The organism is Sulfuricurvum sp., assembly GCF_028713855.1.
Taxonomy (GTDB): Bacteria; Campylobacterota; Campylobacteria; order Campylobacterales; family Sulfurimonadaceae; genus Sulfuricurvum.
In genome coordinates this window covers 57672-101248 of sequence record NZ_JAQTNN010000011.1, presented here as the reverse complement: position 1 = coordinate 101248, position 43577 = coordinate 57672, and the positions used below count along the sequence as shown (strand labels likewise).

The 43577-nt window shown below is 39.8% G+C and carries 25 protein-coding genes (1 of these 25 only partly in view); 7 read left to right on the top strand and 18 right to left on the bottom strand.

Annotated elements, in window-relative coordinates; genetic code table 11:
* Positions 1-197 precede the first annotated feature (197 nt).
* Positions 198-713, top strand: coding sequence for a hypothetical protein (locus tag PHI47_RS10805; protein ID WP_299937065.1), 516 nt, complete (start codon positions 198-200; stop codon positions 711-713).
* Positions 714-786: 73 nt separating this feature from the next.
* Here PHI47_RS10805 and PHI47_RS10800 read toward each other — a convergent pair whose 3' ends face one another.
* A complete protein-coding gene (locus PHI47_RS10800; protein ID WP_299937062.1) occupies positions 787-1392 on the bottom strand; it encodes a hypothetical protein in 606 nt (201 codons plus the stop codon).
* 307 nt (positions 1393-1699) lie between these two features.
* Here PHI47_RS10800 and PHI47_RS10795 point away from each other — a divergent pair, with 307 nt between their 5' ends.
* The 4 genes from PHI47_RS10795 to PHI47_RS10780 all read left to right on the top strand — a co-directional run bounded on the left by PHI47_RS10795 (position 1700) and on the right by PHI47_RS10780 (position 6540).
* Positions 1700-1924 carry a hypothetical protein gene (locus PHI47_RS10795; protein ID WP_299937060.1) on the top strand — a complete coding sequence of 75 codons (225 nt, stop codon included), beginning with the start codon at positions 1700-1702 and terminating at the stop codon, positions 1922-1924.
* On the top strand, positions 1909-3210 hold the full coding sequence (locus tag PHI47_RS10790; RefSeq protein WP_299937057.1) for an HD domain-containing protein: 1302 nt from the start codon (positions 1909-1911) through the stop codon (positions 3208-3210). The genes PHI47_RS10795 and PHI47_RS10790 overlap by 16 nt, the downstream gene beginning before the upstream one ends.
* A 367-nt stretch (positions 3211-3577) precedes the next feature.
* On the top strand, positions 3578-5338 hold the full coding sequence (locus PHI47_RS10785) for a type II toxin-antitoxin system HipA family toxin (protein WP_299937054.1): 1761 nt from the start codon (positions 3578-3580) through the stop codon (positions 5336-5338).
* 38 nt (positions 5339-5376) lie between these two features.
* The gene (locus tag PHI47_RS10780; protein ID WP_299937051.1) at positions 5377-6540 is read left to right on the top strand and encodes a hypothetical protein; all 1164 of its coding nucleotides are present in this window, start codon (positions 5377-5379) and stop codon (positions 6538-6540) included.
* A 61-nt stretch (positions 6541-6601) separates the two neighbouring features.
* On the opposite strand, the gene PHI47_RS10775 is transcribed toward PHI47_RS10780, so the two are convergent.
* The 4 genes from PHI47_RS10775 to PHI47_RS10760 form a co-directional block, all read right to left on the bottom strand.
* On the bottom strand, positions 6602-7513 hold the full coding sequence (locus PHI47_RS10775) for a hypothetical protein (RefSeq protein WP_299937049.1): 912 nt from the start codon (positions 7511-7513) through the stop codon (positions 6602-6604).
* A gap of 15 nt (positions 7514-7528) precedes the next feature.
* Positions 7529-8290: a gamma-glutamylcyclotransferase gene (locus tag PHI47_RS10770; protein WP_299937046.1), complete on the bottom strand. Its 762-nt coding sequence runs from the start codon at positions 8288-8290 to the stop codon at positions 7529-7531.
* A gap of 139 nt (positions 8291-8429) precedes the next feature.
* Entirely contained in the window at positions 8430-9473 is a 1044-nt protein-coding gene (locus PHI47_RS10765; RefSeq protein ID WP_299937043.1) for an SAVED domain-containing protein, read from the bottom strand.
* 8 nt (positions 9474-9481) lie between these two features.
* A complete protein-coding gene (locus PHI47_RS10760; RefSeq protein WP_299937040.1) occupies positions 9482-11023 on the bottom strand; it encodes a nucleotidyltransferase in 1542 nt (513 codons plus the stop codon).
* 246 nt (positions 11024-11269) lie between these two features.
* On the opposite strand from PHI47_RS10760, the gene PHI47_RS10755 reads away from it, so the two are divergent.
* Entirely contained in the window at positions 11270-11563 is a 294-nt protein-coding gene (locus tag PHI47_RS10755) for a nucleotidyltransferase family protein (protein ID WP_299937037.1), read from the top strand.
* Positions 11556-11927 (top strand): HepT-like ribonuclease domain-containing protein, encoded by a 372-nt coding sequence (locus tag PHI47_RS10750; RefSeq protein WP_299937035.1) that lies wholly within the window; start codon positions 11556-11558, stop codon positions 11925-11927. Before PHI47_RS10755 ends, PHI47_RS10750 begins: the two co-directional genes overlap by 8 nt.
* A 131-nt stretch (positions 11928-12058) precedes the next feature.
* Here PHI47_RS10750 and PHI47_RS10745 read toward each other — a convergent pair whose 3' ends face one another.
* From PHI47_RS10745 to PHI47_RS10685, 13 genes are all read right to left on the bottom strand, one after another.
* A complete protein-coding gene (locus tag PHI47_RS10745) occupies positions 12059-12766 on the bottom strand; it encodes a hypothetical protein (RefSeq protein ID WP_299937033.1) in 708 nt (235 codons plus the stop codon).
* 48 nt (positions 12767-12814) lie between these two features.
* Positions 12815-27055: a calcium-binding protein gene (locus tag PHI47_RS10740; protein WP_299937032.1), complete on the bottom strand. Its 14241-nt coding sequence runs from the start codon at positions 27053-27055 to the stop codon at positions 12815-12817.
* The gene (locus PHI47_RS10735; RefSeq protein WP_299937029.1) at positions 27045-28322 is read right to left on the bottom strand and encodes a hypothetical protein; all 1278 of its coding nucleotides are present in this window, start codon (positions 28320-28322) and stop codon (positions 27045-27047) included. The genes PHI47_RS10740 and PHI47_RS10735 overlap by 11 nt, the downstream gene beginning before the upstream one ends.
* A gap of 50 nt (positions 28323-28372) precedes the next feature.
* The gene (locus PHI47_RS10730) at positions 28373-28933 is read right to left on the bottom strand and encodes a 2OG-Fe(II) oxygenase (protein ID WP_299937026.1); all 561 of its coding nucleotides are present in this window, start codon (positions 28931-28933) and stop codon (positions 28373-28375) included.
* A complete protein-coding gene (locus PHI47_RS10725; protein WP_299937023.1) occupies positions 28926-29666 on the bottom strand; it encodes a glycosyltransferase family A protein in 741 nt (246 codons plus the stop codon). Before PHI47_RS10725 ends, PHI47_RS10730 begins: the two co-directional genes overlap by 8 nt.
* Before the next feature lie 94 nt (positions 29667-29760).
* On the bottom strand, positions 29761-30498 hold the full coding sequence (locus PHI47_RS10720) for a glycosyltransferase family A protein (protein ID WP_299937019.1): 738 nt from the start codon (positions 30496-30498) through the stop codon (positions 29761-29763).
* Positions 30495-31262 (bottom strand): radical SAM protein, encoded by a 768-nt coding sequence (locus PHI47_RS10715; protein ID WP_299937016.1) that lies wholly within the window; start codon positions 31260-31262, stop codon positions 30495-30497. Before PHI47_RS10715 ends, PHI47_RS10720 begins: the two co-directional genes overlap by 4 nt.
* On the bottom strand, positions 31259-32572 hold the full coding sequence (locus PHI47_RS10710; protein ID WP_299937014.1) for an HlyD family type I secretion periplasmic adaptor subunit: 1314 nt from the start codon (positions 32570-32572) through the stop codon (positions 31259-31261). Before PHI47_RS10710 ends, PHI47_RS10715 begins: the two co-directional genes overlap by 4 nt.
* 3 nt (positions 32573-32575) lie before the next feature.
* Positions 32576-34678: a type I secretion system permease/ATPase gene (locus PHI47_RS10705; protein ID WP_299937011.1), complete on the bottom strand. Its 2103-nt coding sequence runs from the start codon at positions 34676-34678 to the stop codon at positions 32576-32578.
* A gap of 34 nt (positions 34679-34712) precedes the next feature.
* Positions 34713-41741: a cadherin-like domain-containing protein gene (locus PHI47_RS10700; RefSeq protein WP_299937008.1), complete on the bottom strand. Its 7029-nt coding sequence runs from the start codon at positions 41739-41741 to the stop codon at positions 34713-34715.
* A complete protein-coding gene (locus tag PHI47_RS10695) occupies positions 41731-42333 on the bottom strand; it encodes a hypothetical protein (RefSeq protein WP_299937005.1) in 603 nt (200 codons plus the stop codon). Before PHI47_RS10695 ends, PHI47_RS10700 begins: the two co-directional genes overlap by 11 nt.
* Before the next feature lie 96 nt (positions 42334-42429).
* A complete protein-coding gene (locus tag PHI47_RS10690) occupies positions 42430-42903 on the bottom strand; it encodes a toxin-activating lysine-acyltransferase (protein WP_299937002.1) in 474 nt (157 codons plus the stop codon).
* A 118-nt stretch (positions 42904-43021) separates the two neighbouring features.
* Positions 43022-43577: the 3' end of a TolC family protein gene (locus PHI47_RS10685; RefSeq protein ID WP_299936999.1), read on the bottom strand. 746 nt of this gene lie beyond the right edge of the window; 556 of the gene's 1302 nt are visible here — the last part of the coding sequence; its start codon lies beyond the right edge, outside the window; its stop codon occupies positions 43022-43024.

Genomic DNA, 43577 nt, shown 5'->3' with positions numbered 1-43577 from the left:
TCCTATTCGTTTCACGCACTGCTTCCAAATGGAAACTTCGAGTGAAATAGGTGGAAACATGTTTGTGAAACGGGTGGAAACATAAAAGTGAAATGACTGGAAACATGGGAGTGAAATTTACAAACAACGTATTGTCGAATCAATTCGAAAAGATCATACTTATTACAACCAACCACGAAGATAAAAAAGGAGACTTCATGAAACTAAAAACTATCCTAGCATCTATGCTGCTCACAACTACTTTTATCCATGCCGACCCTTCACCGTTTGGTTTAGAAATCGGCACATCAACAATCGGTATGATGAAAGAAAAATATAATTCCAAGTTTGTTGGAATCAATAATATTAGTCAAGGCGATGTATATGATCTTGATCCGAGTGAATTAGGGATAGAGGGGATGCAATCGGCACGAGTGATTTACGATAAAAATGGAAAGTTGATGGGAGTCTTTACCACTTTTCCAAAGGGGAAATTTCAATACCTTTTTGGTCAGATGAAAAGTAAATATAAACTGGTCACTTCTAATATTCCGTTTGTTGGAGATACCTCTGCCAAATTAACTAACGGTAATACCGAAATACAGCTCAATGCTCCGCATATGAGCTTTGAAATGGAATTGAATTACGTTGATAAAAATCTATTAAAAATTGCCAAACAAAAAAGTGCTAACGATGCCAAGCAAAAATCGAAGCATGAAGCGGAAAAATTATAATCCATAGATACAACGTTAGGGTTGAATAAAGGAATTATGAAGTGTGAAAACACACTTTTATAAAAACATAAAGCTAGTTTTTAAATAAAACTATTTTTCGTTTTTTCAATGAATAGTTATGCAATTCTACACGTTCCATCCATTTTGTTTTTGCTCTGCTTTTATTATTTTTTGAAGAACGAATAGAGACTCGTTTTTGGAGAGATTTTTCGATTAAAGGGTCCATAATCGATTCGTTAGACGTGTACAAAAAATTGAGGATGGAAGCAAAGTCATGCTCAGCGGATTTGGCTTTGATACCAAATTTTAAAAAGCAATAAATATGAAAAAAAATACCGCCTAACGGAGTACCGATTTTTTGATGTTCGTTGTAAATATTGTCGAAAAACTTTTGGAGTGATCGGTTATATTCGATTGCATATTTTTTGTATGCTTGGATTGCAAAATACAATCCCTGCTGTTCTCGGGTAGCAACTCCTTCAGCAGACATTCGACCTAAAGATTTTATATAGGCCGGTGTCGTTTGAAATCGTAACTTGATAATTAAATCAACGACCATGGTTGGATTGACTTCATTGGGCTCATTATCCGCGATAAGGGTAAGAAAAAACTCTGAATATTGATTTTTAAGCCATGTCTCAATGTAGCTTTTGATTTGTTCGTCTTTTGATTTTTGCAAAGTAGATACTCCATGTGGTTTCACAAAAAGTATTCTTACGGCTTTAATCTTAAATATATATAAATTGAATAGGTATTTTTTAGCTGTATTACTCATATGAGTATAGAATCGGATTTTCTTGCCAATATCCCAAATATTTAACTAGTTACGACAGGTAAGTTCCTATCAAAATCATTCCAAATAATTGGATTTGTATTCTTTAAAATATTCTAGAATATATTTAAAGTGATATATTAGCAATATATGCAATATATACAATATATGCAATATATGCAATAATATAAATATATAATGGTTAGGAAAAAAAATGCAAGAAAAAATTGCTGAACTTTTACTAGAAATGGAAAACAACCCTGATGCGTATCGTTCATCAGCAACGCAATGCGAAATTTATTTAAAAAATCAAAAAAAAGATATTTTGAGACTAATTGAAAACGGTGCAAGTGCTAAAGCGATATATGATAAGTTTATCGCTGAACATGTCATCCAAAACGTTTCATATAACTCATTCTACAAATGGCTAAAAAAATGATTTTTGAGTTTGATTTTTACATAAAAATAGTATTAATTATAGGCGTAATGGTTGGTGCATATTTTGTGATTGAATATCTATTTCCCACTAAAAAATTATTGTCACAATCAGCGCTTAAGCCTGTACAAAATTTAAATTCTGAAGATGGAGAAAACTTACGAGAGGAACAAATAAATTATCTCGAACCGGTTAAAAAAATTTCAGATTATGAACTCGGCAAAAGTGAGGCACCACGCTTTCAACATGCATGCATGTATAACTATTGGGATAACTACATTGCGTCGAAATATTCTCACATTAAACTTCAGGAGAAATGGAACACAAAATACTTTGAAGTTATGCGGCACTTGATGTTATACATCGATGAATTTGTCGATAAAAATTATGGTAGTACTTCTTGTACACCAGGAAGAATATTACCGACACAAAGTCGGCTAAATAGTGATTATGAATGCAACCAAATGATGATGGATGGATCAATTGAATTTTATACGAGTATTGATCTGATAGAGCATACATTTAATGTTGTTAAGATAGCTTTACGTGAAACGACTCAAAATCATGAGCCTTATATGTACTCAGGTCAAATAGGACCAATAATTATTGCCGCGTTGGCACATGATATTGGTAAGTTTGAAAAACAAAAAAATCCAAAAGAAAAACGGACGCATGAAGTTGTCAGTGTTGAGATTTTGAGAAAAAATGCTAACGGTTTAATACCAAATGATATTCTAGAAAAGATTGCTACTGCTATAACAGATCATCACCATAAAATAGATCGGAATGACTCCAATATTTATCGGTATCTTTTACAACATGCAGAGAACAAGGCTAGAAGAAAAGAGCTACAATATAGTTTAGAAAATGATCCCGAAGGACCGGTGAGATTAGTACAAGAGTGTACGCAAAAAATTCTTGAAACAAAAGAGCTATTAAAAGTTGAACTGGTGCATTTATTATCGGATATAGATAGACATTATCAGTTTGTGGTTTTTGATAAAAAACAGTATCGATATGTTTTTATATTTAATGAGCTGATGAAGAAGATTGCTCAAAAAAATCACATTGATTCTGTGTTGTATCAAAGAGCGCTTAAAAAATTATCCGAAGAGGAGATAGTAGCTTTAATCGATTTCAGTAAATATAACACTTATAAGACAACATTAAAGTATCATGACGGAGCAAGAAACATGGCGGAATTGATACCTATACGATATGAAAAATTAGGGTTCACTGCGGATGACATACTACAAAAATTCATGAAGCATATATCGCCAAAGCTATAGCAGAATATTAGAAAAAAGTTAAGGTGAATTGCCATCTACAGCGGCTGATTTTTTTTCGATGAAAAAAATAGAATTTGAAGATACAGGTTCTCTCAAGAATGTAGCGATAAGTATAATTTCAAGTAGCGAAACGGTTAATCGGAATGACTTGTATTGAATACTCATTTGAAGACTCCTTTTGTATTTAATGATGACATTATGGAGCAGCCATAGGATCAGTTTTAACATATTATTTTGAAGAGAATTTTTTTCAAAAAATACGATAGCGCTCTTCGTTGTAAAATATCGCGCCACTATTCAGTTTAAGCAAATATTTATATATATACTTATATTATCCTTAATATTAAAATAGATGCGAGCAGGTGAGATGCACAGTTCAACCCGATTGATATTAGACTATTTATCCAAACAATCCAAACCGCGTAGTCGTCAAGAGATAGAGGTGACTGTTGGATTAAAAACCACTGCGGTCAATAAATACATCAAACCGCTTGTTGAAAACGCCCGTGTCAAAAAACTCAATGAAGGAACCGCAACCAAATATAAAATCTCCGAACCCTCCACTGCGATGCAGGAATTTTATTTTCTCTATATGAATAAAATGTTGATCGGTTATTTGGGTTTTACCAAGGGGTATTATCTTTTTGCTTATGCCAATACGTATATTCAAAACGATTTTAGCGAGCCCCTTTCGACTACTCTCCCTTTAGATACGAAGATCTACCGATCTGCATCACTGTTTCCTGCGATCGAAGCCCTTTTACCTGAAGGGGTAGATAAAGAGATTTTAGAGCGAAAGAGTAAAACACCCACAGAATTTTATCTTTTTGAGTATCTCAACACCGATACCGCCGATATCATCTTTAGCCGTACTACGATGACGTTTCTAGGGAGGAGGGTAGGGTATTTCTCTTATTTGTTAGCCAAAGAGGAGATATTAAAAGAGTATACCCCCTTCCCCAACATACTCCCATATAGAATTGACTTGGAAGAAGAGATGCTTTTTCCCAAAAGTGATTTAAACGAGCAGCAAATCGAAAAGATCAAAGTGATGTCGTTATCAGGATATCAGCATAAACTCAAAGTGAGCATCGATCACAAGAAAAAGATCATATCTCAAAACCAAGACGGCGAGATCGCTTCGTATTTTATGAAACCCTACAATAAATACAAAGCTGACCCATCCAATACCCACTATTTTCCTCATTTGGCGGTAAATGAGCATCTGTATATGTCATTTGCCCGCGAAAAGCTCGGATTTGATGTACCGTATACGGCAATCTGTAGAGATAAGCCAGAGGGAGAGTTTCACTACATCATCAAATACTTCAACCGCTACAAAGGGTTTCGGTATGCCATGGATGAAGTATCTTCGATTATGGGATTGGATAGCGATACAAAGTATCAAACGACCGCAGAGAAAATGTTTACAGCCATCGAGACGGTTTTAGTGCAGGAGCAAGAAAAGATTCGGATGTTGGAATATTTTTTCTACTCCTATGTCATTATGCACGAAGACATGCATACGAAAAACCTCTCCATCATTAATGATCGCGGCAAATACTTCGCGTCACCGCTTTACGATATAGCTGCTACCGGGTTTTATGATAATGCATATGGATATGAGAGTCATTTGCCGGTATGCGGTAAACAAAACAATATCCGACTGGGCGATTTTATGGAATTAGCAAAACGGTTAAATGTGAGAAAGAGCCTGGTCAAAGAGGCATTTGGCAAGATACTCCATCAATACACGTTTGCTTTTCCAGAATACATCGAAAAAGTACGCTCCATGGGGTCGTTACCCTACTATCATAAGAAAATAAGACCCAAAGAGGGTGAAGCTGTAATGGTGGTTTCTAAATGCGTAGAGTTTGCTGATGTACTTGAGAAAAATCATCACGAGCGGGTCCAAAAACTGATCGAGTTGGAGTATTACAAACAATTCGGATTGAAAGCCTATAACGCAACCGCCGGGATCAGTGATATAGCGGGGATGAAGAACGAAGAGAAAGTGATCGATAAGCTACGGCTTTATGCCGGCGGGATTTCTCAAGAGCTGTTTAATAATCTTGGGCGATTTGGAATGTATAAGGCGATGGATGTATTGGAAAAAGAAGTTATTTGAATATTTATAATCAGCAAATATCTTAAAAAGGTTATGAAATGGAAGAATGTATGAACTTAGAGAGACGGGTTGCTGATCTTAACAAATATTTTTTCTTTGATGAGTTTACCTATTCCAATAATAAATTCAAACCTACTCCAAATATAGAGGTTGAGCTGGCGGATAACATCATTTGGATCGGAAATGTTTTGATTATATTTCAACTTAAAGAAAGGAATATAGATAATCAAACGGACGTAGAAAATGAATCGAAGTGGTTTAGTAAAAAGGTATTGACAAAAGCTGGTCAGCAGATAAGAGATTCGATCAATTATCTACATGAGAATACTTCAATTGAAATCGAGAATCATCGTGGACATCTATTTAATATCGACTTATCAACGATTGAACATATTCATAATGTCATATGTTATTTACCTCATGAAAAATTATCAGAAAAAGAGAGAAAAATAAAATTCAAAGTTAGTGAAAAGACAGGGTTTATACATATTTTCGCATATGAAGATTATCAGGGTGTTGTTAGAACATTGCTTACTCTTACAGAAGTTAGTGAATATTTACAATTTCGACAAGAAAAACTAGAAAAATGTGACAGTATAAACTTGGAAATTGCAGAACAAGCTTTAATAGGACAATTTATCAATGGGGATTTTGATGCGCCAATGAGCAACAACTTTTATTATGATTTTTTATCCCTTGATCATAAACTTGAAGAATGGGATATGTCCAGGATTATTTCAAGTTTTTCTGAAAAAATAACAACCTCAAATCATTATACTGATTATTACAAGATTGTGAGCGAAATTGCTCAATTGAAACGTAGTGAGTTACGAGAATTTAAAAAACGTTTTGAACTGTCAATGAAAAATTGTGGTGGAGAAGAATATATTTTGCCATATAGGATGCAATGTCTGAAAACTGGATGTGGGTTTGTCTTTATACCGATCAATGAACAAGCTGAAAAAGTGCGTCAGATAGGGCTCCAAAATTTGACGTATGGATGTAAATATGATTTACATGCAGAAAAATGTATCGGTATATCATTTTATCCAGATGGAGCAGGGTGGTATTTTGTAGAATGGTGTTATATGTCTTTTACATGGCAATATGACAAAGATATGAGTGAACGTTTACAGAATTCAAGCCCATTTAGACAAACAGAACTAAAGAGTGTAAACAGATACCATATGCATGGTGACTAATATATCCGCAGTGTTTAGAACAAAATAGATGAAAATGAGCCTAAAACTTCTTTACAACACATTATGCTTGACTTTGAGTGACCCCAATAATTGCTAAGGTATCGTACATTTTAGCTTGATCTTCGTCAGAATGAGTTTTAACTTTTTGTTCCTGTATAGCCTTTAGGCGGTCGCACTCTTCATCCGCATCATGATTTAGAACAGCTATATACGATTTTAGGATTGTATGAAGTTCAGGAAAAATCTGTTCAGAATATTTGCGTTGATAGTTTTCTCCACCCATCGTCCGAATCTCAATATGGGTTTTTTTATCCTCACAATCGGGACGAATGATGCACCATCCTCTACCCACTTCATCTTTTTTACTTGCAGCAGATTCGAAATTAAGGCAGTTTAAAACATTCATAACATTTCTGGAGTAATCCGGACGAGAATACCAAGTTTCGTAAAGCCCTTTTTGATTGAGTAAAAGCATCAAACCTAAAAAATCGAAATATTCGCCTTCTTTTTCAGGGCAGGAAAGGTGCAAATGCAGACCTGTCGAAGTATCTGTAATATATCCTTTTTTTTGAATTAAGGAAAGGATACTATCTAGATAATAGGGTAAATGAACTATAGGCACAATCGGTGTTGTAATCTCAAGCCCATAGGTATAATTGCGTAGGGATGAATCAGGTTTAATAATGAGTTTATCGTATTCTCTACTGCGTGCAAAATCTTTAAAAGGGTTACAAAGAATATCTTGATCTGTAATATGACTTAAATCATCAAGCAGAGCTTTTAATTCTTCATCGAAATGCTCAGGATCAAAAGCGTGAATATAAAATTCAAATTCTGCTCCTCCAATGATGCCTGAATCAATAATAGAGTTATCCAAATTATTTTCAAAGAGTAGCATCTTTCTTTGTACTTCAAGTTTTTGGCTTTTCGAAAATTCGAAATTCGAAGTTTTATTGTCATCGATGATACACACTTTATTCATATTGCCTCAAATAAATGTAATGTTTTGAAATGATTTGAACGGTATGGATGAACCTTTTTTCATTTGAGAAAGATGGATCATGCCATCATCACCATAATTAAAAATCTCTTCTAAATCTTTTTGAGAATTTTTAGAATGACGTTTTACTGAAAACATAGCACTCAAACGTTGTTTCTTAACCGTAGGCGCAAGCTCTTTTTCCCATATAGACATGGGGTTGGTACGACGTAAACGAGTAGGATTTGTAGGGCTTCGAAAATAGATCCATGCTGAGTATTTTTGTTTTTTCTCTTTTGACTCAACGCTGACTTGTTTTCTGTAATAGTAAGTTGGTGAGCCTTCAAGTTCATCAATAGATTTGAATTCATCAGCATTGGTAATTTTATAGAGTTCCCCATGAATTGAAGAGCGTTTCTCATTTTCAATAACGTAAGGGAAAAGGTTAGAAGTATCCGCGTACATCACATATTTTCCAACTGTAGTGAATTCTCCTAGATATTCTGCATTGATCAATCGGCTATGATTTTGAAACCCTTTTTTCATACTTCCGTATACAAATAAATATTGTTCAAATTGGGCACTTTTTTTATAGCGTCCCGGTCGGATTCTCGTAAGTTTTCCTTGTTTAACCAAACGTGATACGACAGTTCTGAAGGTATTTTCATTAATACTTGACGATAAATGTAAACTAGATAGAGTAAATTCTTTTGATACGGGTAATTCGTCTATGATGTGTGTGATTTCATCGCCCGTCTTGATTTTTTTCATGTTGAAATACTCTGCTTGTTTTATTTTGACTAATCATAGCATATTTGAAATGAATTTGTTTCAAATATAAATCATAGCTGGAAACTTATCAGTAAAAAATGTTTAATTAATAAGGTAATTTCAAATAATATAAAAGTATTCAATGTGTAATATTTCCTTTGTCGAACTCGATACACCAATTGTACGTTTTAGAAGCATTATCATAATTGTGCAATACTAGTACACCATGTGCATTATTCATGTAGCTTTTACCCATATTGATGTACATTGATGATTGAGCTGATACAAACAAATGTACTTTTTTATGCTGATACCATAACGTAGCAATATATACTGAAAGTTCATTTAGTAGAGCTTTTTGCGCTTCCTCATTAGTAAGCTTGTCATGCCCAATACCAAGTGAATTTTTTAAGTAAAGTGTATTGCTTTGTAATTGAGAAGGAATTGCTTCTTTGTTTACTGTAAATGTGTAACTTAATGCTATTCCAACTTCATCGGATGAGCTATTATTTAGTTCATTGATTTTATCTTCAATACTCATTTCGCTATACATTAGCTCATGACATATTTTCAGATTACTTTCGTTCATTGATGGTAATTTATACCATTTGCCTCCGCCTTGAGCATGTCTATCATAATCTAAAATTACAATATTCGAGTAAGCATTTCTAAATAAAGTACCTAAAAGAAACAAATAGGGGAAACTACCTAATGCACCGATATAAACCTTTTTTGAATGTTTATTTTGAATTCTTTGCTCAATCAATATTTTATTAAAATTGTAATTTTCAATAACCTTATCACGTTCATATGAATTTATTGTAGCTAAGTCTATTGGTATGCAATCAAATCTTTCATATTTAGGAACTGCTTGAATGGGAATATGAATATCCATATTTTCCATGCCAATACCATAAGCTAAAGTGACAGCATTATTTTTCATTATAAGATATCTGCGGATTAATATCATTAGTCCAATGAATATTAAAATATATCCAGTAATGTCAAATCCACTTGAATATGACAACATATGTTGTGTGGAATTATCTTGGTAATAATAGACTATACCCCCAATACCATTGGAAACAAGTCCAGCTCCAATTAAATATTTTGACATTGCTATTTCTGGATCACTTTTTAATAACTCAAAAATTTTCAGAATAAAATTCATTATAGTTTTCATATGCTCTCTTAAATTATTTCAACAATAAATGGTTCGCTAACTGCTATACACTGATTATGCTGTACAATATAACATCTCACAAAATGAGAACCTATATAACTTGTACTTTCTTCTCTCACTTTGCCACCTCTAGACACTTCACCATCATAAAACCCACCTCTCAGGCACTTAGCCGATTCTGCTTCTTGTCCACTATTAGCTACTTGCCAATAAAATTTTCTGCTTGAAGCAACATCATGTATTTTGGCTTCAAATCTTAAATTCCAACCTCTTCCTATCGCTTCTCCGCTTTTCAATTCTTGATGCAACATCCCATTTCTACTTTTTTGACAAACAATTTTGACTTCATTTTGAGGATTAAAAGTCCACTGTGGTTTTTGTATATGGGGTAAAGCTAAAAGTTCTTTAGCCTTAATTTTCAATTGTTCTATCATGCCAAAACTGTCACGATAAGTTGCTTGAATTGCCTTCTTACCAAATTTATTTTCTAAAAGGAATTTATTATCTCCATATTGATTAGATATAAGATAAGTGTAATCAGCTTTTAATTGATTAAGCCATTTAATAAAGTTGTCCCTTTTTACAGGGTTATCTGCCCATTTATCTGCAAAGTTTTCATTAGGATTTACTGGATTCAAGACAACACAATAACCATTCGTATTACAAGTGATATGATTTATCATTTCATATACAAGAGTGTCAAGAGTATCTTTCAAGCCTGAGGTTCCTTTGTAAGCTTTTGCCGCTAATGTCGTAATAATGATAGATATTGGCTTGTGTTCTCTATTATCTTTAAACATTATGTCTCTATGACGTTTTAAAATCATAATCGCTTTCTGAAGAGGTAATCTCATTGTATGATCAGGGATTTCTTCAATATTTGCATCACTTGCTTTAAAAAGTCTCGATTCATTTGAGAATTGAATAATCTTACATCTATCTTTGAACCATTCATGATACCCTTTTGGATTACTTTTATTCCAATTAGAGCTAATAATCCCATACTCTATCGACATATTATCTGTAATTGCAATTGCAGTAGCAGTATGTAATTTGGAAATAGCATCAAAAGCCATTCTGCTTTCTTCAATTAATCTTTTTCTAAGACCTTCTTCATCCGGGAGAGATGGGAGAATATCCATATGAAACTGTGCTGTATCAGAATATTGAAGTGTCCAACATCTTCTACCTTCATCTAATGGATTTTGAAAATTATTTGCTTTAACATATAATTTTAATTCATGTCCAACAAGCTCTTTTATTTGCTTTTGCGTTGCACTATTAACACCAAGACTGTTTAATAAACAAACTGCATCTAAGTCATATTCTTCATTTTCATTCAATGGTCTTATCGTCGTTCCCAATCTTATTGAGCCTTGTGAATAAAGCTCTGGCTTGAATTGAGCCAATAATGATCCTTCTCTACCTAACCAGCCACCAATGCTCACATAACGTTCTTCTGCTTTTTGTTGAGCCGTATCAGATATTTCCAATGACTTTACGAAATTTTGTAAAAAGTTTTCTGTTTTTTCATGAGTATTCGACAACAATCAAAGTCCTTTCATGGTTGAATATTTAAAAAAACGATGCAAACAAGATAATAGCAATCATTAGATTTAAGTCAACTATTATTCTCTAAAAAATGTTAATCAGCACAACATATGACAAATTGCAATATTTTTAGAATTCAAATTTATCTTAGGTTAACTAAAGCGAATGAAAGGAGAGCCCCATTTTACTGGGCAATTCTTTTAATGTGGTACAATACAAAGTAAGTAATTTAAAAGTAGGGTGTAATGGTTACCAAAGAGGTGATTCTTGATTTTTTTGCTAATCACAAAGATGAGTTAAGAGAAAAATACTCTCTCGTTAAAGTGGGGCTTTTTGGCAGTTATGCCAAAGGTGCGGCAACACCCGAAAGTGATATCGATATTTACGCTGAATTTGAAGATAAAAAATTCAGAAATATAGCCGGAGCTTGGAACTATTTCGAAGAAGCTTTCGGAACAAAAATAGATCTCTTGTATCCTCATAAGAATATGAGACCATCTCTAAAACAAAACATTGAGCGCGAAGTAATTTATGGATAAGAAAAATACCAATGAGTTGCTCGAATTCATTCTTCAAAGTATTGAACTCGTACAAAAACGTTTTTTAGCTATTGAACAAAGTGATGATTTTATGAAAGATGATGAGGGGTTGGAAAAGCTCGATTCAATTTCAATGCGCCTCCAAAGTATCGGTGAAGCACTCAAAAATATTTATAAAACAGACAAAGAAGTACTTGAAAACATTGCTTCGAAAAATTATTGGAGTGACATTATCAAATTTCGAGAAGTAATATCACATCACTATATTGATATTAATTCGGAAGTTGTCTTTGAAATTTGCCATGATGAATTGAATGATTTGAAAGAGAAGATCATCATAGCATTGGCTTCTCAAGAGAATTGATCAAGACATACTAGGTTAATTCATTTAGTTATTGAGTAAAATTAATATTGGTTAACATAAGATAAATTATATTGAAAAATTCATAGATTATTACTGGCTATTTACATATCTATGCAATGTTTGTCAATCATTTAATCCATTTTGATTGAAATGATTTTTAGGATCATTTCTGGGATTAATACATACACTAGAAATACCACAACAGATATGATAAACGTATTTAACCGGATCACATAATTATGAGACGGAAGTAATTTATCATATTTTTTATATATTTTGAAGAAACTTAAAATAGCCAATAATACTGCTAATGAAAACATGATTATTAAGAGAAGAATATCAATATTAGCTTTTTCAATATTACATATTAAAAAAGTAAAATAAGTTGCATATACACCCAATACAAGAAAAGTATTTTCTGTTACAGGGCTCATCTCTTTATCTTTAAAATGTTTGGGTAAAGCGGCAGCAAAAACAATAAGTATTGTAATTATTAAAAAAATAATGATCTTATTAAAGCTATCAATAATATCAAAGGAATATTCAGAAGACCCATATGAAATTAAAAATATCAAAACAGGGAATAGGAAAGTGATCTTGTTGTCGTAACGAGTTAACTCTGTATTTTGTTGTTTGCCAAAATAACTAATCAGCCCAATAAAAATCGGTGGAGTAACAATTAGTAAAACAAACTCCCATTCATTCAAATCAGCCTGATCAAATAGCGCAAAATATTGTGTATATAACATTTTCAGCATTAAAATCGCAATAAATACTATTGCCGATAAACTCAAAGAATTTATTATCTTTTTTATTGGCGTTATATTGATAAAACTCATGTCAAAATCCCTTTGTTAGAAATTAGAAGTCTCTCCAATAAGGAGAGATTATTGATGCCACCCACTAACAATGATGTTCATCAGTGCTTCGTTATTCTGAATCTGGCTATTGTCTTTGAGATGGAATCCGTGATCTTTGCTGTAGGCATTGATCTGTTGAACGATTTGATCGATATCGGTATTACTGAGGTAACTGCCGTCACTGAGCTCGAACTTCTCGATTTGGTTGCCTTCACTCTTTTGGTTATTGATCGTAATAAACTCATTCTCTCCGTATTGGAGCAAGAGGTCGTTTCCTTTCATAAAGAAGCTGATATCGTCTTTGGTAATACCTTCACTGAATTTGACGGTATCGTTCCCGCCGTCTTGCCCGAACCAGCGACCGAATAGATTGAAACCAAAAACATTCTCATCAATCGTAGTGTTATTAGAGCCTTTGGTCATGAGATAGGTGTCATTTCCTGATCCTCCGCTCAGGGTGTTCATACCTTCCCCTCCGTTTAAAAGATCATTACCGTTCCCGCCGAGAAGAGTATCGTTACCTTTACCGCCAAAGAGTTTATCATTGCCTTCATCGCCGTTTAGGGCATCGTTACCGTTATCACCATAGAGGATATCATCATTATCGCCTCCGAGAAGGTTATCATTTCCTTCGCCACCGATTAAGAGATCATTACCCTCTTGTCCATTGAGCGTATCATTCCCTCCATTACCGAAGAGGGTATCATTGCCCGCTCCGCCGAAAAGAACATCAGAATTGTTATTTCCGACAAGAAGATCAGCTTTAGTGCTTCCCCAACCAATACTAAAGAAATTTCCGCTGGTTCCGATTTTTTCTTTGGATAGGTTGATATTTTCCTCTGCCGTTTGAATACTTTCTACCCCTTTCGTCGGTGATGTGAAGTAATCCTCTAGGATAATATCATTTTTATCTTTGACATCGATACGGAGGTTATTTCCTTCTTGGAGGAAGGTGAGGTTAGCCATCGAGATATCACTCATAAGCAGAACATCTACTCCGTCATTGTCGTTGATACTCATACTTTGACCACTATAGGTGTAGTGCCAGTCCGGCGTCATTAGGTTGGTAAAGTTGAGTGTCGTCGTGATACTTTCACCGTGTCCGTCATCGATGCTGATCGTAGCACTGGACTCTCCGGCGTAGTAACGCTCTGCGTTGTAGCTCCACTCTCCGTTCTCATTGAGAGTGAGTGTTCCGTGTTCAGGTGTGCTAGTGATACGGTAGGAGAGGAGATCGCCATCGACGTCGGAGGCTTTGATGGCTCCAGTCGTTGATGTACTCGCATCCAAGGTAATAGGAGATGGCGTCTCGGTTAGGATCGGTGCGTCGTTTACCGCTTCGATGACGAGGTTGAGGGTTGCAGTGGTGCTAAGTCCGTAGGCGTTGGTTACTTTTATGGTGACGCTGTCCGAACCGTTGAGATCGGCATCAGGGACATAGTTCCACTCCCCTGCTTCGTTGATACTGAACGCTCCTTTACTCGAAGCATTGAGGATTTCATAGACCAATACTCCACCGATCGGGTTAGTGACGTTGAACACTCCATTGGAGCCAGTGTCTTCAAGAAGATCCGAAGTACTATCAGACAAGGTTGGAGCAGAAACTTTTATATCGAAATTTAGAATCTGGGTAATCACTCCTCCCTGAGCGTCGTCGATCATGATGACTGCACTATCCGTACCCATATAGCCATCCGTAACAGCATAGCTCCATGCGCCGTTTATATCGACACTCAGTGTTCCATGAGAGACTTGGGTACTGATGGTATAAGTAAGAATATCACCGTCTACGTCCGTAGCTCCGACTACGCCGCTTAGAATACGGATATCCTGAAGGGTATTGCTGATCTCGGCTGGTGCCTCGGGGACTTGATTGAGTAAACTAGCAACAAGAATACTCTCTCCATTGGCAAACTCAAAAGATTCTAATGCAAACCCTTTAAGATCGAAATTCGCAATATGGATAGAGTCACGACTTTGTGCAGGTATATCGGAATCGTATCCAAACGTAATCAGTAGATCATTCTCATCCAAGGAAAGTACAATGTCTTGGGAAGAGATATCTTCGCCGAACATAATGCTATCTACCCCGCCGAAATCCGTAATTACATCACGTCCGTCCCCTTTATTATAGAGATAAACATCATTTCCGTTGCCTCCATCTAGGGTATCATTTCCTGTACCGCCTTGAAGAGTATCACTTCCCTCTCCGCCGATCAAATAATCATCATCATCCAAACCTTTGAGATAATCGTTGCCGGCACCACCGTCAAGCAACTCCTGTCCATTTGCTCCGTATAAAACATCGTTAAAATTGCCGCCGATGAGTGTGCCGTCATTCTCTAGTACTCTGGCCGTTAAGTTTTTAGCTTCACGGGTATCGAGCAAGATATCGTACAACTCGCTTTTACTCAACGTTGTGGAATCATTAAATTCTATCGTCTCTATCGAACCGCTGTTATTAAAGATGTCCTTAATTAGAATCTGATTTTCCAACGATGAAAGTGCGTGATTATCATCGATACCATCTCGAATCCCGATCAGTAGATCATCACTGCCGCTTATCCATTTAACTATCAATTGTTCTTTTGAAATATCGGTTCCAAATTTGATCGAATCAGCCCCGTCCCCTTGATCGTCAATGGTTATTTTTCCATCTCCAAGGTTAAAGAGGTTGGTATCATCCCCATCTCCACCGATGAGAATATTGCCATAATACTCTTTTGACAAGGTATCATTATTGGTGATCGTGTCAAACGGATCATAAGCAAAGCCCACGTCTCTCATAATTCCGGTATTGCCAAGGGTGACGTAATTGGTTTCATTGAGTACAATGTTGCCATTCTCGGTGGTTTGTTCAAACGTAATACCGTTTGTAGTATTGAGATGCAATGCGAGAATTCCGCTGGTTTGAATGTTGGTTAATTCACCCTCTTCGGTTTTACCGTTCTGATTCGCATCTTTCCATAAGAGCAGATTACCGAATGCTTCATCACGATTATCGATTACGCCATCACTGTTACTGTCGTACTGAGCTAATGCCTCGTAGCCATTTTTAGCGAGTGTTCCATCGGAAAGTCTTGTAAAATTACCGAAATGTTCGCTACCGTCATTGATGATACCGTCTTGGTTAAGATCGGTGACCAGCATGACGTCGTCTTTTTCTGCCCATCCGGTATGTTCACGATTACCGTCGCCGTTATAATCAAAATAAGCATTCGACGTCTCAAGACTGGTTGAAGTAATACCGTTGTGGTTCAGATCTAATACGATAGGGGTAGCATATCCAGTAAAGTAATCTTGAATGTTGTACTCATTTCCATCAGCAAAACGCATTGTTTCTATTATGTAATAATCTTGATTTCCCCATCCACGAATTAATATTGAATCGTTTACTAAACCTTCAATCATCGGATCATGTATTTCGATCATTAAACCACTTTCCGTTATATATAGATTTAGATCACCGATACCAATACCTTCACCAAACTCAATAACATCTCCTAATGCACTATCATACATCGATCCGTAATCTTCAACAACATCATGTCCGTCGCCTCGATTAAAAACATAGGTATCATCCCCATGCCCACCATAAAGTTCATCATTTCCGGTACCACCTACTAATATATCAACGGCACCACTGCTGTCAAGATAAGAAAAATCTCCATATAAAATATCGTTTCCTTCACCCCCATATAAAGTATCATTACCATCTACTCCATACAGTAGATCATCTCCTATCCCTCCATTTAAAATATCATCATAGTTTGTACCGGCAATTGTATCGTCTTGATTGGTTGCTTGCAGAGCGATAATGTCATTAGTCAATAAAATACTTCCATCAGCCAATTGAATTCGCTCTATAGTATTATATGACCAACTGTAAATAGTTATTTTATCTTGAAGATTATCAAAATCAATGCCGTCTTCTTTAAGAGCAATGATGAGATTGTGTTGCTCACCGTCAAATTGATCTACTACTATTAAATCCTCTTTAGTGATACCTTCTCCGAATCGTATCGTATCAAATTTATCTCCATAATAACTATAATTATAACTATAGTCATCATCATATATAGTATCATGACCATCACCTCTATTGAAAATATAGGTATCGTTTCCATATCCACCGTATAGACCATCATCTCCTTGATTTCCGATTAGTGTATCATCCCCATATTCACCAAACATGACATCATTTCCACTTCCACCGTAAAATGTATCGTTTCCATTGCCGCCGTAATAAGAATCCCCATAATAATCATTATTTTGATTATTTCCATATAGCAATTCATAGGCTTGTTGAACTGTATAAGTTGTTCCATCAGCGAATGAGAAGTTATCAATCTGATATTCACTTAATAACATGTTTTCAATTGTTATAACATCTGAAAGTGTTGAAAAATCTTTTCCATCTTCTTTTAGCCCGATACGAATTTGATATCCATTTTGTTCAACTACAAGGTCATCAATAGTTATATTTTCTCCAAAAGACAAAGTATCAATACCTGAAATGTCAACTATCTGATCCTGCCCATCTCCACGATTGAAGATGTAGGTATCATTACCCGCTCCTCCAACTAAAGCATCATTACCTTCCCCGCCATCTAAGGTATCATTGCCATTACCACCATATAAGATGTCATTGCCTCCATCTCCATAAAGGGTATCGTTTTGCGAACCTGCTTCGATAGTATCATCACCCTCTTTGAGATGGATATTAATAGCTACATCATCTGGTACATTTATTCCATCACTATCATCACTAGGCAGCATCTCGATGATATTACTTGTCGTTAAGACTACTCCGTTGTCAAATGCAAGAGTCTCTACTCTATTTTCTGCATCAAACCAATTCGTTAAAATGACTTTGTCCTCAAGATTCTCAAAATCTACACCTGTTTCTTTGAGTGCTACAATAAGATCATATCCATCTTGTTTAACCCACAGATCATCTACACTAACCCCTTCACCAAATTTGAGCTGATCATTTCCGATGGCATCATAGATTGTATCGTGTCCATCCCCACGGTTAAAGATGTAGGTATCATTTCCATCTCCGCCCTCTAAGCTATCATTACCTATACCACCGGAAAGTTTATCGTTACCGACTCCACCATAGATGGCATCATCGAGTTCAATACCTTTGATGGTATCATCACCATCCGTCCCCGTCATGCTCATCATATTGGAAACATCTAGCGCAATCCCATCGTTGAATGCAATAAACTCTAATCGTGTACTTACCTCCAACCAATTGGTAATGGTGATTTTATCGCTCAGTTCGGCAATCTCTACGCCATCTTCTTTCAGCGCAATGATAAGATTGTTTCCATCTTGGAACAATACTAGATCATCCGAAGTAATCTCTGCTCCAAAGCTGAGAGTATCATATCCCTCACTATCACTAATCGTATCTAAACCGTCTCCACGATTGAAGATGTAAGTGTCATCTCCACTGCCCCCTTCGAGTGTGTCATCTCCCGCACCGGCGTCCAAAGTATCGTTACCCTCTCCTCCGATTAGAATATCCGTTCCGTCTTCGGTCTTGATATTATCATTGCCTCTGTTTCCATCGATGATATTGTTGCCACCTAGAGCTACGACTATATCATCACCCTCTAGTGCATCTATATAATTATCGCTGTTGCCATAAATCAGTTTATCATCGCCGGACGTGGGTTCAACACTCAAATATTTGATATAATCGATTGGTGTACCATCAGATAACACCATCTTTTCGATTCGATTGTTCGCAATAAACCAATCTTTGAGAACAATCTTATCGCTTATATCGGAGATAGAACCATCAACATCTTTAATGTAGATGATAACATCGTTATTATCTTTTCCAAAAATCAAATCAGCTTCACCGATTTCCGTACCAAATTTTAGAGTATCGTTTCCGGCATCGTAATAACTGTAGTTCTCCCCTTTTCGGCCATAGTCGTAAATGATATCCTGTCCGTCTCCACGGTTGAAAACATAGGTATCGTCACCTAAATGCCCTTGTAGAATATCATTGCCTTTTTGACCTTCTAACGTATCGGCTTCATTAAACCCGATTATGCTCTCATCCGCGTCACTACCGATATGGGCGATAATATCGCTCATACCCCATGTCGTCCCATCACTAAAACTGAAATTTTCGATCGCATAATAGGTTCGGCTGAGATCGCGTGAATTCGCCTCATCATACAAAGACCATTTTTTCAATGTAATTTTATCGGTCAGTTCAGCAAACGTCTTACCTGGTTCTTTGAGTGCTACAATCAGATCATCTCCACTTTGGACGAGAATCAGATCATCCGCACTAATCCCTTCTTTGAATTTGAGAGTATCATTTCCGCTTTGACCCCAGTTCGTAAAATCATCTTCGATGATCGTATCATTTCCATCTCCTCTGCCGAACAGATAGGTATCGTTTCCGTCCGCACCGTAGAGAACGTCACTTCCCTGATCTCCACCGATGAGATCATCGCCCTCTTCACCATAAAGACGATCGTTTCCACCATTGCCCATGAGGGTATCGTTTCCACCGCCGATATGGATGATATCATCTCCTCCAAGTGCATTGATACGGTTTTTCTCATCTCCGTATTCTAAATCATCGTTCCCTTCCGTCGGTGTGATGATAAAATCGGCAATCGATATTTCGCCCTCATTCTCTAGCACCATCACCTCTACCCGATTATCGATCGTCGCTTCATTAAACCACTCTTTAAGTGTCAGTTGATCGTTAGCACCAAGCGTCATCACCAAATCATTATTGACTTTTGTAATGGCAATATTTGATCGGGTAATACCTGAACCGAACTTGATAGTATCCAAACCGCTAGTATCTGTTATTGTATCTTTACCATCTCCGATAGAAAATACATAGGTGTCGTTTCCGGCACCGCCGTTTAATGTATCATCACCGATACCGCCCGTGAGATAATCATTCCCTCCAAGAGCCATCACTGTATCATTACCGGCTCCGCTTTCGATCACTTCACTAAACTCACTTCCTTGGATCGCGTTGTTTTCACTACCATAAATGTAGTATCTGCTTGTGATCCAGTTTTCATTAAATTCCAATGCCGGATAGCTTGCTGTTTTATCGATGGTTAGGACTTCACCGTCACTAAAAACGATTTGTTCAATTCCCTGATTTGGATTTTTCCAATTGCGTATAACAACGTAATCTTTGAGCTCGGTATAGGTCTCATGGACGGCATCGACTTTGAGGATCAGATCGTTCCCCTTGACTCCAATCGTAACCTGATTACGATTGATATCGTCAAATTTGAGCGTATCGTTCCCTGCGTTGACAGCAATCTCTTTATTAGCAAATTGGTCATTGATAACCACGGTGAAATCGTCTTTTTTATAGACATAGGTATCATCACCCAATCCGCCAAACATCTCCGCACCGTGGTTACTGTATAACGTGTCGCTCTCGGTGCTTAGTACCATACCGGCAATCTCGGATGCCGACATCATCGTCCCATCGCTAAACTGGATCGTTTCGATATTATTATTGACTTTGAACCAATCGCTAATGTGGATTTTGTCGCTCACTTCATCAAATGTTTTACCCTCTTCTCTAAGAGCAATAGTTAGGCTATAGCCCTCTTGTTTGAAAAGTAGATCACTTTTGATAATACCCTCACCAAGTGTTAACGTGTCATTGCCAGCATTGTTCCACGAATAATAATTGTCATTTAGTGCATCTTTGCCGTCCCCACGATTAAATACATACGTATCATCGCCTGCATCGCCATTTAACGCATCGTTTCCAATTCCTCCGTTTAGGGTGTCACTTCCAAAACCGCTATTGAGTGTATCGTTACCGCTTCCGCCGATGAGGGTATCATTACCACTGCTTGTGGTGATCGTATCGTTTCCTCCTAATCCATCAACCGTTATTGCACTGTCTGTATAGGTATAATCGAGAACGTCATCACCCTGTGTCGGTCGTGACCACATATCATCGAGTGATAGTTCTGTAGCGTCACTAAGCATGATTTTAGTGATAAAGTTATTTTGAATCGTGATCTTATCGCTCAATGTCTCGAAAGCTACCCCGCTTTCTTTGATCGCCACAACTAAATCGGAGCCGACAAATCGTGCCTCTATCTCATCGGCTGTGACCCCTGCCCCAAACAGGAGCGTATCATTTCCATACGAATACGTTATCGTATCTCGCCCATCACCGCGATTAAAGAGATATGTATCATCCCCTGCCCCGCCATCTAGGGTATCGTTTCCAGCTCCACCTTTTAGCGTATCATTTCCGGTACCGGTTGATACTGTATCGTTGCCTGCTAAGGCGTCGATGGTAATTGCCTCACGTAAATTCCCAAAATTGAGAGTATCGTCATTGCCTGTCGGTCGGGTCAATATAGTGCCAAGAGAAACTTTCGTCCCGTCACTTAATACGATGTTTTCTACGTTGTTTGAATTGATCGTAATCGTATCACTCCACGATTCGAACGCTATAGCGTTTTCTTTTAGTCCGATCACGATAGTTTGACCTATGAATTTCGCTTCTATATCATCCGCTCCAATCCCTTCGCCAAATCTCAATGTATCGTTGCCGTAAGATTCATTGATCATGTCTTTGCCGTCACCGCGATTGAAAACATACGTATCATTCCCATTACCACCGTTTAGAGTATCATTGCCTATCCCTCCGATGAGGGTATCATCCCCGTTTCCGGTTGTCAATATATCATTTCCGCCTAATCCATCGATCGTTTTGCTCTCATTGCCAAATACCAATAGATCATCATCTCCCGTGGCTACTTTGAGACTTTCCGTCGCTATTGAGGTACCATCGGTAAATGCTATCGTTTCTACCCGATTTGCAGTATTGTTATAATTTTGGATGATCACTTTTTGAGAGAGTTCATTAAATGTTTTCCCGTCTTCTTTTAGAGCGATGATAAAATCGTTTCCTATCTGCTTACCAACAATATCCCCTGATGTAATCCCCTCTCCAAAGCTAAGCGTATCACTACCGCCTTGGTCAATGATTGTGAGAGGAGCATCCGATCGGCTAAACGCATAGGTATCATTACCGGTAGAAGTAATGACAGGCACTACTGGAACAACCGGAATTTCAAAATTCGGAACCTCCACAGCCGTACCGTCTGAAAGAATAAAATTTTCGATACTGTTGTATTGATTGAAATACTCTAGTATAATTATCTGACCACCACCGTTTGCAATGGTAATGATTAAAGTATCACTTCCAGGGTAAAAAGAACTAGAAGCTGCCGTTGTTGCTCCCGGACCACCTCGGTGAAATGAGATATCACTCGCACTAATACCTTCCCCGAATTTAATAGTATCGTTACCTCCCTCTGTTTGAAGAGTACTGCTCGATTTCATCTTAAGTACTGATTGCCACATATAATATTGAGTGCCGGCTCTAGTATCATTAGATCCCGGTCGATTATCATCAAAAATAATGTCGCCTTGCTCCCCAGAATCCCCACGGTTGTACACATAGATATCATCACCACTTCCGCCTGCAAGAAAATCAGATTCACTGCCCCCTACCAATATATCGTTACCTGCTCCACCATACAGATCATCTGCACTGCCACCGCCATCTATATAATCATCTCCACTACCTGTATAGACAAAATCCGGCGAACCGAGAGCCTGAATTGTTACTGAATCGGTGGTATTTTCGAGATGGATTTTATCCATCCCCTGGGTGCCAAATTGCGTTTTGGTATCGATCACGATTTCACTCTCGTCGCTTAAAACAATCCGCTCTATCTTGTTGTTGTCATCGAGATAATTTTTGATCGTGACGACATCACTGAGTTCTTCAAACGGCTTGTCTCCCTCTTTGAGAGCGATCAGAAGATCCTGTCCGAAATACTTCGTAACGATATCATCTGCACTAATCCCCTCACCAAAACGGAGCGTATCGTTTCCGGCGTTGTCCTTTTGGGTGTTTTGGTATCCGTAGCTGTAGTCGTCATAGATCGTATCTTTGCCATCACCGCGATTAAACACATAGGTGTCATCACCCAATCCCCCCTCTAGCGTATCATTGCCGCTATTGCCGATCAGCGTATCGTTCCCGCCATAGGACATGATCGTATCATTCCCGCCGTTACCACTCACGGCATCGTTTCCTTCTCCTGTCACGAGAGTATCGTTTCCTTCTAGCAAATCGATAGTGTGATCATCGTTGCTGAGTATCAGGATATCATCGAACTCGGTAGGTGCATTAAGCAGCTCATCGATATCGACGATTTCATACCCATCCAGATAGATCGCTTCGATAGTGTTGTCACCGTTTTTATAGTTTTTGAGAGTAATAACATCACTGAGTTGATCGAATGCTACCCCCTCCTCTTTGAGGGCGATGAGGAGATCATTACCGACGAATTTGACCATCAGATCATCGATTGTTACCCCCTCGCCGAACTGTAGCGTATCGTGATCGCCGCTGTCGATAATAGTATCTTTGCCATCTCCTCTGAAGTAGATATAGGAGTCGTTTCCTAATCCCCCCTCTAATCGGTCATCTCCTCTACCGCCTATCAGTGTATCATTTCCACCCAATGCTTGGATGACGTCGTTGCCCCCTTTGGCATCGATGATGTCGTTTCCTGAGCTGAGCTGGATCACCTCTACCCCGTCGGTTGCTTGAAAGAGTTCAAATACATCTTGAAACTTCATCGTACTGCCATCGCCAAACACGATTCCCTCGACACGGTTGGTCGGTTTCATCCAATCGATGATGGTGATTTTATCGGTGAGTTCATCGAACGATTTCCCCTCCTCTTTGAGGGCGATAACGAGATCGCTGTTTCGGTTCAACCGAATCTCGACACTTTCTCGGGTAATCCCCTCATCAAATATCAGAGAATCAACTCCCCCACGGTCTGCTATCGTGTCGCTTCCATCCCCTCTGCGGTAGTAGAAGATATTATTTCCTTTTCCGGAGTTTAGCTGATCGTTACCCTCACGCAGGAGGATCTTCGTGTCACTATCGGAGAGGGTGATGAGTTCGTCTACATCGGTCGCAATGATGATACCATCGGTGGTATAGCTCTCTTTGGTTTCAAATGCACTGAGCGCTGTTCCCGTATAGATGTCGGAGACCAGTGATTGGACGATGTCGTTATCGATACTTTGAACGAGAGTGTCGATATCGTAGACCAATCCCCCCTGCTGCATCTGCATCACTTTGGCTAGATAGAGTTTTTCCTCGATCGTGTGGGTAGTGCTGTTGAAATACTCGGTGATTTTTGAGTTCATCGCGATCGCATCATCGATGATGAAACTTTGGGTATTTAGATCGTAGCGGGTATCGCTGAACACCTCCCCATACACCGACTGCATCGCAAATGTACTTTCGATTTTATCCGCTAATGATTGGTATTTCATCTCCATCGTCGCATTGGATATTTTTGCCGTAGTCGGGATTCTTCCGCTATTAAGGTTAGTGTTGTAATACGATTCTATTTGAGCAGTGTTGGTATTGGTCGCTTCGAAGCGTTCGACGATCCATGCATGTTTATCCGCTTCGACCATTTCAAACGTATCTTGGCTGTATTTCTCACGGAGTTGGTTGACGTAGGCGGTATAGCCGCTGTAGTGTTCGATGAAGGTATCGAAATCTGTCGCAATGGTTGCGGTATCTTTGCTCATCTCTACCGCTATCGCCTTAAACTCCGGATCCATGTTGTAACGGATGAAACTGTCATATACCAGTCCACTTCCTCGTAGTTGTGGGAGGAGGTTGGTGATCGGGTCAATGGTGAAATCAGGAATATCATTTATATCTACTTTGGTATCTTTGGCATCGGTAGCGAGTTGGATATCGGCGGCGAGTTCTTTGGTACCTGTTGTATCGGTGTATTTGCTCGCATCACTCAGGAGGTTACCGTTGACGTTAATATTGGTCGAGACGTAGTTTAAATCGATACTAGTGATCCCTGCTTCGCTTAGGCTTTGGAGCTCTCCTGCTTGTGCTTCTCCGTCTTGGTTGAGATCGTTCCATACTTGGAGTTGGGCGAAGAGTTCATCGCGTCGGTCGATCTTGTTGTCATGGTTGGAATCGATGGTGCGTTTGAGCTCTTCGAATCCGCTTTCATTGGCGTTACCGAATACTTCGTCGATTCCGTCGATTTGAGCGTTTTCATTTTTATCGTAGGTGAGGAGTGCATCAACTGGGCTAATCCACCCTACTCTCTCTTTTAATCCATCTCCGGTAATATCGAAATAGGTTCCTGAAGTCTCTAGTGCCGTGGTGGAGATGAAGCCGTCCATATTCATATCGAGAGCCAGTGGGTCGTGGCGTGGTTCTTCATCATCGTCGTATACGGTTGCTGTACCGCTGTTTAGGACTTTGACCTTGACACCGCTATAGGGACCGCTGTAGCTCGTAGTCGGGGTGAGGGTTGCTATATGGTCTATCGCTCCTTCATCTTTTGTATCGCCGTACCACGAGTGGGTGAAGGTGTGGCTTTTCTCTCCGCTTGTAAAGGTATAGCTTCCTTCATCGGTAGAAGAAACCGATACTTTTAATGTTTCTCCGTCTTCGAGTGCACGTGATAGGGTGACGGCAAAGGAGAGGCTTCGTTTTCCTGAGTTTCCTTCCATGGCGGATGCGGATTTGGTGATGCTTACATCGATGTCTCTGGTGTCGCTCAGTTCGATGCCGAGCTCTTTGTTACTCCATTCTTGGATGGTGATGGTTTTTGAGCCATTTTTCGCTGTGACGGTTAGGGTTCCTTTGGTTTTTGGATCGCCGTTATAGATGTAGTCATCATCTTCGTAACGTCCAGTATCTTTGTTTTTATACTTTTTACCGGTTAAATCAATACCGTCGAATTTTACTAATCCTTTACCGTCGGAGTCTTTGATGACATCGGAGTTATTTGCGAAGTAGGTATCAAAATCAGCTCCCCCTTCGAGAGTATCGCTTGCTCCGTCATCGTAGATACTATTGGTACTTCCTACTAGTATGTCGTTACCTGCTCCACCTTTGAGGGTATCACCCCCTTTGCCGCCTTCTAACCAATCTTTTCCACTTCCTCCATTGATGTCGTCATTTCCATCCATTCCATAAAGGTTGTCATTGTTGTCCGTATATTCAAAATCATCATCAGCTCCGCTAGAACCAAATTCGATTACTCTGTGACTACCGTCTTTCATTCCGAGGAAACTAACACCGTATTCGACATTATTTTTATGATCGATAATATACGTTTTTTGACCTCTCAAAAATTCACGAATAGCCGCTTCGGGATCGTACAATGAGTCCAAAATTTCTTTATAATGTTCTTGCTCATTTTTTGCTTTCCAGTTATGTACGTACAATAATAGTGCGCGGTCTTTTATATATTTAACCGAATAGTTTTGTGGGTCATCTTTTGCCGCAGTAGGACTGTCGATGTAGAATGAGTTGAGATCATTGAGTGCCTTCATCACTCGACCGTCTGATTTTGCTAAAGATTCGAGGACGGAGTTATCAAAAAAGAGCGGTTTGAGTGCAAGGGTCTGCGTATCGGAAAACTTGACGTTCATCGGCAGTGTTCCGTAACTGTCGTAGACGAATAATCCATCGATCAGTTTGGAAGTTCGGGCAGTTTCGAAAGAGGTGTTTCTAAGAATATATGTATTGCTGTTTTCAAAATATTCTAATTTTTTCCCATTCCTATCTGTCAAAATCCAATCGCCGATAATCGCTTTTGCTTTTAAAAACTCTTTTAATTTATCGGGAATAAGCAGTGCATCTGCCAATGTATAATCTACGGAGATATTAGTGATTGTTCCATTGGTACCATCAGTCTTTTCTACTTCATAATCAGGACCCCATATAATATCGTAACCTTTATCGGCGATATTGGAAAGAGTATTACCTGCTCCGGTGCTTATCGCAACATTCGCCGCACCTTTTAGTCCGAGACCTCCGAATGCAAACGATATAGCATCCCATGAAACTCCCGCTACTGCCTTTGCCAATGCTTTTGGCCATGGGTCGTTTGAGACACCGTAGTTAATAATACTTGATGCAGAAACCCCCAATCCAGTATTAAAAGCAAAAAATGTAATTTGATGCCCTTTTACTAGATTATCTGCATTGACTCCATACTCTACAGCTAATGCAGTGATAGCATTCACTATCATCGTATAATACTCTGGTACAGATTTACCGTTCTCCTGCATCCATTCAGCCAGTCCACTCTCAACCTGCGCACGCTCCGTCGGGTGTGATTGTGCGATTTCCGTAATATTATCTGCCATTGTTTACTCCTTGGGTTTGTTTTTGTTGCAATTCACGAATATGTTTTATATTCGCACTCATCTCCATTGAACTACTAAAGCTTTCTACTCGATATCTCTCTTCTATACAAGCTTCTCCTACTGCCATATATTCAAAAGGGATTTTGCATATATATTTAGCTACATAATAAGGATGTTCCTGATTTTCAATTTTGAAGTCATAATTTTTCTTCTCTCGTCGTGAAAGTGATTGAAATGAACTATTTGAGGTTCTATATGCCCAGTCGGTATATTCTTTGTAGTAATCTACAAACTTCAAAAAGTTAGGATTTTTGCAGGGATAAACATCATCTTCATCTGTTTGAAGATTACTCCATGCCACGTACCCTCTGACTGCACCCCAGTAGTAAGAAGCCTTGATGCGGGGATGTTCTTCAAACACTTGTGCAAGTTCTTTATCTTTTGTCATTGCATCATGCGTTTGATCCAAGATAGCCAGATAGTGCATAAAATTATTCTTTAATACGTCATCTCCGTAGAACTTTTCCCATTTTTTCTCATAATAACGGCGATCATTGGTATCAGAATTTAGTTCGGCTCTGTATAAAATATATTCTTTATAATACGGAGCCATCGATGCGATCACCAAATATCGATCTATCCGATCAAACTCTTTGTCCTTCATCGGTGCTTTACTTAAAATGTCCATGGCACTATATATTTCATCTAAAGTGTTCAATAACTCAGGTTTCATTGACGCCGCAGGGTTGGTAAAATCCAACTCTCTTGCTTTGGATTCATCCGTGATCGGAGCGAACATTGTTCCGGCATAATCGATTAAGTGAAATTTGTACTTCCAAATCTGGCGTTCTGCATCGGTTGCGGGAATATGCTCATCTGTTTTTGTCAGAACAAACGATTCCACCATATTTAATGGTTGTAAAAGTGAATTATTTGGATAAACAAACTGCAATAACCCAGCTTTTAAAAGAAAAACATATTCCCCCGCAATCGCATAAGCTTTTGCCTCTTTATAAGCTCTATCTTCCCATAGATAATCACTCGCCTTATCGATATAGAAAAAACCGAACGAAAAGATATACAGAGGGGCAAAGATTTTCAGACTTTTTTTGATACTTAAAAAGCTCAGAAGCTTTTCGTTTGTCGAATGTCGAAGATGCAATACCCCTCGAATCATCCCTCCTATAACAAAGAGAAAAGCATAGATGACTATTCCCCCTATTAAAACAAACAGCCAGTAGTAAAAAAACGATTCTATATATGCCATTTATGCCGCCTTTCTGTGGATTTTTTTCATGATTTCCCTTTGTATTGATTTCATTTGTAATGCAACAACGTCCCAACGATATATTTCGGACTCCCTCTCACTATAGGTTTGGCTCTATGCCACCATGCCCACATTGGAGGAAACATAATCAACCTCCCCGGTTTAGGCTTTGCCATGATCCCCAGTTGCGGAAAATCGGTCTCACCCCCTTCAAAGTCGTCATTGAGATAGAAAAAGACCACCAAAAACCGTCTAGCAGAATCGTGATTTGTAACATCCACATGATGATCGAATCGGTCGTCTCCGCCGCTCTGGTAGCGTTTCATCCGTATCTGCTCAAATGTATAGTCACTAGGCCATTGATGCGGTTCGATACCGTTATCGGCTTTATAACGCTCTATTGCTTCACGAAATAATTGAGTAAGCGCTATAACGTCATCACGAAAAATGTCATGCTGATACAGATTGATTTGGGTGAAGCGCATTTGCCACTCATCATGCGTATTGCGCACATTATGATGACATTGAGGATTGGATTCGAATCTATCGATCAGATCTTGGCAGTAGCGCAGGCTAAGAATATCGTCATAGACACTGATGTAGTTATTCATGATTTACCTTCCTCTTTTTTTTCATCACCCGCTTCAAACTTCCACTTCCATATCGTACATTCATCATCGCCATCTCCAAATAGCGTATCGCTTGAGTAGGCTCGATATTTTCTAACTGGCAAAATCTCGCTACTGTTTGGATATGACGAAGCCGGTTATGAAAATTGGACTTAGAATTTTGTATTGAAGTGGGGTGTTTATGATAGATATAGTTGACATTTAGATGGACGCTATAGGTGTGTTGATTATGCAGTATCCTCAATGCAAAGAGGACATCTCCGTACACATTCCCATCCTCCGCTCTTGGATAGCGCGTAAATATCTCTTTTTTTGCTACTAACCCATTGCTGATTGCTCTTGGTGCGAGAATTAGTTCTTCAATAGTGATTCCCTCAGGGGATTTGACTCGGGTTAATCGTCCAAAATGAATATCGCTTTCTATGCTCTCCGGCAACTCTAGCAACACATCATCCGCATCGACACGACAAATATATTCTCCTGTTGCATACCGAACACCAAGATTTTCTGGCAATCCGTCAAATCCTGATTGATACGGTGTTTTAAGATAGATGAATCCTGATGCTTGTGCCATCTGAACAGCATGAGTATCGGATGAACAATCATCAACCAATATCACCTCATAGGGGTTTAGCTTTTTGAGTGCGCGCAAGCACTCAGCAAAGAGATGAAGAGGCGGATTGTAAAAAGGGACAACAACAGATATTTTCATCATCTCACACTGACCTTGAGATTGGATTCGAGACTATCGATCCAATCTTGACAATAACGCAAGTTAAGAATATCGTCATAGACACTGATGTAGTTATTCATGATTTACCTTCCTCTCTTTTTTTCATCACCCGCTTCAGACTTCCACTCCCATACCGTACATTCATCATCGCCATCTCAAGATACCGTATCGCTTGTGTAGGCTCGATATTTTCTAACTGGCAAAACCTCGCTACTGTTTGGATATGACGAAGTCGGTTATGAAAATTAGATTTAGAATTTTGGATTGAAGCTGGGTGTTGATTATAGATATAATTTATACTTGGATGTAGTGTGTAAGTATGTTGATTATGAAGGACTCTCAGTGTAAAAAGGATATCTCCGTATACATTTGCATCTTCTGCCATTGGATAACGACAGTACACCTCTTTTTTAGCTACCATACCATTTATTATCGCTCTTGGAGCAAGGATTAACTCTTCAATTGTAATACCTACCGGAGCCTTAACCCGAGTTAAGCGATTCAAATATATATCTGTATCCATTGTTTGCGGTAATTCGAGGAGCACATCATCGTGATCGACACGGCAAATATATTCCCCTGATGCCGCCTTGACTCCCATATTAAACGGCAATCCTTCATGTCCCGATTGATATGGCGTTTTTAAATAACGAAATCCTGATGATTTTGCCATTTGAATAACCTTATTATCGCTAGAACAGTCATCGACCAATATCACTTCATACGGATTCAACTTTCTAAGTGCATGTAAACACTCAGCGAATAGATGAATTGGAGGATTATAAACGGGGACAACGACAGTAATATTAATCATATCGTCACCTTAGAATTAGAACGCATAGATAAACGAGAAACGCCTGTTAACTCACCGCATTGTTGACAACATTCGGGTACATTTCCTGATGAGAGGTATTTAAATACCTCGTCTCTCGATAGGGCTTTATGCCGATCAATCATAAAACAACATGGAGCTTCTTTGCCATCGACAAAAAAGTATCGAATGATATTGTTCTCAATATATCGACAGTGATAATTTCGATATGTCAACAAATTAGTCTTATATCGTGATTGATACGATGATTTCGGCTGTATATGTTGAACAAATAATATAATTTTATGTCGCAATGCAAAAGTGCGAAGTGTCTGTAACTCTTGTCCGTAATCGACTGCAAAAATTTTAATCTTTTCGGGAATGCTGGAATGATATTCCAGTAACTTGTTTATTATCAGTGAAGGATCAGGGCGTCCAGTTTTTTTGGCTGTATCTACGCAAAGCGTATCTATTGAAATACCAACACTCTTTAGCATCTGTAATTGGCTATTTTCTAACGCAATAGTTCCGTTAGTAATAATACTAATACTGTGTGTTTTTTGCTTTGCATATTCAACCATCTCCCAAAACTGCGGATGAAGCAATGGTTCACCCGTTCCTTGCAATAATAAATCACTCTGTGTTGGCAACGAATCGATAATTTTTGTAAAAAGCGTAAAAGAAATATGCCGATGTTCGAGAAATTCATTTGGACAATAAAAGCATTTAGCGTTGCAATACGTTGTAATCTCAATTTGACAAATCATCTCACACTCAACCCTTCATCCAAATACTTAATCATCGGATAGATAAAGAACTCAATCACTCTGCGCTTTCCGACTTTGAGTTCCGCCGTGACACTCATGCCGGGATTGATGGTTAACTCTTTTCCCTCTACCCGTAGTGTTGTCTCTTTTGGGTCAATGGTGATCTCATAGACGGGTCCGAGTTTCTCATCTTCGATAGCATCATCGGCGATGTGTTTGACTTTGCCGTGGAGCAGTCCGTATTTTTGGAAATCGAACGTATCGATCTTGATAGCGGCTTCCATCTCTTTGGTGATGAAACCGATGTCTTGGTTGAGGACTGTTGCTTGAATGATAAGAGGGACCCCTTTAGGAATCAGGGTGAGGAGTTTCTCAGCTGGGGTGACGACTCCTCCTACGGTATGAACTAAGAGTTTACCGACGTAACCATCCACCGGAGCAATGATCTGCTGTTTGGCATTACGAAACTGGGTGGTTTCCACTTCGGTGCGCAGTGACGTTGCCTCTTTGGACTTTTGGGTGAGGTCGGTGAGGAGTTTGTTTCGGTACTCTTGGGTAATGAGGCGGAGCTGTTGGGTGAGTTCGTTTAGTTTACCTTGGGACTGAGCGATAACGTGCTCTTTCATAGTGAGTTGTTCTTGGTACTCTACTCTTTGGTTTTTGGCATCTTCGTACTCTTTTTTGGCGATGATATCGAGTACCTCTTTGAGACGAGCTTCATGATCTTTTGCTGAGGAGAGGAGTTGTTTGAGTCTGCTTTTATCGGCTTTCGCCGTTTCGGTTGCTTCATCGTTTTGACGAATCTGCTCTTGGAGCACTTGACGTTGTTGATCGTAGGCGAGTTTGCCGGAGGTGTACATCATCTGTTGCGTTGCAATAGCGGCAGTGTCTTGGCATTTGCTATTGGGATGAAACGCTCTATCGTTAATCTGGGCATCGAGTCGTTCAATTTCCAGTTCGAGAAGTGAGAGGTTCTTTTGTTTAGATTCGAGATCACTTTGAGTTACGGAGGGGTCGATCTCCATCAGCACCTCTCCCTTTTTAACGCTTTGTCCCTCTTTAACTAAAATCGAGCCGATGACACCTGTCTCTACCGGTTGGAGGGTTTTAATCTCTCCCACGGGGATAACTTTGCCTCGTGCGCTGACCACAACATCGATTTTGGCAAAGAACAGCCATAAGAGTGCTATGGTGAGGAAGGCAAACAAACTCCACAGCAGGCTTCTCCCCAAAGGAGAAGTAGGACGCTCTTCGATCTCTACGAGGAGCGGGGTAAATTCGTGTTTGTCTTTGGTGTGAAATAAATTCATTTATTATAAACCTTGCTGAGTGGTGAGTTTGTAGTAGTATCCTTGTAGTCGCATCAGTTCCTCATGACTGCCACGCTCTACGATGTGCCCTTTATCCATAACGATGATAATGTCGCAATCCTTGACCGTACTGAGACGATGAGCGACGATAAACATGGTACGTCCTGTTTTGATCGTTTTTAGGTTGTCTTGGATGATACGTTCGGATTCATAGTCGAGTGCCGAGGTTGCTTCGTCAAATATGAGGATACGTGGGTTAGTGATAAGGGCACGGGCGATAGCAATACGCTGACGCTGACCACCGGAGAGTGCGGCACCGCGTTCGCCTACTTGGGTATCGTATCCTTCTGAGAGTTCAGCAACAAACTCATCGGCTCCGGCCATACGAGAAGATGCTAAGATATGCTCCATCGGTGCATCGGGACGGGAGAGGGAGATGTTTTCTTTGATGGTTCCGCTAAAGAGGTAGTTCTCCTGTAAAACCACTCCAATGTTGTTACGGAGCCATTTAGGATTCATATGGCGGATGTCTACCCCATCGATGTAGATCGTTCCTGAGTTGGTGATATAGAGACGCTGTATGAGTTTGGTGATCGTACTCTTACCGCTGCCGCTTCTTCCTACTAGACCTACACTGCTTCCTATAGGGATATCAGCACTGATACCGTTAAGGACTGAGGGAGAATCGGGAGCATAGGAGAAGACGATATTATCAAACGTTACACTCCCTTGGATACTAGGGAGCGTTATTGCTTTATCATTAGTTTGTTCTGTAGGGGTATTGAGGATATCTCCTAAACGATCCACTGAGAGGAGTGTTTGCTGAAACTCATTCCATAGATTCACCAGTCGTAATACCGGTCCGGTGAATTGTCCTGCGAACATCTGAAAGGCGATGAGCTGACCGACACTAAGTTTCCCCTCCAACACCAAAGTAACCCCGATATAAAGCATCGAGATAGTAAGGAGCTTTTGAAGTGCTCCGCTGATACCTCCGAGGATGTTGGAGAGGTTAGAGAGCTGAAATCCTGCATTGACGTAACGGGCAAGGTAATCTTCCCATTTGCGCTGCATCGATCCTTCCAGTGCGAGAGACTTAACGGTTTGTACTCCGGTTACTGCTTCAACAAGATAAGCGTTGCTTTGCGCCCCCATCTGAAACTTCTCTTCGAGTCTGCGGCGAAGCTCAGGGGTGATAACGAGATAGAGGATCGCGATAATCGTGACAAACCCTAGAACGACGAGGGTGAGTTTGACACTGTATAACAGCATCACGGCAACAAATACCACCGAGAATAATACATCGAGAATCAGAGTGACCGATTTGTTGGCGATAAACTCGCGTATTTGGTCAAGTTCACGGACACGGGCGATGATGTTTCCTACTTTACGTTTCTCGAAATAGACGAATGGTAATGCGAGAAGGTGGTGAAACAGTTTTGCTCCCAGTTTGGCATCGATCTTGGAGGTGGTATGGGCGAAGATGTAACTGCGGATCAGGTTGAGAATCAGCTCGAATATCGCAACGGCGATAAAGGCAACTGCGAGAACATCGAGGGTACTCATAGATCGATGTACGAGAACCTTGTCGAGGATTACCTGTGTAAAGAGCGGTGCGACGAGTCCGAAGAGCTGAAGAACGAAGGAAGCGATCAACACCTCTGCCATCACTTTTTTGTATTTCATGATCTGATGGAAGAACCAGCCGAATCCGAAACGGGCATCGGCGCTGAGGATACGGTGTTTTAGGACGATGCTTTTACCGGAGCTTTGAGCGGTACAATCTTCATAGCTCATAATATAAGGCTCTTTACGGGTGATATCAAAAACTAAAAGTTCTTGCTTCTCCGTATTGGCTTGGATGATACTCATATAGGTGCCGTCATGCTTTTGAACAATGATCGGCATCGGATAAGCATCTAGGAGTTTTTCTACTGAGAGCTTTTTGATGGCCGCACGGAATCCTTGGGCTGATGCGATACGGGTTAGCTCTTCGATGGAGGGTTCATGCTCGCTGAGAGCATACTCTTTGATAATGACACGGGTATCGATTGCAATGCGGTTGAGTTTGCCCGCGACTTCGAGAGCGGTTAGCGCGGAGTGCATGAAGCACCTCCGACTTTAAAGAAAGAAACTAGAATCACTTATGCCATCCAGCAGCGACAATGTTCATCAAATCTTGATTGGCTTTCACGCTGTCGATAGAGGTGATAGCGATATCATGAGACGATGCGTATGAGTTCATGGATTGGATAATCGTGTTGATATCGTTGGATGTCAGATAGTTGCCGTCACTGAGAGAAACTTTTTCAATAGTGTTTTCGGCTATGGATTGGTTCTTAACAGTAACCGTATCGGTTCCGCCGTATGAGATTACTAAATCGTTGCCGTTCATGTAGAAAGCTACGGAACTCCCGGTAATCCCTGTAGAGAAAGCCACTCTATCAGTTCCACCGTTAGTACTTCCATTCATATCGTGATCAAATATACTGTCGATTCCATCACCAACATTAAAGGCGTAGGTATCATTACCTGTTCCACCGTTTAGGGTATCGTTCCCTTTACTTCCAACCAAGATATTGTTTCCGATGTTTCCTATAAAGTTATCATTAAAAGTACTTCCGATCAGGTTCTCGATATTTAGGATGGTATCGATACCTGAACCGAGGGTGTTTTGAGCAGTGGTGATTCCGAGGTTTACTGTTACTCCGGAAGTTGCGTAGGCATAGGAGAGGTTATCGGCTCCTGCTCCTCCATCCATAATGTTATCCCCTGCACCTGCATAGATGTTATTATTTAAACTGTTTCCGGTTGCATTGGCTGCATTGGACGTATTTAACCGCAAGCTTTCAACATAATCTCCAAGCGTATAGCTGGCGGTACTGATAATCAGGTCACTTCCACCCGCATCAATCCCACTGGTAGCGGTTGTTGTTTCAATGACTTTATCATCTATATTATCAACGTAATACGTATCATTACCCGCTCCACCCAGCATAGTATCGGCTCCGGTACTTCCGTTAAGGGTATTATTGGCACTGTTACCAACTAGAGAATTGTTAAGGTTGTTTCCAACGCCATTGATAACAGCCGTTCCATAAAGAACAAGGTTTTCAACATTGGCACTCAAGCTATAAGATACGGTACTCGCAACCGTATCGGTTCCCTCAGCGCTATTTTCAATGACTGTGTCACCGATATTATCTACATAATATGTATCGTTTCCAGCCCCTCCGCTCATTACGTCCGCACCGGCTAACCCATTGAGGATATTATCTGCACTGTTACCCACTAGAGAATTGTTAAGGTTGTTTCCGATTCCATTGATTGCCGCTGTTCCGGTCAGAGTCAAGTTTTCTAAATTTGACTCTAACGTATAAGTAACACTTGATATAACTCTATCAACCCCTTCATTCACGTTTTCAGTTACGACATCACCGATACTATCAACGACATAGGTGTCATTTCCCGCACCACCCATCATAGTATCAGCTCCGGCACCCCCGTTGAGGGTATTGTTCACACTGTTTCCGATCAAAGTATCATTGTAATTACTCCCCGTTAGATTCTCGATATTTAAGATGGTATCGCTGCCTGATCCTCCGGTAGCTTGTGCTGTTGTTAGTGATAGATTCACACTTACTCCATCTGTTGCGTAGTAATATGATAGAGTATCCGTTCCGGCTCCTCCATCCATCACATTATTACCTCCTCCGGCATATATAGCGTTATTTAGAGTATTCCCCGCACCGTTAATATTGTCTGAGCCAAACAAGAACAAATTTTCTATATTGGCACCAAGTGTATAGCTAACACTTGATCGCACAATATCAACTCCTTCATTCGCATTCTCGATAACAATATCATCAATATTATCGACAATATATATGTCATCTCCTGTTGCCCCCATCATCGTATCAGCGCCAAGGTTACCGTTGAGCGTATTATTAACACTGTCTCCGACAAGGGTATCAGCATAAGTGGAACCATATAAATTTTCAAAATTTAAAATAGTATCGCTACCTGATCCTCCGGTTAATTGGGCTGTGGTAAGTGATAGATTCGCTTCTACCCCTGCTGTTGCATAATAATACGATAGAGTATCCGTTCCGGCACCTCCATCCATCACATTATTACCTGCTCCGGCATAGATAACGTTATTCAGACTGTTTCCTGTTGCATTGACTGCATTGGTTGTATTTAACCGTAAAGTTTCAACGTAATCTCCCAATGTCCAGCTTACGGTACTAATAACCTGATCACTTCCACCCGCATCAATCCCACTGGTTGCAGTTGTTGTCTCAATGACTTTATCATCTATATTATCAACGTAATACGTATCATTACCCGCTCCACCCATCATGGTGTCGGCTCCGGTGCCTCCATTGAGGCTATTATTTGCACTGTTTCCGATCAGGGCGTTGTTGAGGCTGTTACCGATTCCAGTGATCGCCGCTGTTCCCGTGAGAGTGAGGTTCTCAACATTGGCACTTAGGGTATACGTCACGCTCGATTGTACGGTATCGGTTCCTTCATTGGCATTTTCCACGATGCTATCCGTTGTAGTATCTACAACATACGTATCATTTTCGGTTCCACCCATCAGAGTATCGTTGCCAGTTCCACCATCGAGTGTATCATTACCGGCTCCACCTGTTAGAACATTATTGGCACTATTCCCGATGAGAATATTATCCGAACTATTCCCCGTTCCATTGATAGCTGCTGTTTCTGTCAATGTCAGGTTCTCTAAGTTTGCACCAAGCGTATATGTAACGCTCGATTGTACGGTATCGATTCCTTCACTGGCGTTTTCAACGATGCTATCGGTTGTAGTGTCTACAATATAGATGTCTTCTCCAGTTCCCCCTTTGAGGGTATCTGTACCTGCTCCGCCATCAAGGACGTCATTGCCTGCTCCACTCTCAAGAATATTATTATCTTTATTACCAATGATTGTATTGTCTAAATTATTTCCGAATCCATTAATACCTGTTACTCCAAATAAAGGGATAGAAGGAAAAGCAGGTTTTAGAGAAGGAATCAAGCTGACAATTTCCACATCTAAAAGTGTTAAGTTCTCCAAATTCATCCCTAATCTATAGGATACACTTGATTGTACGGTGTCAAACCCTTCGCCTTCATACTCTATTACAGCATCGTCGGCACTATTTACTACATAGGTATCATTTCCTAATCCTCCCGACATGGTGTCATTTCCACCACCGCCGTTTAGCACATCATTACCGACGCCTCCTAAGATGGTATCGTTTCCATTGTTTCCATTAAGAGTATCGTTTCCTAAACCGCCGGATATCAAATCACTACCGCCACTGCCGTTTAATACATTATCGCCTACATCTCCAATAAAATGAGCGCCTATTGCATCATTCAAATATAAAGGTTTATTAATTCCACTCGAAGTAGGTGTAGCCGGTCTATAGGTTCCAATATGGGGAACCGTTACTGTTACAATAGAATAAGCACCAGAAGAATCCATGACTTTTATTTGAAAAGCATCCGTCTCAGGGTACAACAAACCATCAGCATGCAGAAAAACTTGATCTATTCCAGATCCTAGCATAGGTGTCGTAGATATTACACCTTGACTTGACCAACTGATGTAGTTGTAATGTCCCTCTTTATCCAAAATCACTTCACCGTATTGAGGCTTACCGATCACTTCATAGGTTAATGAGCTGACTGAATCATCTAGATCGCTTCCGACGATATGTCCGCTTCCAGTGTCCTCGTAAGCGACGGGAGTGTCATGTAATGTAGTAGTTTGTCCATACGTTAGTTTCCCATTAATCGTTTGAAAAGAATTACTAATAGTGGTATACGGTTCGTATACTGGTTGAGCTACGATAGTAGTTTGATTTCCTCCTTTCAATGGAGTAATAGTCATACTAATAGGATGATCATAATATGTACCCGCCAATATCCCCGATGTGTACATATACCCATAAATAGGTCTTTTAGTATGATTAACCGTTGCTGTCGGCGCGTCGTCGATGTTTAGCAAAGTGATTTTAACCGATCCGGTTCCTGCTTGTCCGGCGGTATTTGTAGTCGTATAATCAAATCCGGCATCGGTTCCCGCATAATTGGCTTCAGGAGTAAAATGGACGAATCCATTGGCATCCAATGACACCGTTCCATGTCGAGCATTTAATACCGTTTTCAATGTCAAGTCTTGCTTACTGGTTCCTATCACATCATTTGCCAATAAATCTGTTCCATTAGCGATTAATTCGGTATCCTCATAACCCCATATATGGTCTAGCCCTGCTTGTATAGCCGATAAATCATAAACTTTATCAACGAATAATGAGGTCTCACCTTTGCTTGTTGTAGCTAATATCCCGCCCGGAATAATGTTTACAGTCAAACCTTCGGTATCGGCACTCAGATCTTCGCTCGACATTTTTTTGACAATACCGTTTTGCGTAAAGCTCCCTTTGGTATAATCAAGCTCAGTAATGCCTAGTGCAGTGAGTGAAAAGCTCTCAGTCGTCTCTTCTTGTCCGTTTCCATTGGCATCTTGCCAAATTTTTAATGCTTCCCATACCGGATCAGCCGAGGTAATTTTTCCGTCATTATTGGCATCGACCCATTGCATCCCTGCAAGTCCTCTACGATCCAGCGCTACGGCAGAGTTACTAAACATCTCTTTGCCGCTATCGACCACACCGTTAAAATTGCGATCCAGTGTTAAAAAGGCATCTTGCTTACTAATCCAAGCCGTTTCTTTGAAAAACCCTGAATTATCAACATCAAAACTGACTCCTGATGTTGCCTTGTCGATAGTGTGAATACCATCACCGTTTAAATCGAGTACCACAGGACGGAAGATTTGGGTATCACCGGTGAGGGCAACTGCTATTTTTCCATCTTTAGCCGCTCGTTCTTCTTCACTTAATCCGGCATTTCGCATCCCGATGTCCGTTTGGATTTTAGCTGTTTCTACCTCCCACATCGGAGCAATCGCTTCTCGATACAATGCTGAGCTCATAATAGCTTCGCCCAAGGAAATAAATGATTCAGGTGAACCTACAGCAGCGTTATATGGGTTACCGTATACATCGTAACGAAGTGTCGGGAATTTTTCTTTACCGGTCAAAGGATCGATATCGGTAAAATGGAACCCTGAAGTATCGTATCCGATATTCGGCATACGATTTGCGATGATTCCGAGTTTTAAATCAGAACTGGAATTTTGAGTTTCGATCATACTATTTAATGCGGTGAGAATATTGTTCATCAGACCACTGACAGCCTCGTTTCCGCCGGTCTCGCCTGCGCTTTGGAACGTGACATTCGTTCCGTCCCATACGAACTTGCCGGTTCCCCATGGATTAGGTACATCGCCTCCGCCAAAGAGGCTATCGATCATACTGTAGATACCATATACAATACCAACAGCAGGAACAAATATTGAAATAGCTGCTACAGCAATTCCTACTTCATCTCCGACTGCAATAGCAGCAGCAAGGCTAAGATAGGGTAACGCACCATTGGCTACCGTCAAACCATTACCTAGTTGAACACCTCCCGTTCCAAATAATGTTGTACTTATCTCTGCCGCAAATGCTGCACTTGTTCCTGATGCGAAACTCGCGTAAGCACTTGCTGCATATGCAATCGAATAAGCTGAAGAGGTAGCAATTGCCCATCCGTCTCCTCGTTTAAGGGCAGCATCCAAACTCAAAATACTCAGCACTCCCGATGCAGCATTCGATATTCCGTCTAAAGTATAGTTTTTAGTAGTAGATGTCAACTTACTAATATCGTTTGCCAAATGAATCCCTGAGGATATAATTGACAGTGGTTGTCCGGTTTGCATCGCTCTTATGAGTGAGAGTGCATCTATAAGCGAAGGTCCATAGGTGTTTATTGCTTTAGACGTATCGCTGTTGTTAATGTAACTTTGGAAATGTGTAAATCCGTCGATAACATTTTGCAAAGTAGTATTGTTTACAACATCATAAGCGGATGCCACACTACTAATATTTTTAGCCAAAATAGCATCAGTCGTTCCATTGCTTAGTGTATCACTTGTTAAACCAGCTTCTTTTAATGCCGCTAATGCTTCCGCTGCATCACGCGGAGGTTGACCATTAATTAAATCAACTGATGAAATTTGAAGATTACCATTCGAATCTGCCGTAAAGGTTGCATCAATCTTCTGCCCTGCTATAGTCCCACCGACACGTTGGATAACGGTTTGCCCTGCATAAGTAATAGTTGCTGTATAGCTCCCTTGGTTTTTGTCAACAGACATAGATTGTTCAAGCACTCTGCCTGAGCTATCGACTTTGGAAATACTGGTATTTCCATAATCATCGGATTTTATTTTTAAATCTCCTATGGACCAGATATTATTATAGCCTCCTACTGTTGGAAAAACAGTAACTGTCATTCCTGTTTCAGATTCAAAATAACTATATGTGTGCTGCTGTTCTAATACTGTACCATCAGAAAATTCATAGCGAGTTATTCCTTTCCCCATATCTTTAGGCTCTGCACTCTCAAGTCGAAATCCAGTTACGGCACCACTATTAGGATCTATCACTGGTACACTAAACTGTGTTGCTGTACGATTGAACATGGCATCAATAGTTTCTGCCAATTGAAGTTTTTGTTCAGCAGTAGGATTATCGGGGAGAAGGGACTTTAGTTTGGTCACATCTTGTTCAATTGTTGAGTTACCTCCTCGAATCAATGCATACCCTGTTAATATAACTGCAGCAGCACCAAAAGTTATCGCTACACCTCCCGCAATTGGTAAGACGGCTATTATCCCTGCTAATCCAGCTAATGCATTCAAGCCTGTATTGGTTTTTACACTACTTACACTACCAGTCTCATATGCTTCATTAACAAATAACCCAATATTTGCTCCTCCTGCGGGTAAAGCAAGTAATTTTGAACCAATTTTCAATACATTAGTAGTCATGGCTCCTTCACTTGCCAAAGAACTTGTAACGGCAGCAAACGAAGTTATTGCACCCGCTATCCCAGTACTGCCAGCAGTAGTATTTAATACAGCCTCAGTTGAAGTATTAGAATCCGAGAATAAGCTTTTAAATCCATCTGTAATTTGGGTAGCTGTTGCTCCCTCTTGGTATATTAAATTTACTGCTTTTAACGCATTACTACTCGCCATGTTTGTCCTCCTCTATTAGTTTTTTTCTTACATACATGAATTCTGAAATTGCTGACAATAAACATCCGCCAATCCAAATAATTATCATACTAAGTGGTACACTATTATTTGCAAGTCTATCAAAATGTTTATGTGCTTGATTTATATTCATATATTGTTTTCCATTCATCCATAAATCAACGATAAACCCTTGCCCTGAAGGTAGCATAAACCATTGTACGGTTGCAGGATGACTTAACCATTCTCTTGTGTTATCATTATAGAATGTCCCTTGTTCAGTTACAAAATTATGTTTGAAACGGATCTTATTTCCACTGTTTGTGATCAATTGATAGTAGAAATTTTTATTTATTTTTACTTCACTGAAATTTCCTTCACTAATAATCATTTTTTCCGTTGTAGGAAATAAAATCTTATAGTCCATATAACTACTATAAAATAGTGGAAAGACAATTGGCAATGATAAAAGAAAACCAAAAAACAAAAAAGGTCTTGTTCTAAACCATAACGAACCTACCTTATCACGACGAATAAGAAGACTCCAAAATGTTTTTCTTAAAACAAGCCAAAAGCTTACTTCATCAATTTTCACTCAACCCTCCTAATCTCAATCAGATTATTCACATAACTCATCCCCGCGAGTCCTCTGCGCCCCAGTGCGACGGTAGAGTTACTGAATATCTCATACTTACTCAGCATTATCAACCACATCCCAAGTCATCATCCGAATCGGAGGATTGGCACCGGGTACGGGAGCGAATCCATGGACTCTTTTTCCGGGAAAGAGGGCAAGCATTTCGTTGATCGTCTCTTCGCTCTGACCGAACGGGGTAACGATATCGATCAGCCAAATATTTTCTCCCCCTTGCCATTCATGAGGAGCTATTTTCGGAGTACCCGAGAGGAGCCGCTGATGAACCTCGTCACTCACTTTTGCCCAAGTGATAAAGGCAAACGGGATTTGGCTACGGGTATAGAGGCGACATTGATCGAGGATGATCGGAGGCATGATCGTAAAATCCGTTTCGGCGATAAACGTGTATCTACGTACAGGATCTTTAGCATAGAGCCATATTGCAGGTCCGAGGATCGGCAATTTACTCAGTGCTTGTTGAGCATTGACGAGGTCTTGTTCATTAAATACGTGGGGTTTGGTGTCCATGTTTAGAATTTTCCTTTGTGGTTTGATTGTTATAATAGTGTCATCAGCGGTAATGTAAAATCAAAACCGCAACATTGAAATCCATGTATTCCTAACGGATGTGTTTCGCCACTAGCAGTTAGCGTGGCGTGCATTCGTTCCCCCCTCTATGCTGTAATTTCAGTGCTTCCGCTTCATAAGCATGTTGTATCGTCTCAGATTCCAATGTCAATTCCCTCTCCAATCCCTCTAGTTTTACACTTACCTCACTCACGGCGTCTGCTTCACCCTGTGCTCTGAGTCTTTGGGTCATGATAATCTTGTTGTGGGTTTCAGCTAATGCTTCGGTTTCGTTTTTGGTCAGCATGGCTAGACGTTCTAGATGTTGTTGTTTGGTTTGGGTTTGGGTGTCGAATTCTCGTTTTGCTAATGCGTACTCTTCGTTTAACCGATCTCTCTCGAAATACAGACGTGCGGACTCACTGTTGTATTTGAACCCTTCGAACAGATTCCATCTCAGGCTAAGTCCTGCGTTCCAGCTGTTGGGTTTAATATCCTGAAATGCGTTGTAGGCATTGTGCATATCAGAGCCATAGAGGTAATAGTTGGAATAGAGTGACAGTACCGGAAGCTGGGTACGGATATTGAGGGAGATTTCGGCATTCTTTTGCTCAATCTTCTCTTTGTATTGACGT

Bases quoted from the DNA above. Each gene is read 5' to 3' on its own strand.
- PHI47_RS10720 (WP_299937019.1), bottom strand. From the start codon at position 30,498: ATGATTAATATTACTGTCGTTGTCCCCGTTTATAATCCTCCAATTCAT.
- PHI47_RS10790 (WP_299937057.1), top strand. From the start codon at position 1,909: ATGGCTAAAAAAATGATTTTTGAGTTTGATTTTTACATAAAAATAGTA.
- PHI47_RS10795 (WP_299937060.1), top strand. From the start codon at position 1,700: ATGCAAGAAAAAATTGCTGAACTTTTACTAGAAATGGAAAACAACCCT.
- PHI47_RS10805 (WP_299937065.1), top strand. From the start codon at position 198: ATGAAACTAAAAACTATCCTAGCATCTATGCTGCTCACAACTACTTTT.
- PHI47_RS10740 (WP_299937032.1), bottom strand. From the start codon at position 27,055: ATGGCAGATAATATTACGGAAATCGCACAATCACACCCGACGGAGCGT.
- PHI47_RS10780 (WP_299937051.1), top strand. From the start codon at position 5,377: ATGGAAGAATGTATGAACTTAGAGAGACGGGTTGCTGATCTTAACAAA.
- PHI47_RS10785 (WP_299937054.1), top strand. From the start codon at position 3,578: ATGCACAGTTCAACCCGATTGATATTAGACTATTTATCCAAACAATCC.
- PHI47_RS10730 (WP_299937026.1), bottom strand. From the start codon at position 28,933: ATGAATAACTACATCAGTGTCTATGACGATATTCTTAGCCTGCGCTAC.
- PHI47_RS10735 (WP_299937029.1), bottom strand. From the start codon at position 28,322: ATGGCATATATAGAATCGTTTTTTTACTACTGGCTGTTTGTTTTAATA.
- PHI47_RS10765 (WP_299937043.1), bottom strand. From the start codon at position 9,473: ATGAAAACTATAATGAATTTTATTCTGAAAATTTTTGAGTTATTAAAA.
- PHI47_RS10690 (WP_299937002.1), bottom strand. From the start codon at position 42,903: ATGGACACCAAACCCCACGTATTTAATGAACAAGACCTCGTCAATGCT.
- PHI47_RS10750 (WP_299937035.1), top strand. From the start codon at position 11,556: ATGGATAAGAAAAATACCAATGAGTTGCTCGAATTCATTCTTCAAAGT.
- PHI47_RS10770 (WP_299937046.1), bottom strand. From the start codon at position 8,290: ATGAAAAAAATCAAGACGGGCGATGAAATCACACACATCATAGACGAA.
- PHI47_RS10715 (WP_299937016.1), bottom strand. From the start codon at position 31,262: ATGATTTGTCAAATTGAGATTACAACGTATTGCAACGCTAAATGCTTT.
- PHI47_RS10755 (WP_299937037.1), top strand. From the start codon at position 11,270: ATGGTTACCAAAGAGGTGATTCTTGATTTTTTTGCTAATCACAAAGAT.
- PHI47_RS10710 (WP_299937014.1), bottom strand. From the start codon at position 32,572: ATGAATTTATTTCACACCAAAGACAAACACGAATTTACCCCGCTCCTC.
- PHI47_RS10700 (WP_299937008.1), bottom strand. From the start codon at position 41,741: ATGGCGAGTAGTAATGCGTTAAAAGCAGTAAATTTAATATACCAAGAG.
- PHI47_RS10745 (WP_299937033.1), bottom strand. From the start codon at position 12,766: ATGAGTTTTATCAATATAACGCCAATAAAAAAGATAATAAATTCTTTG.
- PHI47_RS10705 (WP_299937011.1), bottom strand. From the start codon at position 34,678: ATGCACTCCGCGCTAACCGCTCTCGAAGTCGCGGGCAAACTCAACCGC.
- PHI47_RS10725 (WP_299937023.1), bottom strand. From the start codon at position 29,666: ATGATGAAAATATCTGTTGTTGTCCCTTTTTACAATCCGCCTCTTCAT.